This is a genomic window from Oceanobacillus sp. J11TS1, assembly GCF_018333215.1.
Classification (GTDB): domain Bacteria; phylum Bacillota; class Bacilli; order Bacillales; family Amphibacillaceae; genus Oceanobacillus.
Map to the genome: position 1 here is coordinate 1 of NZ_BORO01000020.1, position 57,671 is coordinate 57,671.

Annotated in this window: 60 protein-coding genes, 8 tRNA genes and 1 pseudogene; 18 read left to right on the forward strand and 51 right to left on the reverse strand. The window is 36.6% G+C overall.

The features are described from left to right. The first annotated feature begins 398 nt into the window (after positions 1–398). Entirely contained in the window at positions 399–1,145 is a 747-nt protein-coding gene (locus tag KI343_RS14185; RefSeq protein WP_212927083.1) for an SDR family NAD(P)-dependent oxidoreductase, read from the forward strand. 148 nt (positions 1,146–1,293) lie between these two features. Here the strand turns inward: KI343_RS14185 and gbsB are convergent, their stop codons facing one another. Both gbsB and betB read right to left on the reverse strand, forming a co-directional pair. Then, the gene (gbsB, locus tag KI343_RS14190; protein WP_212927084.1) at positions 1,294–2,502 is read right to left on the reverse strand and encodes a choline dehydrogenase; all 1,209 of its coding nucleotides are present in this window, start codon (positions 2,500–2,502) and stop codon (positions 1,294–1,296) included. 54 nt (positions 2,503–2,556) lie between these two features. Next, entirely contained in the window at positions 2,557–4,026 is a 1,470-nt protein-coding gene (betB, locus tag KI343_RS14195; protein ID WP_212927085.1) for a betaine-aldehyde dehydrogenase, read from the reverse strand. Between the two features lie 251 nt (positions 4,027–4,277). Here betB and cudC point away from each other — a divergent pair, with 251 nt between their 5' ends. Next, entirely contained in the window at positions 4,278–4,838 is a 561-nt protein-coding gene (gene cudC, locus KI343_RS14200; RefSeq protein ID WP_212927086.1) for a choline uptake/conversion transcriptional regulator CudC, read from the forward strand. A gap of 18 nt (positions 4,839–4,856) precedes the next feature. Further along, positions 4,857–5,753 (forward strand): glycine betaine ABC transporter substrate-binding protein, encoded by an 897-nt coding sequence (locus tag KI343_RS14205; protein WP_212927087.1) that lies wholly within the window; start codon positions 4,857–4,859, stop codon positions 5,751–5,753. A 146-nt stretch (positions 5,754–5,899) separates the two neighbouring features. Here KI343_RS14205 and KI343_RS14210 read toward each other — a convergent pair whose 3' ends face one another. From KI343_RS14210 to KI343_RS14220, 3 genes are all read right to left on the reverse strand, one after another. Then, positions 5,900–6,067 carry a hypothetical protein gene (locus KI343_RS14210; protein ID WP_212927088.1) on the reverse strand — a complete coding sequence of 56 codons (168 nt, stop codon included), beginning with the start codon at positions 6,065–6,067 and terminating at the stop codon, positions 5,900–5,902. 17 nt (positions 6,068–6,084) lie between these two features. Next, positions 6,085–8,019: an aconitate hydratase gene (locus KI343_RS14215; RefSeq protein ID WP_212927089.1), complete on the reverse strand. Its 1,935-nt coding sequence runs from the start codon at positions 8,017–8,019 to the stop codon at positions 6,085–6,087. Positions 8,020–8,239: 220 nt separating this feature from the next. After that, positions 8,240–8,719 carry a hypothetical protein gene (locus KI343_RS14220; RefSeq protein WP_212927090.1) on the reverse strand — a complete coding sequence of 160 codons (480 nt, stop codon included), beginning with the start codon at positions 8,717–8,719 and terminating at the stop codon, positions 8,240–8,242. A 336-nt stretch (positions 8,720–9,055) separates the two neighbouring features. Between KI343_RS14220 and hmpA the strand changes: the two genes are divergently transcribed. Together hmpA and ltaS are read left to right on the forward strand one after the other, a co-directional pair. Continuing rightward, positions 9,056–10,276 (forward strand): NO-inducible flavohemoprotein, encoded by a 1,221-nt coding sequence (hmpA, locus tag KI343_RS14225; RefSeq protein ID WP_212927091.1) that lies wholly within the window; start codon positions 9,056–9,058, stop codon positions 10,274–10,276. A 221-nt stretch (positions 10,277–10,497) separates the two neighbouring features. Beyond that, positions 10,498–12,405, forward strand: coding sequence for a lipoteichoic acid synthase (gene ltaS / locus KI343_RS14230; protein WP_212927148.1), 1,908 nt, complete (start codon positions 10,498–10,500; stop codon positions 12,403–12,405). Positions 12,406–12,572: 167 nt separating this feature from the next. On the opposite strand, the gene KI343_RS14235 is transcribed toward ltaS, so the two are convergent. Both KI343_RS14235 and KI343_RS14240 read right to left on the reverse strand, forming a co-directional pair. Next, positions 12,573–12,740 (reverse strand): hypothetical protein, encoded by a 168-nt coding sequence (locus KI343_RS14235; RefSeq protein WP_212927149.1) that lies wholly within the window; start codon positions 12,738–12,740, stop codon positions 12,573–12,575. A 61-nt stretch (positions 12,741–12,801) separates the two neighbouring features. Continuing rightward, positions 12,802–13,185, reverse strand: a complete 384-nt coding sequence (locus KI343_RS14240) for a winged helix-turn-helix transcriptional regulator (protein WP_212927092.1) — start codon at positions 13,183–13,185, stop codon at positions 12,802–12,804. Positions 13,186–13,376: 191 nt separating this feature from the next. On the opposite strand from KI343_RS14240, the gene KI343_RS14245 reads away from it, so the two are divergent. Then, on the forward strand, positions 13,377–13,958 hold the full coding sequence (locus KI343_RS14245; protein ID WP_212927093.1) for an NADPH-dependent FMN reductase: 582 nt from the start codon (positions 13,377–13,379) through the stop codon (positions 13,956–13,958). Between the two features lie 368 nt (positions 13,959–14,326). Here KI343_RS14245 and KI343_RS14250 read toward each other — a convergent pair whose 3' ends face one another. Next, on the reverse strand, positions 14,327–14,881 hold the full coding sequence (locus tag KI343_RS14250; protein WP_212927094.1) for a DUF6241 domain-containing protein: 555 nt from the start codon (positions 14,879–14,881) through the stop codon (positions 14,327–14,329). A 663-nt stretch (positions 14,882–15,544) separates the two neighbouring features. Here KI343_RS14250 and KI343_RS20645 point away from each other — a divergent pair. The 3 genes and pseudogenes from KI343_RS20645 to KI343_RS14265 form a co-directional block, all read left to right on the forward strand. Continuing rightward, a pseudogene (locus tag KI343_RS20645) lies at positions 15,545–15,667 on the forward strand (hypothetical protein); the annotation flags it as partial. 177 nt (positions 15,668–15,844) lie between these two features. Beyond that, positions 15,845–16,462, forward strand: coding sequence for a hypothetical protein (locus KI343_RS14260; RefSeq protein ID WP_212927096.1), 618 nt, complete (start codon positions 15,845–15,847; stop codon positions 16,460–16,462). Between the two features lie 64 nt (positions 16,463–16,526). Continuing rightward, positions 16,527–17,042: a GrpB family protein gene (locus KI343_RS14265; protein WP_212927097.1), complete on the forward strand. Its 516-nt coding sequence runs from the start codon at positions 16,527–16,529 to the stop codon at positions 17,040–17,042. 1,420 nt (positions 17,043–18,462) lie between these two features. On the opposite strand, the gene KI343_RS14275 is transcribed toward KI343_RS14265, so the two are convergent. From KI343_RS14275 to KI343_RS14325, 11 genes are all read right to left on the reverse strand, one after another. Continuing rightward, on the reverse strand, positions 18,463–18,747 hold the full coding sequence (locus KI343_RS14275) for a hypothetical protein (protein ID WP_212927099.1): 285 nt from the start codon (positions 18,745–18,747) through the stop codon (positions 18,463–18,465). Positions 18,748–18,882: 135 nt separating this feature from the next. Continuing rightward, entirely contained in the window at positions 18,883–19,164 is a 282-nt protein-coding gene (locus KI343_RS14280; protein ID WP_212927100.1) for a YesK family protein, read from the reverse strand. Between the two features lie 739 nt (positions 19,165–19,903). Next, positions 19,904–19,987, reverse strand: a tRNA-Leu gene (locus tag KI343_RS14285). A gap of 16 nt (positions 19,988–20,003) precedes the next feature. Continuing rightward, positions 20,004–20,090 (reverse strand) — tRNA-Leu (locus tag KI343_RS14290). Between the two features lie 12 nt (positions 20,091–20,102). Then, a tRNA-Lys gene (locus KI343_RS14295) sits at positions 20,103–20,175 on the reverse strand. A gap of 92 nt (positions 20,176–20,267) precedes the next feature. Next, positions 20,268–20,342, reverse strand: a tRNA-Gln gene (locus KI343_RS14300). A gap of 7 nt (positions 20,343–20,349) precedes the next feature. After that, positions 20,350–20,426, reverse strand: a tRNA-Asp gene (locus KI343_RS14305). A 29-nt stretch (positions 20,427–20,455) separates the two neighbouring features. Further along, positions 20,456–20,527, reverse strand: a tRNA-Glu gene (locus KI343_RS14310). Between the two features lie 16 nt (positions 20,528–20,543). Continuing rightward, positions 20,544–20,634 (reverse strand) — tRNA-Ser (locus KI343_RS14315). A 5-nt stretch (positions 20,635–20,639) separates the two neighbouring features. Then, a tRNA-Asn gene (locus KI343_RS14320) sits at positions 20,640–20,714 on the reverse strand. 265 nt (positions 20,715–20,979) lie between these two features. After that, a complete protein-coding gene (locus KI343_RS14325) occupies positions 20,980–21,432 on the reverse strand; it encodes a SprT family protein (protein WP_212927101.1) in 453 nt (150 codons plus the stop codon). Positions 21,433–21,857: 425 nt separating this feature from the next. Here KI343_RS14325 and KI343_RS14330 point away from each other — a divergent pair, with 425 nt between their 5' ends. Next, positions 21,858–23,348, forward strand: a complete 1,491-nt coding sequence (locus KI343_RS14330; protein ID WP_212927102.1) for a catalase — start codon at positions 21,858–21,860, stop codon at positions 23,346–23,348. A gap of 120 nt (positions 23,349–23,468) precedes the next feature. On the opposite strand, the gene KI343_RS14335 is transcribed toward KI343_RS14330, so the two are convergent. From KI343_RS14335 to KI343_RS14430, 20 genes are all read right to left on the reverse strand, one after another. Next, complete coding sequence (locus KI343_RS14335; RefSeq protein WP_212927103.1) at positions 23,469–25,628, reverse strand: Tex family protein; 2,160 nt, start codon at positions 25,626–25,628, stop codon at positions 23,469–23,471. Positions 25,629–25,817: 189 nt separating this feature from the next. Further along, a complete protein-coding gene (locus KI343_RS14340; protein WP_212927104.1) occupies positions 25,818–26,423 on the reverse strand; it encodes a SpoIIE family protein phosphatase in 606 nt (201 codons plus the stop codon). After that, a complete protein-coding gene (gene sigB / locus KI343_RS14345; RefSeq protein ID WP_212927105.1) occupies positions 26,420–27,211 on the reverse strand; it encodes an RNA polymerase sigma factor SigB in 792 nt (263 codons plus the stop codon). The genes KI343_RS14340 and sigB overlap by 4 nt, the downstream gene beginning before the upstream one ends. After that, the gene (gene rsbW, locus KI343_RS14350; protein ID WP_212927106.1) at positions 27,183–27,659 is read right to left on the reverse strand and encodes an anti-sigma B factor RsbW; all 477 of its coding nucleotides are present in this window, start codon (positions 27,657–27,659) and stop codon (positions 27,183–27,185) included. Before rsbW ends, sigB begins: the two co-directional genes overlap by 29 nt. Beyond that, the gene (locus KI343_RS14355; protein ID WP_212927107.1) at positions 27,659–27,991 is read right to left on the reverse strand and encodes an STAS domain-containing protein; all 333 of its coding nucleotides are present in this window, start codon (positions 27,989–27,991) and stop codon (positions 27,659–27,661) included. The genes rsbW and KI343_RS14355 overlap by 1 nt, the downstream gene beginning before the upstream one ends. A 295-nt stretch (positions 27,992–28,286) precedes the next feature. Then, entirely contained in the window at positions 28,287–29,300 is a 1,014-nt protein-coding gene (locus KI343_RS14360; protein WP_212927108.1) for a PP2C family protein-serine/threonine phosphatase, read from the reverse strand. Positions 29,301–29,502: 202 nt separating this feature from the next. Continuing rightward, a complete protein-coding gene (locus KI343_RS14365) occupies positions 29,503–29,904 on the reverse strand; it encodes an anti-sigma regulatory factor (RefSeq protein WP_212927109.1) in 402 nt (133 codons plus the stop codon). A 3-nt stretch (positions 29,905–29,907) separates the two neighbouring features. Next, entirely contained in the window at positions 29,908–30,264 is a 357-nt protein-coding gene (locus tag KI343_RS14370; RefSeq protein WP_212927110.1) for an STAS domain-containing protein, read from the reverse strand. Between the two features lie 6 nt (positions 30,265–30,270). After that, complete coding sequence (locus KI343_RS14375) at positions 30,271–31,140, reverse strand: RsbT co-antagonist protein RsbRA (RefSeq protein ID WP_212927111.1); 870 nt, start codon at positions 31,138–31,140, stop codon at positions 30,271–30,273. 198 nt (positions 31,141–31,338) lie between these two features. Next, positions 31,339–32,040 carry an HAD family hydrolase gene (locus KI343_RS14380; protein WP_212927112.1) on the reverse strand — a complete coding sequence of 234 codons (702 nt, stop codon included), beginning with the start codon at positions 32,038–32,040 and terminating at the stop codon, positions 31,339–31,341. 177 nt (positions 32,041–32,217) lie between these two features. Next, entirely contained in the window at positions 32,218–32,580 is a 363-nt protein-coding gene (locus KI343_RS14385; RefSeq protein ID WP_212927113.1) for a type II toxin-antitoxin system PemK/MazF family toxin, read from the reverse strand. 3 nt (positions 32,581–32,583) lie between these two features. Beyond that, complete coding sequence (locus KI343_RS14390; RefSeq protein ID WP_374705445.1) at positions 32,584–32,802, reverse strand: antitoxin; 219 nt, start codon at positions 32,800–32,802, stop codon at positions 32,584–32,586. 702 nt (positions 32,803–33,504) lie between these two features. Next, on the reverse strand, positions 33,505–34,545 hold the full coding sequence (locus KI343_RS14395) for a LolA family protein (RefSeq protein ID WP_212927115.1): 1,041 nt from the start codon (positions 34,543–34,545) through the stop codon (positions 33,505–33,507). A gap of 65 nt (positions 34,546–34,610) precedes the next feature. Beyond that, the gene (locus KI343_RS14400; protein ID WP_212927116.1) at positions 34,611–36,125 is read right to left on the reverse strand and encodes an NAD(P)H-hydrate dehydratase; all 1,515 of its coding nucleotides are present in this window, start codon (positions 36,123–36,125) and stop codon (positions 34,611–34,613) included. 84 nt (positions 36,126–36,209) lie between these two features. Continuing rightward, positions 36,210–36,566: a holo-ACP synthase gene (gene acpS / locus KI343_RS14405; RefSeq protein WP_212927117.1), complete on the reverse strand. Its 357-nt coding sequence runs from the start codon at positions 36,564–36,566 to the stop codon at positions 36,210–36,212. Between the two features lie 731 nt (positions 36,567–37,297). Then, on the reverse strand, positions 37,298–37,447 hold the full coding sequence (locus KI343_RS14410) for a hypothetical protein (RefSeq protein ID WP_212927118.1): 150 nt from the start codon (positions 37,445–37,447) through the stop codon (positions 37,298–37,300). 167 nt (positions 37,448–37,614) lie between these two features. Then, complete coding sequence (locus KI343_RS14415) at positions 37,615–37,905, reverse strand: hypothetical protein (protein ID WP_212927119.1); 291 nt, start codon at positions 37,903–37,905, stop codon at positions 37,615–37,617. 48 nt (positions 37,906–37,953) lie between these two features. Then, positions 37,954–38,229 carry a hypothetical protein gene (locus KI343_RS14420; protein WP_212927120.1) on the reverse strand — a complete coding sequence of 92 codons (276 nt, stop codon included), beginning with the start codon at positions 38,227–38,229 and terminating at the stop codon, positions 37,954–37,956. Between the two features lie 12 nt (positions 38,230–38,241). Further along, positions 38,242–39,204, reverse strand: a complete 963-nt coding sequence (locus KI343_RS14425) for an anti-sigma factor (protein WP_212927121.1) — start codon at positions 39,202–39,204, stop codon at positions 38,242–38,244. 5 nt (positions 39,205–39,209) lie between these two features. Continuing rightward, entirely contained in the window at positions 39,210–39,692 is a 483-nt protein-coding gene (locus KI343_RS14430) for an RNA polymerase sigma factor (protein ID WP_212927122.1), read from the reverse strand. Positions 39,693–40,470: 778 nt separating this feature from the next. Here KI343_RS14430 and KI343_RS14435 point away from each other — a divergent pair. The 4 genes from KI343_RS14435 to nagB all read left to right on the forward strand — a co-directional run bounded on the left by KI343_RS14435 (position 40,471) and on the right by nagB (position 44,714). After that, positions 40,471–41,253, forward strand: a complete 783-nt coding sequence (locus tag KI343_RS14435; protein WP_212927123.1) for a rhomboid family intramembrane serine protease — start codon at positions 40,471–40,473, stop codon at positions 41,251–41,253. A gap of 153 nt (positions 41,254–41,406) precedes the next feature. After that, on the forward strand, positions 41,407–42,162 hold the full coding sequence (locus KI343_RS14440) for a prepilin peptidase (protein ID WP_212927124.1): 756 nt from the start codon (positions 41,407–41,409) through the stop codon (positions 42,160–42,162). Positions 42,163–42,476: 314 nt separating this feature from the next. Further along, the gene (gene nagE / locus KI343_RS14445; protein ID WP_212927125.1) at positions 42,477–43,937 is read left to right on the forward strand and encodes an N-acetylglucosamine-specific PTS transporter subunit IIBC; all 1,461 of its coding nucleotides are present in this window, start codon (positions 42,477–42,479) and stop codon (positions 43,935–43,937) included. A 45-nt stretch (positions 43,938–43,982) separates the two neighbouring features. Continuing rightward, positions 43,983–44,714, forward strand: coding sequence for a glucosamine-6-phosphate deaminase (gene nagB / locus KI343_RS14450; RefSeq protein ID WP_212927126.1), 732 nt, complete (start codon positions 43,983–43,985; stop codon positions 44,712–44,714). 112 nt (positions 44,715–44,826) lie between these two features. Here nagB and cshA read toward each other — a convergent pair whose 3' ends face one another. After that, complete coding sequence (gene cshA / locus KI343_RS14455; protein ID WP_212927127.1) at positions 44,827–46,308, reverse strand: degradosome RNA helicase CshA; 1,482 nt, start codon at positions 46,306–46,308, stop codon at positions 44,827–44,829. A 901-nt stretch (positions 46,309–47,209) separates the two neighbouring features. Here cshA and KI343_RS14460 point away from each other — a divergent pair. Further along, entirely contained in the window at positions 47,210–48,121 is a 912-nt protein-coding gene (locus KI343_RS14460; RefSeq protein WP_212927128.1) for a DMT family transporter, read from the forward strand. Between the two features lie 22 nt (positions 48,122–48,143). After that, positions 48,144–48,998: a DegV family protein gene (locus KI343_RS14465; protein WP_212927129.1), complete on the forward strand. Its 855-nt coding sequence runs from the start codon at positions 48,144–48,146 to the stop codon at positions 48,996–48,998. 43 nt (positions 48,999–49,041) lie between these two features. On the opposite strand, the gene KI343_RS14470 is transcribed toward KI343_RS14465, so the two are convergent. The 5 genes from KI343_RS14470 to KI343_RS20200 all read right to left on the reverse strand — a co-directional run bounded on the left by KI343_RS14470 (position 49,042) and on the right by KI343_RS20200 (position 51,700). After that, the gene (locus KI343_RS14470; RefSeq protein WP_212927130.1) at positions 49,042–49,737 is read right to left on the reverse strand and encodes an alpha/beta hydrolase; all 696 of its coding nucleotides are present in this window, start codon (positions 49,735–49,737) and stop codon (positions 49,042–49,044) included. 111 nt (positions 49,738–49,848) lie between these two features. Further along, on the reverse strand, positions 49,849–50,190 hold the full coding sequence (locus KI343_RS14475; protein ID WP_212927131.1) for a hypothetical protein: 342 nt from the start codon (positions 50,188–50,190) through the stop codon (positions 49,849–49,851). A gap of 70 nt (positions 50,191–50,260) precedes the next feature. After that, positions 50,261–50,545, reverse strand: a complete 285-nt coding sequence (locus KI343_RS14480) for a glutaredoxin family protein (protein WP_212927132.1) — start codon at positions 50,543–50,545, stop codon at positions 50,261–50,263. A 292-nt stretch (positions 50,546–50,837) separates the two neighbouring features. Then, positions 50,838–51,341: a DUF421 domain-containing protein gene (locus tag KI343_RS20195; protein WP_244856963.1), complete on the reverse strand. Its 504-nt coding sequence runs from the start codon at positions 51,339–51,341 to the stop codon at positions 50,838–50,840. A gap of 44 nt (positions 51,342–51,385) precedes the next feature. Next, on the reverse strand, positions 51,386–51,700 hold the full coding sequence (locus KI343_RS20200) for a DUF421 domain-containing protein (protein ID WP_244856965.1): 315 nt from the start codon (positions 51,698–51,700) through the stop codon (positions 51,386–51,388). A gap of 88 nt (positions 51,701–51,788) precedes the next feature. Between KI343_RS20200 and KI343_RS14490 the strand changes: the two genes are divergently transcribed. Then, a complete protein-coding gene (locus KI343_RS14490) occupies positions 51,789–52,127 on the forward strand; it encodes a DUF4363 family protein (RefSeq protein WP_212927133.1) in 339 nt (112 codons plus the stop codon). A gap of 200 nt (positions 52,128–52,327) precedes the next feature. On the opposite strand, the gene KI343_RS14495 is transcribed toward KI343_RS14490, so the two are convergent. The 6 genes from KI343_RS14495 to KI343_RS14520 all read right to left on the reverse strand — a co-directional run bounded on the left by KI343_RS14495 (position 52,328) and on the right by KI343_RS14520 (position 57,106). Then, positions 52,328–52,888 carry a PepSY domain-containing protein gene (locus KI343_RS14495; RefSeq protein WP_212927134.1) on the reverse strand — a complete coding sequence of 187 codons (561 nt, stop codon included), beginning with the start codon at positions 52,886–52,888 and terminating at the stop codon, positions 52,328–52,330. Between the two features lie 159 nt (positions 52,889–53,047). Then, on the reverse strand, positions 53,048–53,650 hold the full coding sequence (locus KI343_RS14500; protein ID WP_212927135.1) for a PepSY domain-containing protein: 603 nt from the start codon (positions 53,648–53,650) through the stop codon (positions 53,048–53,050). A gap of 95 nt (positions 53,651–53,745) precedes the next feature. Continuing rightward, the gene (locus KI343_RS14505) at positions 53,746–55,098 is read right to left on the reverse strand and encodes a HAMP domain-containing sensor histidine kinase (protein ID WP_212927136.1); all 1,353 of its coding nucleotides are present in this window, start codon (positions 55,096–55,098) and stop codon (positions 53,746–53,748) included. Further along, the gene (locus KI343_RS14510) at positions 55,095–55,784 is read right to left on the reverse strand and encodes a response regulator transcription factor (RefSeq protein ID WP_212927137.1); all 690 of its coding nucleotides are present in this window, start codon (positions 55,782–55,784) and stop codon (positions 55,095–55,097) included. The genes KI343_RS14505 and KI343_RS14510 overlap by 4 nt, the downstream gene beginning before the upstream one ends. 166 nt (positions 55,785–55,950) lie before the next feature. Next, positions 55,951–56,271: a thioredoxin family protein gene (locus KI343_RS14515; protein WP_212927138.1), complete on the reverse strand. Its 321-nt coding sequence runs from the start codon at positions 56,269–56,271 to the stop codon at positions 55,951–55,953. A gap of 22 nt (positions 56,272–56,293) precedes the next feature. Continuing rightward, positions 56,294–57,106 (reverse strand): DUF368 domain-containing protein, encoded by an 813-nt coding sequence (locus KI343_RS14520; protein ID WP_212927139.1) that lies wholly within the window; start codon positions 57,104–57,106, stop codon positions 56,294–56,296. A gap of 272 nt (positions 57,107–57,378) precedes the next feature. Here KI343_RS14520 and KI343_RS14525 point away from each other — a divergent pair, with 272 nt between their 5' ends. Further along, positions 57,379–57,570, forward strand: a complete 192-nt coding sequence (locus tag KI343_RS14525) for a hypothetical protein (protein ID WP_212927140.1) — start codon at positions 57,379–57,381, stop codon at positions 57,568–57,570. Positions 57,571–57,671: the final 101 nt, after the last annotated feature.

Consider the following 57,671-nt stretch of genomic DNA (forward strand, 5'->3'; position numbering starts at 1 on the left):
ATTATCAGTTATACTAGTAGACATGGGTAAGGTCTCCTCTTCTTAGTTTTTGTCGTGATTAACTAAAGGGTAGGATAACCTTACCTTTCCTATTTATTCATCTTACACAGACTATTGTACGTCATCGGTTTTTGATGGTTTTGGAGCGCGTTCTGGTTGGGTCGGAGCGGGTTAGGCTGATTTTCGAGCGGTTTCGGAACAATTTGAAGCGGGTTATCCAATTCCCGAGCGGATTTGGACCAATTTGGAGCGGATCACAGCGGTTGCGTTTATCAAATTAAAATTAGTTTGTCAACCATGTTTTTTGGTGAAGAGCCTTATTAAGTATCGGAGATTTTGACAGACAGCTATACTGTGGTAAATTCTAATTGATAACATTCAAAGTTAAAGGAGAAATTATGCCAAATCTAAAAGATCAAGTAGTACTAGTAACCGGAGCAAATCGCGGACAAGGAAAAAGCATCGCCAAACATTTCGCTTCACTTGGCGCGAAAGTTGCAGTAGGAGCAAGAAACTTTGAAAATGCAGAAGTTCTCTCATTAGAAATCGGAGAGGATAAAAGCCTTCCTGTCCAATTAGATGTAACAAAAGAAGCAGATTGGACAGCAGCCATGAATTCTATTATTCAAACTTATAAAAAGATTGATGTTCTTATTAATAATGCTGGGATTTTCATTAAAAAGCCTCTGCTAGAAACTACCGTGGAAGATTATCAACAATTAATTAATGTAAACCAACTTAGCGTTTTCATGGGGATAAAAGCAGTCGCACCTTACATGAAAAAACAGCAGAAGGGCTCCATAATTAATAATGTTTCGATCTCTTCATTTGCGCCAATCAATCATGCAGCGGCTTATGCAGCTTCCAAAGCAGCCGTTACCAATCTCTCTAAATCTGCTGCAATCGAATTAGGCCCTAAAGGTATTAGAGTTAACTCCATTCATCCCGGCGTTATTCAAACAAATATGGTAAGTGACGGCAACCTGAATGTAAATGAGGAAGCTTCGGCTATACCATTAAGAAGAGCTGGACAGCCTCATGATATAGCACAAGTAGCCGCTTTTCTTGCCTCTGAAGAAAGTGCTTATTGTAATGGTGCTGAAATTGTGGTGGATGGAGGACTTACTCTAGGAACCAATGTTTAAAGTTATCATTATCGAGTTATGTGGAAGGTTATCACTAAATTATCAAGCTGCTTCATTTTATGAAAAGCACCTCTAAAAAAGGAACTAACGTAGAAATGAAGAACCCCCAACGCAATCATATTGCTATTGGAGGTTCTTTTTCAATAAACTATAATGTTTTTGCTATCTGGTTAAAGCAGCGTCCATAAATCCATTTATAACCTTCTTCATTAAGGTCTCTTGGATTCCCTATTGTTTGTGGGTCTTTCATTGCTTCTTTTGCAAGACGCTCTGTCATATCTGGAGATACACCTTGTTCTTCTAAACTAGGAACTTCTAAATCTTCTACAAGTTGGTATACTTCATTAACTGCTGCTTTGGCTGCTTCTTCTTCTGTCATATCGAATGTATTAACACCTAAAGCTTCGGCGATACGCGCGAACTTAGCAGGGTGACCTTTCCAATTATATTCCATTACCGGTCCCATCATTGCCGCTACACATTGTCCATGTGCTACAGGAATGATACCGCCCAGTGTTTGGGACATTGCGTGTGCAGCCCCAGCCGACTCACTTCCATAGGATAACCCGGCTAACATGGCAGCTTGAGCCATCCCATAACGAGCCTCGATATCCCCACCGTCAGCATAAGCACGGCGGATATATTTTCCCACATACTCTATTGCTAGTAAAGCTACTGCATCTGTAACCGGCTGTGCATAATGCATGGTGTAGCACTCAATGGCATGCGCCAAGGCATCAATTCCCGTCATAGCCGTTACATGCGGAGGCATCGATACATGAAGTTCCGGATCAATAATCGTTTGATGCGCAGCAATTAATGGTCCACCTGTATTAAATTTGAATTCTCTTTCTTCATCTGTAATTACAGCCCACTGTGTTACTTCAGATCCAGTACCCGCAGTTGTAGGAATCGTAGTTAGTGGCGGAATTCGATTTTCTAATGGTTTTTTACCATCTGCCGCTTCGTAATCGAGGACACTTCCTTCATGTATCGCTTCCACACCAATACCTTTTGCTGTATCCATGGAACTGCCTCCACCCACAGCTACAAGACCGTCACAGTTTTCGGCTGAGTATAAGTGGGATCCTTCAGCAATTAATCGTACTGGAGGGTTTGGTTCTACTTTATTAAACAGCACCACTTCTACGCCTGCTTCTTCCAATGACTTTTCAATTGGGTTGGTTACTCCTGCGTTATAGATTCCTGGATCCGTTACCAATAAAGCTTTCGTAACTCCCAGGTTCTTAACCTCTTCCCCAACATGTTTAATCGCACCAATACCGTGCTTGATTGCTGTTGGTAATTCAAATTGGTGAAAATGATGCATATGTTCTACTTTCATATGAAGACTCATGTCCTATTCCTCCTCAAAATATCTAATTTCTATAAATTCTATTTATCTACTCTATTAAAACCAATGGATTGGCTGAGGATCGATATTATGAAAAACATGCTTTGATTCTTGATATTCCTCCAGCCCTAATCTTCCTAACTCTCTACCAATTCCGGATTGTTTGAATCCGCCCCATGGTGCATGCGGGAAATATACGTTAAATTCATTAATCCATACAGTGCCCATTCGCATTTTAGCTACACAACGTTCTGCCTTTGCAATATCCTTTGTCCAGACGCCGCCGGCTAAACCATAAATAGAATCATTCGCTAAACGAACTGCCTCTTCTTCACTTTTAAACGTTTCCACTGTAATTACCGGCCCAAATCCTTCATGCTGCACAACATCCATCTCTGTTGTACATCCTGTTAAAACGGTAGGGAGATAAAAGAACCCATCTTGTAATCGACTATCCGCAGGCTGTGCTCCTCCTACCGCAATTTGAGCACCTTCTCGAACACCGTTATCCACATACTTCATTACTTTTTGCAAATGTTCTTTTGAAATTAGTGGTCCCATTTGTGTTTCCTTATCAAAGCCGCTCCCTAATCGGATATTTTTAACACGTTGTACTAACTTTTGGACAAATGTATCATGAATACTTTCCTCCACAATAATCCTTGTCCCTGCAGAACAAATTTGCCCCGCATGGAAGAATACAGCATTTAACGCTTGATCTACTGCTGTCTCAAGATCAGCATCTGCAAAAATCACATTTGGGTTTTTACCGCCCAGCTCCAATGCTAATTTTTTTACATTGGTGCTTGCAGACCTCATAATACGTTTTCCTGTTTCAATACCGCCAGTAAAGGAGATCAAGTCAACATCTTCATTGATAGATAATTCTTCCCCAACTGTTGCTCCAGCTCCCAATACCAGGTTAGCTACACCTTTAGGGATACCCGCTTCTTCCATTAATTCAAATACTTTCACTGTTGTTAATGGTGTTATTTCACTGGGCTTCATAATTAATGTATTTCCAGCAGCAAGTGCGGGAGCTAATTTCCATGAAGCTTGTAATAAAGGATAATTCCAAGGTGTTATTTGGCCGCATACTCCTACTGGTTCTTTTACTACCTTACTAATCGTATTCGGAATTGGAGAGTCAATGATTTCGCCGCCGTCTTTATCAGCTAAATCTGCGTAATAACGGAATACTCCAGCAATATCATCCATATCTCCTCTACTCTCTTCTACGGTTTTACCAGTATCAAGAGATTCTAATTCTGCTAATTCTTCCTTATCTCTTTCTATGAATTCTGCAATTTTACGAATCATATTTCCTCGATCTGTTGCTGAGGTCATTGCCCAATCTCCATGATCAAAGGCATGTCTTGCAGCTTTAATTGCTAATCGTGCATCATCTTCATTACCCTCAGCTACGATAGCGATTCGTTCTTGGTTAAATGGATTGATAATTTCTCTTGTTTTCCCAGAGAGGGCAAGCACCCATTCCCCATTAATGTATTGTTTTTTTGTATCCAAATCGTAACCCCCTAACCACCATATTAACTTTGTTAAGAAAAAATTTAACGTTCTGAACAAAGTTAATATTATCGAAGATTTTTCATCTTGTCAAACAACCAAATAATCTTTTTTTGTATTGTTTTAAGAATTGATCTAATCAGATTATTTCCAGGGAGCGGGAATTTGACAATAAAATTTATTTCTTTATCATTAACTTTGTTAAGAAAAAATTTAATTAAATGAACATAGCTATGTAGGAGGTAGTAATATTGACAAATCCCCATGATGAGAGGGCAAGAGAACAAATTGAAGAGGCAAAGGATCAAGTTATCCAAGCAATATCTGAAACAATGGATTTATACGGAGTAACCCCGGCTGCCGGAAAAATATATGCAACAATGTATTTCGAAAATCAAATGAATTTAGATGAAATGCGGGAAGAACTAGGAATGAGCAAACCCAGCATGAGTACAAATGTACGTAAACTTCAACAAATTGAAATGGTAAAAAAGAAATTCCAACGCGGCTCTAGAAAGCACACTTATATTGCAGAAAAGAATTTCTTTCATTCATTTATGGCTTATTTTTGTCAAATGTGGGAGCGGGAAGTAAAAACGAACATGGACGCTATTCACATTGCAGAAAATCAGCTAAGCGCAATTATTCAAGATAACGAGGTTTCTGAGGAATTGAGAGAAGAAGCAGAAAATCATTATCAATTATTAAATCAATCAAAAGTGTATTACCATTGGTTAGATAAATTAGTACACAGTATTCGATCCGAAGAAATTTTTGAGTTTTTACCTAAAGATGAAACCCTAAAAAATTAAGAGGAGAGATGTCATTCTATGTTTCAGAAACAAAGAGAAGTAATGTTCATAATCACAACTATTTTGATTCTTTTATTAAGCGCATGTGGCAGCGATTCATCCGATGAATCCTCTACAGAAAAAGGTAGTAAAACCATTGACCTTGGTCAAACCAGCTGGGAAGAAAATATAGCTATCACAAATATGTGGAAGATTATTTTAGAAGAAGAAGGCTATGAAGTGAACTTACATCTACTCGATATCGGAACACAGATGGCTGCACTTGAGAATGATGAACTGGATATCAGCCCTGAAATTTGGTTACCTGTGCAAGATGCCGAATATGTAAAACAATATGAAGATACGGTCGACTTCTCGGAGGAGACTTGGTATGATAACGCAAAAGTCGGCTTAGTCGTACCAAGTTATATGGATAATATTAATAGCATTGAAGACCTCCATGCTAATAAGGAAAATTTAAATGCAGAAATTACCGGATTCGATGCGGGAGCAGGAACTATGCTTGTTGTGGAAGATGTCATTGAAGATTATGAGTTAGATTATGAATTAATTTCCAGCTCTGAACCAGCAATGCTAACCGCTTTGCAAGAAGCAATTAATAAGAAAGATGAAATTGTTATACCGTTATGGAATCCGCATCGTGTATTTGCAGAGATGGACTTAAAATACTTAAATGATCCTAAAAATATATTTGGTGATTCAGAAAAAATTTACCATGCGACTCGACAAGGGTTTCATGAGGATTATCCTGAAATAGATCAATGGTTTAAAAATTGGAAAATGAATGATGAACAAATCGGCGAATTAATGAGTTACGTGGGGGAAGCCGAAAATGAAGGAAAAAAAGCCATTGAAGGTGCTGAAAAATGGGTCAATGAAAACAATGACCTTGTTAACCAATGGCTAGAAAAATAAACCTATAATAAGCAGTCTGATTAAATTTTAAATCAGACTGCTTTTTCTTGCCTTTGCTAAGAGCTGAGTTAACTTACTCTCATGATCAAAAACAGGCGAAGCAGACGCTGTCTAATAATGTAGAACACCGCTTCTCCTGTTTACATTTAATCAATTACCCGATTGTTCTCATCTACCTGCAGCTTTTCCGTCTTTTCCACAGCAGCGACAAACCCATCGCCGTGACAAATCGTACATGTATACTGCCACTGCTCATCATCCATTAATAGTCCTGAACCGTCACAAGCTTTACAAGCAAATTCCTGGGACCCCATTGCCAACTTCCTTTCTATTATTGTTTTTGTTTAATCCAATTAATAATTCCGCCTGCCAGGAGAATCTCTAGATGTCTTTTAGTCAGGTCATGCTGTACCTTAATAGGGAGGCCTGCTTCTTTTAGTTTAATATCAAATGTACGCTGGTTTTGAATCGTTTGATGAATATCGCGAAATTCAAGTATATCTTCCCGATTGATTAACTCATAATCTTCCTCATTTACAAACGTTAACGGCAAAATACCAAAGTTAATCAAATTCTGTAAATGAATACGTGCAAAATCCTTTACAAGTACAACCTTTAATCCCAAATACCGAGGTGCAAGCGCCGCATGTTCCCGACTTGACCCTTGTCCGTAATTAAAGCCGGCTATAACCATATGACCGCCATTGTCACGCTTTTTCATTGCCTTTTCGTAATACTCATCATCGATAATTTCAAAAGCAAATGTACTGATTCGCTGAATATTACTGCGATATGGTAAAACACGTGACCCGCCGGCAAGAATCTCATCTGTTGAAATGTTGTCCTTCATCTTTAATAAAACAGGCAAATCAAAGTTATCCTCAATCGGCTGGAAATCTGGAATGGTAGTGATATTTGGACCTTTTTCCAATTCGATCTGACTGTTATCTTTCGGCGGGGCTTCCAACATCCCCTTTGTTGAAAAGGTCTTTGGTTCGGTTATGTCCGGATAAGGGATATCTAATGTTCTCGGGTCCGTGATAGCGCCCGTTAATGCTGAGGCAGCTGCTGTTTCCGGACTGCAGAGGAATACGCTATCTTCTCTGGTTCCAGACCGCCCTGGAAAGTTTCTTGGTGTCGTCCGTAAACTATTCCGGCCCGTTGCTGGTGCTTGACCCATTCCAATACAGCCATTACAGCCTGCCTGATGCATCCGCGCACCAGCGGATAATAGATTAGCGATATGCCCATTCTCAACAAGCTGCTCCAGCAATTGACGAGAAGTCGGATTAATATCAAATGAAATTCCCGGGGCAACTTGTTTTCCTTTGACGATTTCACTGGCAATCGCAAAATCACGATAACCAGGATTTGCAGAAGAACCGATATAGGATTGATAAATATTCTCTCCAGCTACCTCCGTAACAGGAACCACATTCCCCGGACTGGACGGTTTCACAATCAGCGGTTCCAGCGTAGATAAATCAATCTTGTCGTGCTCATCATAGGTAGCTCCATCATCCGCTTTTAATTCCATCCACTCTTCTTTACGGCCCTGTTGTTTCAGGAAACGTTTTACTTCCTCATCTGATGGGAAAACGGTTGCAGTAGCGCCCAATTCAGCGCCCATATTAGCAATCACATGTCGGTCCATTGCAGATAATTCTTTGACACCCGGTCCATAATATTCAATTATTCTGCCAACGCCTCCTTTTACCCCATGGCGGCGCAGCATTTCTAATATCACGTCTTTGGCGCTTACCCAGTCAGGAAGTTTGCCCAGCAACTCTACGCCCAATATACTTGGCATTTTTATATAATACGGTTCGCCGGCCATCGCCATCGTAACATCAATCCCGCCAGCGCCCATGGCTAACATGCCCATGCAACCATTTGCACAAGTATGACTATCCGAGCCTAATAACGTCTTTCCAGGCCGTGCCAATTGCTGCATATGAACCGGGTGACTGACCCCATTCCCAGGTCTGCTGTAATAAATACCGAATTTTTGTGCCGCACTTCTTAAAAACAAATGATCATCCGCATTACGAAAATCTTCCTGAATCAAATTATGATCCACATATTGTGCCGAAGCCTCTGTCTTTACTTTATCTATACCCATTGCCTCCAACTCCAGCATCACCATCGTACCTGTAGCATCCTGTGTCAAAGTTTGATCAATCCGTAATCCAATTTCTTCTCCAGCTTTCATTTCTCCTGACAGCAAGTGGTCTTGAATTAATTTCTGGGCTACATTTAGCTGCATATTTTCTCCTCCTAAAGATTCACTATCCCGCTTAGAATATACTTATATACTAATTATTACACCTATCCATTTAAGTTAAACGTATTTCCATATTTGGAAAGCATGCAATATTGTATTCAGTGCTCGGAACCCAAGGCCTGTTTGCATATTAAAAAAAGACCACTACCGTTTTTTGGTACTGGTTGAGAGAATACAGCAGTTCTATTTAAAACATATGAAATCAGCCATTTTTTTCTTTTAACATACGTATAGATACTTCATGCTCCCCTAAAATTCGATAAATTATCTGCTGTTCATCCATAATTTTTTCTGCTTTTTTGTTAGGATCTAAAACAGCCTGCTTAATTAAATGATTCTCTTCTTTTAATCCTTTTACGTCTGATTTAACTTCTTCTAAATTCCATTTTACGCTGTCTACATCTGTCCTAATTTCTTTGACATCCAGCTTCATCCTGTCTACATCTGTCCTAATTTCTTTGACATCCAGCTTCATCTTGTCTACATCTGTCCTAATTTCTTTGACATCCAGCTTCATCTTGTCTACATCTGTCCTAATTTCTTTGACATCCAGCTTCATCTTGTCTACATCTGTCCTAATTTCTTTGACATCCAGCTTCACATTTTGCATTTCTGTTTGAAAATCTTTCTGACGTTGATTTAGTTCCCCAAGAAGTTTTAATACCTGTTCTTCAAATGGCATTATGAACACCCCTCCTTTCATTAATATAAAGTCTCGTTTCGTTATTTATATATTATCATAGGAACCACAAAAGATTCATCTTAATAAAAACGACTTTTATTACTGTATATTCGTGGCAGTTCGTTTATTTTCATTAGTAAAATCAAAAAATAAGGCTATTTGATATGCTTATTTTAGCAGAGCAAACAAAGATTCGACATCGTCAAATTTATCATTTCCATTTATTTCAGAAGTGTTCTTACCTTCATCTTTGTCCATTCCATTTGAAGAATGAAGAAAATGAACAAGTACATACTAAAAACGTCTCCAGCATTAAAATAGCAAAGGGGTAATCGAATGCTTGACGAAAATACAATTAAAATTGTCAAATCAACTGCTCCAGTATTGCAGGAGCACAGTCAGGAAATTGGTGAAAGATTTTATGAATTGTTATTCTCACGCGTTCCGGATTTATACAACATGTTTAATCAAACGAATCAAAAACGTGGTTTTCAGCAAGGTGCCTTGGCATATGGCGTTTATTTAGCTGGAGCTAATATTGACAACTTACAAGCAATCGAATCAATGGTGGAAAGAGTAACTGAAAAGCACCGGGCTTTAGGTGTTCAGCCTGAACAATATCCGATTGTCGGTGAAACGTTACTCGAAGCCGTGAAAGATGTACTCGGTGAAGCAGCAACAGACGAAGTGATAGATGCCTGGGGGAAAGCCTACAAGGCCATTGCAGATATTTTTATGGATAGAGAAGCTAAGCTTTACCAAGAGACAGAAAAACAACCCGGCGGATGGATAGGAATTCGTCCTTTTTATGTAGAGAAAAAAGTAAAGGAAAGCGATGTTATTACGTCATTTTATTTAAAACCTAAAGACGGGAAACCTATTCCTTCCTATCAACCTGGTCAATATCTTACCATACAGGCAGATATTGACGGTGAAAAGTACTTTCATATGAGACATTATAGCTTGTCAGATGCCCCTAATAAGGATTATTTCCGAATTAGCGTAAAACAAGAAGATGCTCAAGGTATGGCACCAGCTGGAATTGTATCGAATTATCTTCATAATGAAATTTCAGAAGGGGATACACTAGCTATTGCAGCTCCTGCTGGAGATTTCACAGTCAAAACAGAAGAATTACCGATCGTTTTGCTTAGTGGAGGTGTAGGAATAACACCAATGATGAGCATGTTCAATACCTTGGTCGAAAACCATTCTGAACGTGAGATCACGTTTATTCACGCGGCTGAGAATAGTACTGTTCATGCAATGAGGGAACATGTCGAGAATTTAGCGGAAGAAAATCAAAATGTCACTTCCTTTGTATGCTATGCAAATCCTACCGAAGAAGACCGCTCCAAGCATCGTTATGATAAAGAAGGTTTTATTGATCTCGATTGGCTACAAACGGTGCTATCTGATAATCAGAAAGATTTTTACTTTTGTGGTCCCTTCCCATTTTTAAAAGCGATAAACCATGCACTTCAGAAATGGGGCGTACCAAAAGAGCGGCGCACGTATGAATTATTTAGTCCCATCAGCACGATCGAGGATGCCTAATTAAAATTAAACATTTTAAAATTTTATATTATTGATTAAACCAATCAAACACAGTCTAAATAAAGTAAAGCATTGCTGCATTGTCCGTTTGAAGGATGCGGCAATGCAACGTTAAAATAGGCAAGATTTCAAGTATTTCTGTTGGGGTAACATTCATTGTTCCTACCATTATTGCACAAACTTTGTGAGGTGAAGACGTGAAGAATTTTTTATCTACAAAAATGGGGTTCTTTACCATTACTGTCGTTCTTTTTTGGATTAAAACATTTATCATATATTCTACAGAATTTGATTTAGGTATAAGTAATGGAATACAGGAGTTCCTCTTATTTTTTAATCCACTGAGCTCGGGACTAATTTTCCTTGGACTGGCACTATTTGCGAAAGGAAGAAGAATGGGTATATGGATTATTATCATTGATTTCATCCTGTCGTTTATCTTATATGCAAACGTGGTTTATTATCGTTTCAACAGTGACTTTATTACGATACCAACTCTCATGCAAACGAGCAATTTTAGAAGTTTAGGCGGAAGTATTGCAGATTTAATTGAAATATATGATGTGCTTTATTTACTTGATTTAATTGTAATTATTGTATTGTATGTTATACTGCGAAAAAATTGGTCTGAAGAACGTATGAAATACCGTAAACCGTTGTTCGTATTAATCACTGGCGTTATCGTCTTCGCAGTTAATTTAAGTTTAGCCGAAATTGATCGCCCGCAACTATTAAGCCGTACTTTTGACAACAAATATGTAGTGAAATATCTTGGCATTTATAACTTTATAATTCATGATATAATCCAAAGCGGCGAAACATCAACGAAGCGCTTAGCAGTGGATGAAAACGACATAACGAGAGTAGAAAGTTATACCAAAAATAAATATGCAGAACCAAATCCGGCTTACTTTGGATCAGCAAAAGGCAAAAATGTAATTAAAATACACCTTGAGTCCTTTCAATCATTTTTAATCGACTATGAACTGCATGGAGAGGAAGTTACGCCATTCTTAAATTCTTTAGTAAATGATTCGCGTCATGAATTTACGTATTTTGATAACTTCTTTCATCAAACTGGACAAGGAAAAACAGCGGATTCAGAATTAACGATGGATAACTCTTTATACGGATTACCAGAAGGTGCGGCATTTGTAACAAAAGGGAATAATACCTACCAATCACTGCCAGCGATTATGAATCAACAACAGGGATATACAACTGCGGTTTTTCATGGCGATGATAAATCATTCTGGAATCGTGAGGTGATATACAAACGCTTTGGAATCGATAAATTCTATGATGCGAGTTATTACGATATGAATGAGGAAGATGTTATAAATTACGGTTTAAAGGATAAACCATTCTTTAAAGAATCAATACCTTTATTAGAAGATTTGAAGCAGCCTTTTTATGCCCATCTGATAACATTAACAAACCATCATCCATATTTGATTGATAGTAAGGATGCAACGATTGAGCCAGCGGAAACTGGCGATAATTCAGTTGATACTTATTTCCAAACTGCTCGTTATTTGGATGAATCACTTGAACAATTCTTTACAGACCTGAAGGCAGCCGATTTATATGAGGATTCGGTCATCATGATTTATGGAGACCATTATGGGATTTCCGATAACCATAATAAAGCAATGAGTGAAATTATCGGTGAAGAGATTACACCATTAAAAAATGCTCATTTACAGCGTGTACCATTTCTAATTCGTATTCCTGGAATGGAAGGTCAAGGAACAAATCATGAATTCGCTGGACAAATCGATGTTATGCCAACATTACTACATCTTCTAGGTATTCCTGCTCAAGATTACATTCAATTCGGTACGGATTTATTTTCTGAGCAACACAAGGATTTTGTATCATTCCGTAATGGCAGCTTTATAACAAAAGAATACAGTTACATTAATGGTGTTTATTATAATAATGAAACCGGGGAGGAAATAGAACCAACAAAAAACATGGAGAAACAAAAAGAACAAGCTCTCTATGAGTTGAAGCTTTCTGACGAATTATTAAATGGCGATTTATTACGATTCTATACTCCAAACGAAGACTGGAAGCCTGTTGAGTATGAAGCTTACCAGTATGGCAATCCACAAAATGGAGAATAATAAGCCGTTCAGATCTCCTCCTAAAAAGTCATAAAAAACATAGAGGGATACGTATTAACGTGCTTAATATGTATTCCCCTATTTACTTCTTGTGTAAATTTAGGATGAGGTTATAGGTATTTCTAAATGAACCACTTATGCGTTCCCCGCGCTTCGTATATAAAATATTACGCACCATTAATTTCTCTTTTCAACAAATAGCAAAATAAATGTTGCCAATGGCCCCAACAAAAGGGACAATAAAAACCAATTGAATCGGTCCTATTCTTTCCTTGTGCAAGTGCAGCATTTATCCACGCTAGTGTACCACAACCTATAAAATATTGGTTTTCCATCAATATTCCTCCTCATTGAAAGTAATCACACGGAAAAATGATGCTCTGCCTAGCTTCACACCTAATCTGAGATTACCTTGTCATTCTGTTCTTTCTTATCTTTTCCATATAATGTCTCCAAATGCTCTAGATGCTCCATTCCCCAGCTTCTCATCGACTCTAATAATGGGATTAACCCACGTCCATATTCAGTCATAGAATATTCAACTTTAGGAGGTACTTGCTGATAGACTTCCCGATGAACAATGTCATTATATTCTAACTCTCTTAATTGCGAAGTTAACATTTTTCTAGTAATTTCCGGAATAGCTCGCTGCAGTTCACTAAAACGTAATTTTTCGTTTCCCATAAGGTGAAATAGTATAACCGGCTTCCATTTACCAACAATAATATCTAATGCAACTTGAAGTTCTCCACAATTTTCACTTGAAGATTCATTCGTCATTTTTTTAATCTCCTTTTCAAAAATGTCCGTAAACCCCTTTTATAATACATGGTTTACTAAAAGTAACTATGTTTAATTAAAGTGCCTACTTCCCAAAAAGAAACTTTAGATTTATTATAACTATAGTGGTCAAATGAATACAAACTTATTATTTGATACGTTTATTATAATTTCACACGGAGGGTTAAAGAATGACAAAAATCGGTATTATTACAGGCAGCACGCGTGACGTACGTGTTAATTTACAAGTTGCAGAATGGGTTAAAGATTTTGCAGATAATAAAGATGTGGATGCAGAATTTGAAATCCTTGATATAAAAGAAAGTGGTCTTGGACGTTTCAATGAAGCAACTCCACCACTTATGGCAAATAAAAAATACGCAACAGAAGCACAAAATGCTTGGTCAAAGAAAATTGACGAAATGGATGGTTTTATTTTTGTGACACCTGAATACAATAAGAATTTCCCTTCAGCCTTAAAAGACCATTTAGACTATTTAGGATCAGAGTGGCATCATAAAGCCGCAGGAATCGTAAGCTACGGTTCTACTTTAGGTATAGCAGCTTCTCTTGCACTGCGCACAACATTGTCAAACCTAAAAATAGCCACTGTTGAACCACAAGGTGCATTCAGCTTATTTAATGACTTTGAAAACATGACAACTTTCAAACCAATGGAAGTGCATAAACCAAGATTTGGTGAGTTGATTGATGATGTTGTCGCTTGGTCAAATGCGCTTAAATCGGTAAGAAAAGAAACAAGCCTCGTATAAAACGAACTTCTCTCAGATGAAGCTTTGGTGGGTTGGAAGCAGTCGATTGCTTGCAGGCTAACCTGTGTTAACAAAATAGACAAGCAATTTACGAAATACCTATTGGATTTGGTAAATTGCTTGTCTTTTTATTTGAGGTTCACTTCTATCGTTTTTAACACCAAATGAATCACTTATGTACTCCCGGCGCTTCCTATATAAAATATTTTTCCATTTAAATATGACTACATTCTGTAAACATACCACCGAACATACCTATACCCTTAAGGCATTGCATATGTAAATCATCATAATCAATTCTAAAAAATAGGATATATGTAATAAAAACAAGGATATATCGTTTATATGCAGCTGAAAATTACCTAGAGTTATTTCTCGTAAAAACTATCTTTAATATATTGAATTTCTTCATTAATAGGTAAGTTTTCGTAAGCTTTACCAATAGTTCCTCCCTGTAGCGACCAGAGGTAGTTATGATCAAAATGCGCAGCATCAAAGTTACCATCTTTCCAACTTTCAGCAATCAGCAATAATTCATGTTTATTGTCAAAATTGCTATTGGAGATAACATTGTAAACCTGGTCTATTGTTTCAGGGTGCATTGGAACTCTACCCCATTTTTCTTCGGCTCTTACTTTTTGGTGGACCATTTCATGCATTACTTTAACAGCTTCTTCTTGCGTGGAGTCTTCATGAATGTTTAGTTTTAACTTTTCTTTTTCAATTCCATCTAAAACTTCTTCTAGTTCCGTTTTCTCTTCTTCTGTTACTTCTTCAGCATTCTCTTCTGAGCCACCAGTTTCCATATATTCTTCTGGACTTAACTGTTCCTCTGCTGCATCCATCGAATTCATAAAAAATGCTATGCCAGCTCCAATCGCAACAATAAGTATAATTATTGAGACGATTAGTATCTTTTTCATATAAAAATTCCCCCACCGTAATTAAATTTTATTTCTATTTCTTTTATCGAAGTACCGCCATCCGGAAAGTTTTTTCTATTCTATCAACCGCATACCCAAATGAAAGATAGACTGAATTTCCATTTCCGAAAATACGAACTTCATTGCCCTTCCTATTCTGTTGCTGTTCTATCACCTATTATTCATCTTTCTATGTATCCTGTCGCCCCCCATGCATAAAATCCAAAGGTAATTTTATCATAATCTTTGATAGAAATGTTGAAATTTTCATAAACAGCCATCTCTTGACTAAATTTCTACAATAGTAGCGGATGTTGTAGACCGATATGATTATTTATTTAAAACTTAGGCACCCCTGCACGCAATTTTTGCATTTATGTATATTTACACTAGCGTTGCATAAAATTTAAAGTTTAAAGTTTAAATCAATTATATGAATTTCTTGTATATATTCTAGAAATTTTCTAATCTCAACCTCTTACCAGGGGTATAAAGGTAGACCTTTATTCATTAAGACGGCATTATTTAAGAAAATTTAATACAAACGTACTTAAGTAACTGCTTTTCTTAAATAAGGATACGTATTCTTTCTAATTATGGGTTATAGTACAGTTTAATTGAATATAGTTACTCAATAAGAGGGGTGAGTATGCGGAGGATGATTTAATAAACATCGATATAATGGACGCAAATATTAGTCTGGATATGCCTGTTATGAAGGCCATTAATACATACTCTGATTTACTAAAAGATGTACACCTAATGATAATCCGGAACATTTCATAAAAAAGTTTATAGAATTAGGGGCAAACTATGTAACCGTAATGTATTATATGGATATATAATCATTGCACGTTGAGGATTTTATTCTACAAGATTCTCAAAGCTTGTTCACCTAACGATACAGGCTAGTAAAAGAATATTGATTAACTGTAATTTTAAGTTATGGTGGGAGATGAGATTGTGATAGAAAGTAAAATTGATTATTATGAAAAGGAATTTTTGCATTTTAAACCTTTTGAACACTTTTATGCACGTATTGAAGAAATGAAAAATATATCAGACTATGGAGCGAAAGTTGCTTCTAAGTGGAGCGAAATTGTTAACCAATCTCTTAGGGACGAAGTTTATCCAGTAGTGCATCCAATTGGGCAAGAGACATTTTCGTTATACGTAGAATTCCCGACAGGCGTGTTTGAGTGTGCTTTAGATATAGACGGTGCTACTTCGCTTATAAATAAAGAAAATATTAAACCTGCTGTTTTTGAACCGTCTAATATTATAGCTTCTGTAGATATAGGTAATATAAATACTGACACAAGCAATATTAAAACTAACCACAAGAACCCAGTAATGGTAATTCAAAGTAAGTTTTTAACGGACAATAAACCCTATTGTATTAATGGTAATCACAGAATTTATGAGGCTTATAGAAATAACGAAAAACAAATTGAAGTATATTATTTTAAAGACCTGGAATTCGAGCCCTTTTTCTATGATATTTTAAGCAGATCTGTATACTTTTTAGAAATTGATTACCATAATGTAATCAATAATGAACGAAAATTTTTAAATGATTGATACCGCCTATGCATCTAATTATAACTAAAGACACAGGGAGAGTAATATAAAGGGGGACAGGTTAATGGAAACAGTGAATTTTTATAATCAAAGTAAATTTAAAGCTGACGTAGAGAAATTATACTTCGCTCAAAAAGAACGAATACTACACCTCGTTCCAAACGCAGATATTCAACACGTCGGTAGCACTTCTATACCAAACAGTCTGACTAAGGGAGATATAGATATCCAGGTGCGTGTGAATCAAGAACAATTTACACAAGCGGTTCAAGCACTCTCTGCTGTGTACGATTCTAATGAGGGAAGTGTAAAAACAAATGAATTTAGGGCATTTAAAGACGATGCAACTATCCCTCCTTTAGGTATACAACTGACTGTTAAAGGATCAGAGTTTGACTTCTTTTGGAAGTTTCGGGATGTCTTACTTCAAAATGATAAGTACAGAGTAGAGTATGATGAATTAAAGAGGAACTTTGAAGGATTGGAGATGGAAGCCTATAGAGAAGCAAAAAATCATTTCTTTAGCAGGGTAATGAGGACGCCTGAGTTCAAGCAATTGAGAACTGAGATTGATAAGTAAAAGATGTTTCTTTATATAATTTCTCAACTAACAAATGGGTGCTTTACTTTAATAAGCTCCCATCATTTAAGTGTACACGGTCAATTTATACCTAACACTCCGGAATGGTTTCAATGGATAGGCAGAATTGCAATTCCGTTATTTATTTACTCTTGAATTATCGGTTATCAATACACTTCTGACAAAACAAAGTACATCACCCGTTTATACCTGTTTACTTTGGGTATGGCAGTATTAAATCTAATTATCAATATTCTTTTTGATAATACCGGAATATATATAACAAATAATTTTTTTGCTCCTCTTTTTTAATTTTAATGTTCATCTACATTTTTGAAAAAAAACAGCTGAGATTTATTGTATTCCTTGTCATATGGCAAATACTAGCTTTTCTAATCAGTATGTTCTTATAAGAGGGAATAAAATGGACTATTATTAGTGACGCTCCAGCTATTTATCAATTTTTCGGTTCTATATTGGCAGTGTTTTCTTTGTAGAAGGTGGTCCTTCTTTTATACTATTTGGTTTGCTTCTTTATGTGAGTAGAAAATCCAAGATCGGTATAAGCGTAGTGTTTATCTTATTCTCTATAATCTATTATGTGGTTTTTGCTAGTTGGGGACACATACCGGAATTCTTTGCATTTTACCTAATTCAATTTGCTGGGTATCAATGGTTCATGATAGCAGCATTACCTTTGATATTGCTTTACAACGGTAAAAAAGGAATTGGATTGAAATACTTTTTCTATATTTTTTATCCAGCACATATTATAATATTGTATTTTATTGGCATGTATTTATTGAAGTTACAAGGTATATTATAATGTTATATTTTTGCCATTTTCGGGTATAATATAAATAAGAAAGCATATAATAAAAAAACCGCACGGTGTATCAGCACCGCACGGTACAATAGACTGTATCTCGCATACGAGGAACAGCGTAAATTCAGTTATAAAAATAACCCTATCGCCGTCCAAGCATATGAGGGTTATTTTTTATCATTTTTTTTCGGACATAATGAATGCCACTAATGATCCGAAAGAGACCATCAGTAATAAAGCAGTACCTATATCCGTACAGCGTCACCTCCCTTCTAAAAGGAGGGGTTAGAATACAACCCTTTCTTTATAGAAGGTAAGAACCGGAACTCTGCCCCTCATATGAATTATATCAGCCTATTGTTAAATTCAATTATAACATAGTTAGTAACCACCGAATGAAGTGTAGCCTTAAAATAAAGTTCGATCAAAATATCTCACACATTCCGTATTACCATAAACAGAAAGAATCCATTTGGAATAGATTGATCAAAATGGATTCTTTCTCTATGGAGTACGGGTCGATAAAAAAGATTGATCACTTTCGGATGTAATATTCAATAATCGCGCCCGATACTTAAATAATTATTTTTAAGTTTATTTCTCTTTTATAAAATAAAACCCTTGTCCATTTTCTTGCGGTACAAATCCTGATAAAACTGATGAACCCTCCACCCTATCTTGTTCTTCAGCTGTTATAACTGTTTTAACATCTTTATCTTCAACGACCTTACTTTCACGTGATTCTTGTTCTTCTACTGTTAAAATTTTAATTTTATCCCCATCACTATCAACTTGTCCTTTTGCTGATACATCTGTAAAACCAATTGATATCGCAAGAACTCCTATAAAACCAAAAACCAAACCCGATTTCCTTTTCATAAAATCTCCTCCATTTCTTTAATAAAAAAACTACTATTACATTAGTGCTACATTAACCTAATAACAATTATTCAAGTCTCTGTTATTTTCACAAAGTGTGATATCTAATTAGCTAGCCGGATTGTTGAATCGTGTTTATAGTCTAAGTCCTTTTTTCTTACTAACAGTTCCAATTAGAGTACCTATCCATATTCCCAAAAAAACAGTAATCGTAACAAATAATATTCCCACACCATCCCAGCCGCGAACGACTTCTTTACTGTAAATAATTATTCCAATACAGATTAAACTTAATACAGTAGAGATTAATAACAAAGCTTTTTTTGAAACTTTACGGGATATAAAAAAGAGGATAATAGCAGCAGCAATCCCCATAAGCAATATAGGTGTCCATCCTTCTAACATTAATGCATTCATTTCGTCCCCTCCTACTTCTATATATATTCCATAGGTCCGTTAATTGAACGAAAACTCTGTTTAGTTAATCTCTTAATCTATTTTAACATACACAGCGAAATTTTATTCGAAACAATAAACTGAATACCCATTTAAACAAAAAATGAGGATACCATGCTCATACATTGAACATGATACCCTCTAGTTAATTAAGACTATTTAAAATTTACTTGTTCCTGTTCTCCACGAAGTCTATTGTAAAATGATTTCTTTAATATTTTAATTAAACATCTAACCCTCACAATACGAAACGGTAGCATAGTACTAGTAACCGATAATTGTTTTTTTCTTAAAGTAAATTCCTCTCAAATTTAACATTGCAATTTATTTAAATATATGTGTAATATTGCAACATGAAGTGAATCAGCTTAAATTAAAAAAGGAGTCTATAAAATTATGAAAGATGTATTTGACTGTTTTCTTCTGCATGTTTGCAGCTGTCGCTTTAATATATATTGTTCCTAATTTAGCAAACATATTGGATGACTTACAAAGTGCTTTAAATTTAACCATTTTATTTCTTCTAGTAATTATATTAAAAACTTTATTCAACAACCAAAAGCAATAAATATAGTAAGTAAATTACATAACAAAGCCGTGCAATACTTCTTCTAAGGTCGCTCGGCTCTTATAATAGAATAAGCGCATAAAAAAATATCAAAGGTCTGTAACCCTTGATATGAGTGGTTTTTACATATGATGCGGTCGGTGGGATTTGAACCCACACGGGTTATTCACCCACCAGGCCCTCAACCTGGCGCGTCTGCCATTCCGCCACGACCGCGTGCTATAATGCTAAATGGTGCGGATAAAGGGACTGAACCCCCACGTCCATAATGGACACTAGAGCCTGATTCTAGCGCGTCTGCCAATTCCGCCACATCCGCAAAATATAATGATGAGCCATGAAGGATTCGAACCTTCGACCCTCTGATTAAAAGTCAGATGCTCTACCGACTGAGCTAATGGCTCTTATAGTTGATAAACCATCTTTGATGTCCTATCAATAAAAAAATACTATTATGATTAATAGTATTATCATGTAATCCTTCTTAAAAGAAAAATGGCTGGGCCACCAGGATTCGAACCTGGGGTACACGGGATCAAAACCCGATGCCTTACCGCTTGGCTATGGCCCAACTATAATGGCGGTCCGGACGGGACTCGAACCCGCGACCTCCTGCGTGACAGGCAGGCATTCTAACCAGCTGAACTACCGGACCAATTATTTATTTTAATTTTCAAAGGAAGATGACCCGTACGGGATTCGAACCCGTGTTACCGCCGTGAAAGGGCGGTGTCTTAACCGCTTGACCAACGGGCCATTATGTAAATAAAAATGGCGGAGAAGGAGGGATTTGAACCCTCGCGCCGCTTACACGACCTACACCCTTAGCAGGGGCGCCTCTTCAGCCACTTGAGTACTTCTCCAATAATGGCTCCACAGGTAGGATTCGAACCTACGACCGATCGGTTAACAGCCGATTGCTCTACCACTGAGCTACTGTGGAATAAAAAAGTAATCAGTTACTTTCTATGTAATATATTGATTACGCAACAACAAGAATCATCATACAATATATCTTGTTTTTTGTCAACAAAAACTTTTAAATTTCTTAAAAAGTTTTTTTCTGCTTAGAAAATCAATCAAAATTCAAAGCAATTCGACAATGTTGATCAACAAGCCTGTTTCAATTAAGAAAGCTGTCATTTCGTATCAACTCCATTAATTTATCATGGATATTATTAATCGTCAATACTTTTTTCAAAAAAAAATTAAATTAGTCTTAACTTTCCTTTGCACTTCCCGCATCGATACCTGGTTATATCTACCCTTCTCATTCGTTTGTAGACAGTTTTACACTTTTGACATTCATAGGTATAGCGATACCGTTTCTGTTGTGAAGGAAGTGGTTTACAATGACGTGGGGATCCTGTTTTCGCTAACAGCTCTCTAAAATCTTTATCCCGGTGCTGGTATCCTTTCCCTTCAATATGCAAGTGGTAATGACAGAGTTCATGTTTAATGATTCCGATCAGCTCTTCCTTTTCAAATTCCAAAGCATATTTCGGATTGAGTTCAATTAAACGTTTACTAGGAATGTATCTTCCGCCAGTTGTCCGCAAACGAGAATTAAAACAAACTTTATCAATAAATGGCTTATTGAAATAAGTCTCTGACAACTGATTTACTAATTGATACAAATCTTTTTCGAGCATTGGGTTCATATATATCACCTCAAAGAAAATAAAAATATAACTCCCTTGTGTGTTTAAAAAGGCTTACTTCTTGTATCTCGCATTACACTCAAAATCACTTTTTCCTTTTCGGGTTATTGCTCCCAGCAAAAAAAGAATAGTTAACTCAGGAGAACTTTATTCTATTTTAATAGGAACCATACTAAAATTCAAATTCTCATTTAAATTATCTAATTGATAATACATAGAATAGTTAATATAGGAATACATTTCCTTATAAAAGAGGATAATGCACTTTTATTTATTGCTTATAAATACTATTATTACGGCTATTATAGCCTTTTAATCTGTTTCAAAGAAATGTCATATAAATAACACACAATAAAAATAGCAATCTACTATTTATTATGTTATTATAATGATTGTATTTAATATATTTAGGGGGTAAACAATATATGAGCGATAAAAGAAAAATGACTACTGCATTTGGTGCTCCTGTTCCAAATGATGATGATGTCAAAACGGCTGGTAAACGCGGACCACTTTTAATGGAAGACTTTTGGTTCCTTGAAAAACTTGCACATTTTGACCGTGAAGTAATTCCTGAACGCCGCATGCATGCAAAAGGTTCTGGAGCTTATGGAACATTAACCATTACAAATGATATTACGAAATATACAAAAGCAAAAATCTTCTCTGAAGTCGGGAAGAAAACAGACATGTTTATTCGTTTTTCTACAGTAGCTGGAGAACGCGGTGCAGCTGATGCTGAACGTGATATTCGCGGAACAGCGATGAAATTCTATACAGAAGAAGGTAACTGGGATTTAGTTGGTAATAATACTCCTGTATTCTTCATGAGGGATCCAAAACGCTTCCCTGACTTAAACCATGTTGTAAAACGTGATCCAAAAACAAACATGCACAGCCCTGAAGCAAATTGGGATTTCTGGACTAACTTACCAGAAGCACTTCACCAAGTTACCGTTGTTATGTCAGACCGCGGGATTCCAAAAACATACCGTCATATGCATCTATTCGGTAGTCATGCGTACAGCTTATATAACGCAGACAACGAACGCGTGTGGGTAAAATTCCATTTCAAAACGGAACAAGGAATTCAAAACCTTACAAATGAAGAAGCTGAAAAAATTGTCGGCTCAGATCGAGATAGTCATCAACGTGATCTATATGAAGCCATTGAATCAGGCAATTTCCCTAAATGGAAAATGTACATTCAAGTGATGACAGAAGAAGAAGCTAAAAACATGCCTTACAACCCATTTGACTTAACAAAAGTATGGTATAAAGATCAATTCCCGCTTATTGAAGTTGGTGAATTAGAGCTTAATAAAAACCCTGAAAACTATCATGAAGAGGTAGAACAGGCAGCATTCGCTCCAACTAACATCGTTCCTGGAATTGGTTTCTCTCCAGATAAAATGTTACAAGGTCGTCTATTCTCTTATGGGGATGCACAGCGTTATCGTCTAGGTGTTAACCATTGGCAAATCCCTGTTAACTATCCGAAAAACGCGAAAAACTTCCATCCATACCATCGTGACGGAGCAATGCGCGTTATCCCTTACACAGGTGGACAAGTTAGCTATAGCCCGAACCAATACGGCGAGTGGGAAGATAGCAAAGAGCATCAAGAGCCTGCATTACAGCTAGGTGCTGATGTTGATTATTATGACTTTGATGAGGATGATAGTCTTTACTACGAACAACCTGGTAAGCTATTCCGCTTAATGTCTGATAAACAGAAAGAGTTGCTTTTCCAAAACACAGCAAATGATATGGCTCCAGTTTCCAAAACAGTGAAACTTCGTCATATCAACAATTGCTACAAAGCTGACCCAGATTACGGTAAAGGCGTGGCAGCAGCAATGGGTATTTCTCTTGATGAAATCGAAGCTGCAAACGAAACAACTGTTAAGCAATAACAGTTCATCATAAAGAAGGTCTCCCCTTATAGCAGTATAAGGGGAGATCTTCTTTTTATATCTATATAGAAAAAGGAACTTCCCAGTTTAGAAGTTCCTTTTTCTTATTTATTATTATTTTTACTGAACCATAGAAAGTGCGATTCTTCCTTTTTGCACATTTACATCATCTACCCAGACAGTAACCACGTCACCGACCGAAGAGATATCCATCGGATGCTTAACGAACTGCTTCGACATTTTGGAAATGTGGACAAGTCCATCTTGTTTGACACCTATATCGACAAAAACACCGAAATCGACCACATTACGAACGGTTCCTTGAAGTTCCATACCAGGTTTTAAATCTTCCATATTCATTACATTTTGTTTTAGAAGTGGCTGCGGGAAATCATCACGTAAGTCACGCTCCGGTTTACTCAATGCCTCTAAAATATCTTCTAAGGTTGGCAAACCGATCTCTAACTCTTCAGCTACTGCTTGTTTATCTATTGTTTCAATTTTTTGCTTTAGCGGTTCTGTACCTAAATCTTGCTCATCAAACCCAAACTTTTCAAGTAAAGCTTTTACATGTGGATAGCTTTCTGGATGGATTGGTGTGCGATCAAGCGGCGTATCCCCATCCACAATTCTTAAAAATCCAATAGCTTGCTCATAGGTTTTTGCACCAAGTCGAGGAATCTTCTTTAACTGCTTCCGATTCGTAAATTTCCCTTCTTCTTCCCGACGCTTAATCACGTTGTTGGCAACTGTTTTACTTAAACCAGATACATATTGCAAAAGGGAAGAAGAGGCGGTATTTACATTTACACCAACCTGGTTAACAGCTGTTTCAACAACAAAAGTTAATGAATTGGATAACTCTTTTTGACTGACATCATGCTGATATTGACCAACGCCAATGGATTTCGGATCAATTTTCACAAGTTCCGCCAGTGGATCCTGTACTCTTCTTGCGATGGAAACAGCACTTCTTTCTTCTACTTGTAAATCAGGAAACTCTTCCCTTGCTAAGGGGGAAGCAGAGTAAACACTTGCTCCTGCTTCATTCACGATAATATATGGAATATCGAGCTTATTATTTGTTAAAACATCTGAAATAAATTGTTCCGTTTCTCTAGATGCTGTCCCATTTCCAATTGCAATCAGTTCAATATTAAATTTGTTCATTAAGCTAATAACAACTTTCTCTGCACCTTTCACATCTTTCTTTGGCGCGGTCGGGTAAATGACACTTATTTGATGGAGTTTTCCAGTCTCATCAACAACAGCTAGCTTACAACCTGTACGGAATGCAGGATCCACACCCAGAATAACCTTCCCCTTTAATGGCGGCTGAAGCAATAAATTTCGTAAGTTAACAGAGAAAACATCAATTGCCTGTGCCTCTGCTTTTTCTGTAAGAGCAGTCCGTATTTCTCTTTCAATCGATGGTTCAATTAACCGTTTATAACTATCTTCCACTGCTTCGGTTAACAATTCCTTGATATTTTGTGGACATGCTTTCTTGATAACTCTTTTTTCTAAATAGGATTGTATTTTATCCACTGGGGGCTCTATTTGTACTTTTAAAACCCCTTCTTTTTCACCACGGTTAAGCGCAAGAATGCGGTGAGAGACAAGCGAACGAATCGATTCACTATATTCATAATACATTTCGAAAATTTGCTTTTCATCGTTTTCTTTCTTCTTATCCTGTGATCGAATGATCCCCTGCTTCATCGTTGCATCCCGAATAAACTCGCGATAACCTGGATCATCTGAAATCCACTCTGCAAGAATATCATTTACTCCCTGAAGCACTTCTTCTACTGTGTTTAATTCGTGTTCTTCAGAGAAATATTGTGCCGCTGCTTGTTCTAAATCAACTGGTTCACTTTGCTTCCAAATAAGTTGCGCCAGTGGCTCTAGCCCTTTTTCCTTCGCAATTGTCGCTCTTGTTCGACGTTTTTGTTTATAAGGACGATACAGATCTTCTACTTTTTGAAGCTGCGTCGCTTTTTCAATGTCATTTCTTAATTCATCTGTTAATTTACCTTGTTCATCAATAATACGAATTACTTCTTGTTTTCGTTCAGATAAGTGAAGCACGTATGTCCATCTATCCTGGATTTCTTTTATTTTCACTTCATCCAGTCCACCTGTTGCCTCTTTCCGATACCTTGCAATAAATGGAACGGTGTTACCTTCATCTAAAAGAGAAATTACTTTAGATACTATTTTGTCCTGTACTTTGGTGTCTTTTGATACGATTGCAATTAATTTTTCATCTAAACTCACGACGAATTCTCCTCCTTACTCTACTCCTTATTGTATCAAATTACATGCAGGAATGCTTGGCCCAAAAGCACAGAACTCCTGTTTAAGAATGCAGACACTTGCCCCACGGGCATAAGTACGATTACACAAAAAAAGGTTGATTTGTAATCAATAACAGCTGAACCAATGTTCATGCCATTTTCATACAAATCAACCTTTTTCTCCTCTATATCTAATTGCCATTAACGTGGTATCATCATGCCTTGTACGATCACTATACTGCGCATAAGTTTCCGTAATTCTCTCTACATTATCATCTTTGAAGAAATACTTCGATAGTTCTTTATCCATAACTCCATCGGAAAACATAATAAAATTTGTTCCTTTGGTTAATTTTTGCGTCATTACTTTCACACTTCGATATAGAGAACCCAAATATCCAGAGCTTGGAATATTCCTTTTTTTAGGAACTCCATTTTCCAAAACAATGATTCCTATATTTCCAATTGTAGAAAATGTAAAAGTTTGATCCATGAAGTCTAGCTTCAAAATGCCTATAACCGCCCCGCGCATTCCAATTAATTGCTTGTTACATATTTTAACGATTTCCTCCACTGTTTTATCCGTATGCTGCTCTACAATGTCTACAACGATTTGGGAAGACTCTTTTGCAATTTCCCCGCTTCCGAGACCATCCGCAAGTACTGCTAAAAACATCTGCTCTTCTTCGATAAAAAAGTAACTATCTCCGCATAAATGGTTACCTTTTTTTGATTTTTGAAAAACGGAAACATCTACATACTTGCCGGAATTCAATCGAATACCTCTGCACTTTCCGATTGCATCGTTTCTCGCAGTTTTCGGAGAGCTCTTCGTTGCAGCCTAGAAACATGCATTTGCGAGATACCTAATTTTTCTCCAGTTTCTTTCTGGCTCATATTTTTAAAATAAGTACAGTCAAGAATTAATTGTTCACGCTCTGATAGGACTGGGAGTATTTTTTCAAGCATCATTTTTTGTTCAAGGTTCTTAATGTCGTCATCCTCATTACCAATCAAATCTAAAATAGCTACTGTACTGCCATCTGAATCTGCTTCAATTTTATGATCGACAGACAGAGCCTTATAGCTTTTACTCATTTCCATTGTCTCTAGGACGTCTTCTTCTGGTACACCGATATGTTCTGCAATTTCTTTAATTGTAGGAGATCTTTGATTTTTCGTCGTTAGTTCATCAGCACTTTTTCGAATTTTTGGTCCCAATTCTTTAATACGTCGGGGGACATGGACGCTCCATGTTTTATCCCGTATGAATCGCTTTATTTCACCAATTATTGTTGGGACTGCGAATGATTCAAACGACTTACCATAAGATGGATCGTACCTCTTAATCGCTCCTAGTAAACCAATCATGCCAACTTGTACAAGATCTTCATGAATGGCACCATTTTTAGAATACTTTCGAGCAATTGATCCGACAAGGTTCTGGTAGGTTAATACAATCTTTTCCTGAAGCTCTTGGTTTGTTGGATCTTCCTGAAGATTGCTTATCCATTGGTAAACCTCATCTCCCCCTTTATTGAATGGTTGAGATTTGGTCGTCATCCATGTCCACCTCTTCTTCTCGATTGTATTTAGTCATAATGACCATTACACCGTATTTATTATTAATTTTCACTTCGTCCATTAGTGCTTCAATGAGGAATAAGCCAAAGCCTCCTTCACGAATTTTCTCTACTGGTTCGTCGGAGCTATATGGCCCAGTTTCATTTTTTACTTCTTCTAAATTAAAGCTTCCTCCACGATCAGCTACGATTATTTCTACTCTATCTTCATACAAGCCGAAGCCAACCGTGATTTCGCCCGATTCATTTTCTTCATAAGCATGCTCCACTGCATTTGTAACAGCTTCAGATATAGCAACTTTCAAATCTTCAATTGCATCGTAGGAAAATCCCATCCGGCTAGCAATACCTGATAGCGTTAAGCGCGTCACTCCTATATAATCAGCTTTGGCCGGAACTTTCATTTCTATATAATCAAATGCTTCCATCACTCATTGCCACCTCGAATCGCCGCTTTTATGTCTATAATTTCGTCAAGACCAGTAATCTCAAAAATACGTAGAACACGCTCTTGAACATTTTTTAAAGTAAAATGGCTTCCATTTTCTTTAGAAGTTTTCAAAGCACTGACAAACACACCTAAGCCGGTACTATCCATATACTGTACATCCTCTAAATCTACCACAATTTGATTGTCACTTTCTTTAACCAAAGGCATTAAAGATTCTTTCAGATCAGGTGCTGTAAATGCATCAATTTCTCCACTTACTTCTAACACTTTCACATTACGATTTTCGTTCATACTTATAGATAAATCCATAATGACCCCCTCCTGTCATCAAGCTACAAAATAGATGACACTATAATCTAATTTCATTTTTATTTCACTTTATCACGGAGATTTAACCTTCCGCAAAACTCCTTAAAGGAAGTTACATTGTATATACGAAAGAAAACTTGGCATCCGCCAAGCCATTAAGCGGATGCCTTCGTGGCACTTATTCAGCAAGAAAGTAATTAGACTTGCTAACCTGCTACATAAAAATTCATTTTAAAGCTTGTCCAAAAGTTTAGCAATATAGCAGACTAATATACTTTACCCTGTATTCTTTTCTTTAAACATCTTTGCGTAAAACAATTAATGTAAAATCATCTCGTAATTGAAAATCCTGAAGTCTCTCAAAATACCGATATACGCTCTCTACTAACTCTTGAGCAGGCAAATCAATATATTTCCGAATAACTTCTAAGAGTTCTTCTGTTTCAATAAAACGATCCCCATCCCTGCACTCAGAAACACCATCTGTCAGGAAAATAATCAAATCATCCTTATCAATCATTAATTCATATTCCCGATACTGGGCATCTGGCATCACACCAAGAACAATACCTTTTGTACGAATTTCCTCGAATTCTCCCGTTTCTGCACGATAAATGTATCCTGGTTCATGCCCTGCGGAAGATAGTCTTAATTTACTTTCCTTTGGATGATAGTGTGCATAACACATTGTAATAAACATACTAGAATCAATATTTCTCTCTACAACGCGGTTTAAGTTCTCTAAAACTTTGTTTGGTGACATGGTAGCTTCTGGATAACTATCCATCGTGTACTTAATCATAGACATGCACAATGCCGCAGGGATTCCCTTCCCAATGACGTCAGCAATGGCGATACCAATCGTTCCATTGCTTCCTTTTGTAAAATGATGATAGTCTCCATTCATTTGATGGGCAGGAACACTAACGACTCCTATATCTAACCCGCTACCTTCTGGCTTCTCTGTTCCCAATAGTGTTTTCTGCATATTTGCAGCAACAGAGATTTCAGACGTCAGAACATTTTTCTCCTGTCTTAAATAATCAACCTCTTGCAAAGCTAAGCCATAGAAAACGGCTGCTTCCAGCAAGAATTCCATCGAAAGCTTATATTCGCTCAACAATTGGGGATAAATATTCTCCATCGCTTGAATATGCAAATTAATTAATTCCTCAGGTAAAATTTTCTTTCTGATAAAAGCCTTACTAATTAATTCAAGGTCATATAGTGCTTTCTCGTCTTGAGTGTCAATGTATTTCCTTAACAGCTCTTTATATTTTTTACTGCTTTTTTTTATTGTCTCTTCCACTCCGTAAACTCCCCCTATATTCCAAAGAACCTATTGCTCTTTCTCCGTTTCCTCAGAGATTTATGAAAAGAACAAGAGTGCATATAGCTCCAGAACATAATTTCTCTAGCCTTGCAGTTATGCCATAAATGGATCTAACGTACCGGCTGCGCGCTTATTATCTAGTAGAAAACAAGGAAAGCCACTGAAGCTAAAGGGTATACTATTTCACCCATTTAATCGCCTTAATTTTAGTGCCTTCTCCTACTGTGGATTCGATATCAAAATCATCCATTAAACGTTTCACTCCAGGTAAGCCAGCTCCAAGTCCTCCAGAGGTAGTATAACCATCTTGCATGACGCGGCTCACATCTTTGATTCCTGGACCAACATCTACAGCAGTCATCAAAATTCCTTTTTTACTCTTTGTATTAATATACTCAAAACAAATTTGTCCGTGGTCTGCGTATAAATAAATATTACGAGCTAACTCAGATATCGCTGTAGCAATCCTCGCCTGATCGACCGTTCCAAAACCGATTTCTTTCGCCATTTCTCGACCAAGCTGTCTCGCTCCTACAATATCCCACTCTTTTTGAATGTTGACACAGGATCTTGGGTCCATAGGCTAACCTCCCAATTCCTGATGCAATTTCATTAATCCCTGCTCTAGGTTCAAAGCTGTTGGGACATTTTGCAAGTGGATCCCTAAATCAATTAACGTCATCGCAACAGCAGGCTGAATACCCGTTAATACAACCCGAGCCCCCATCAAATCTGACATGGAAACAACATCACCTAATACTTTTGCAATAAAAGAATCAATAATATCAACAGAAGTCAAGTCAATAACGACGCCTGATGCACCTGTTTTATGAATTTTTGCTAATAAATCTTCTTGAAATTGAATCGCTGTTTTATCGTCTATTTCTGTCTGAATAGAAATAAGCAGATAATTATGTAGCTTTAAAATAGGTATTCGCATATGAATCTAGTCTCCTTTAAGTAAACGCATAATCTCGTCAATGTCCTGATTCTTAGATGACATATCAACTAATTCTCTGCCGGTAATCTCAAGCGCTTTTGTAAATCCTTTTTTCAGCGTACTTCTTGTTGGGAATTTACTTAAATCAATACCAATATTTATAATCGTTTGTGCAATCTCAGGGCGGATTCCGACAAGAATACAAGTAGAACCGATTAACCTTACTGCTTCAGCTGCTTGAATAATATGATGGGCAACCATGGTATCTACTACCGGAACACCCGTAATATCAATTAATACAACTTCTGAATTATGCTTAATCGTTCCTTCCAGTAGATTTTCCATAATCAATTTCGCTCTATCTGTATCTATCGTACCGATAAGCGGCATTACCGTAATCCCGTCTGTAACAGGAATTAAAGGCGCAGATAATTCTTGGAGTGCAACACGTTGTAAGGATAATATGTTTTCCCAACTGCCCGAGTATTCATTAACAAGCTGACGGATCAATGGTTCTACCCAGTCATCTACACTCGACAGCACATTAGAAAAATGATTTGAATCTACTTTTTCTGTCTGACTCAATAAATAATCAATCGTCACACGGCGAAAGACCTGTAATCCATCTGTAATATAACTAAGCGGCCAGCCTAGATTAATAATTTTCTCTGTAAATTCCTCGACTACTTTTGACAATCCCTGATCTTGAATACTTGTAAAAATAACATTCACAAATTCTCGGTTCGTATTTTCATAAAGTTCATCCGATATACTTGCTGTATAATTATTTGATTTTAATCGGTCCACCTCTTCCATCCATTTATTAACAATAGAATCGCTATTATCAATAATTAACGCTTTAAATCGTTCTTCCATAATTGGCTACCTCCACATGTTTTCTTTTCTATCATTCTTTTTTTATATTACTCTAGCTTTAAAAATTACATCCGCCAGTACAGTTAAAAAGGTTTCACACTTATTTCCTTCATTGTAACATATAGAGAATAATTCTCGCATGGCTCTACAATTTCTACCCGGAATCCTTATAAAGAAAACCTAAAAACATGAAATTCTTTACATTTCTAAGAAAAGGTCTAATAATTCTTTCGCACTGTATACCACCTTATCAGGTTTGACAGGAGATTCTGGCATTGCTCGTTTACGATGATTCATCCAAACTGTTCGCCAACCGACTTGTTTTGCTCCAACGACGTCATTTGCAAATGAATCTCCAATATAAACGGTGTTTTCCTTCGATAAGTCGAGTTTTTTCTCTATAAAACAAAACGCTTCTTTAGCAGGTTTTGCATGCCCAATGGTTCCCGAAATAAATAAATGATCATCCGGAATCCACTTTTTTAATTTTAGTTGGTCTATTTTCATGGCTTGATGCCCTTCCGGACCATTTGTCAAAACTGCTAGCTGCTTTTTATTTGCCACGAGACAATCTAGTAATTCAATTACTTCATCAAACAACTCAATCTTTCCTTGCTCTTGAACATAGAATCTCTGAAATTCCAGCGCTTGTTCTGCTGTTATCTCTATACCAATCTCCGCACAAGCATCTTTTATCCGCCGAATATGCATTTCTTCGATTGATATTCTTCCAGCTACTTGATCGTCAAATAATGCATCACTATGCTTTCGACTTATCAAATAAAGATTATTTAGTTCTTGTTCAGTTAAAGATACATCTAGCATTTTTTTACATGTTCTTCTAAATGTCTCCGCCTGGTCATATAACGTATCATCCATATCAAAAATTATCGTATCCACAACTATCACCCTCCATTTTTTATTTTACTATAAGTACGTGTTCGAAAAGTAGAGTAAAAAGGACCAGTTGGCGAAGGTCTGAAAGTGTTCCGGGATTGTGATTACCTCCGTTTTTGATCCATAAAAAAAACGGCTTTCCTATGAAAGAACCGTCTTTTACATATATTTATTTTTAAATTAATTATTACTGTATACATCTCTTAAGCCAAGGCTTATTTCTAATGCTTGATTAATTTTTTCCATCATTTCTTTATCCAGCTTTGTAATTTTGTCAGTTAATCGCTGCTTATCTAGTGTTCGAATTTGTTCTAACAGAATGACTGAATTCCGATCAAATCCATACCGTTTTGCATTAATCTCCACATGAGTTGGTAATTTAGCCTTTTGAATTTGAGCAGTAATAGCCGCCACAATAACAGTGGGGCTAAATCGATTACCAATATCATTTTGAAGGATGAGAACTGGCCTCACACCACCCTGTTCCGAGCCGACCACAGGGGATAAGTCAGCAAAATAAACCTCGCCTCTTTGAACGATCAAATGTTACACCCCGATCACAGAGCGCTCTAGAGTTGTTTCAGCCTCCTCTTCAGCTTGAAAAGCCTCTGAAGCAATCGTTAAATTAATACGTGCCATTTCCTCATACCCACGTTGCATAGATTCATGAAAACGTTGGAGGTGTTCTTCTTTTTTATGGTTTAAATAAATCTGAGTTGCTTCACATATAAATTCACTTAAGTCAGAGCTATTCTCATATTTCATTAACCCATCCACCTCACTCAATAAGTTTTTCGGTATTTTCACCAAGATTTCTTCTTTCTTTTCAGCCAAAACCAAGCACCCCCGCCAACAAGTTAACGTTCATTATTAAATTTAATATCATAATAGCATTATGAGCACACTTTTGCAAAGGGGTTATGGCGAATTTGTAAAAAAATCATGTAAATTTGTCGTTTTAAACCTTAATTTTTGTGGTATTTATATTAATTGAGGTTTAAAAAATGGATCTATCACTATTAGGATAGAAATCAGAAAAAATCAATTTTCTTCCTTGATTATTTACCACAACCTCCATATTTTCGACGGAATCAGTAAGCCTTGCAGTTTCATTCTGTTTGAGAGTATCTCCAACAAAGATAATTGTTCTCTATTGAGGACGTTCAAAAAGTCCCCCAATGATAAGCGGCGAATTTCTGCGTTGACGTTTCTTTTCCGATGGGGCTGCGATTACTCGCCCCACCAAAAGCGTTACTCACGTATTTAAAAGCATACGCTCCGTTCGTAAAAGCCACGTCGCCTTGACCTTCTTGCTTCTAATTTGATTACTTTTTGAACACGCACTAATACGAAAAAATTCCCTGTCTGTTAATTATATGCCAATATATAAAAATCATACCTCGTTAACCGTAATAAGCTATAAAAAAGCAGGCTCGTTTATACGAAACCTGCTAATGAATACAATTATCATTTTATGGATTGTCCTTGAACAGATTGTGCTATTTCAATCATTTCTTCTTTTGTCAGTTCCGTACTTGCTAGTTGATAATCAACACCCTGATAACTCCATTTTAATGCGTTACCTTCTAAGGCCCCCACTGTAACACCAAGATTCACAATATCTCCATCTACTTCTTGCGGCGCTGTACTAACTGGTGCAGTTTCTTTTATTTTCTGGACAAGTGTAAAGTTTTTCTCTCCTTCAAAGGTTGTAATTATTCGTTCTCCATCCTCCAAAGGAACTTCTTTCTTTTCGGCAATCTCTGCTCCAGCTGTAAACGTAGGATATAATGTACGGATTTCCTGAGCTGCTGCTTCTGCTGTTTCACCTTCTTCTTCTAAGTTTGCGGCTTCACCATCTGCTTCTTGTTTCATATTTTTCTCCATCGAAAAATCATCTTCTTTGAAAGTAGCATCTAATTCAAAGCTTTGGAAAGCTACACTCACTAAGGTTTCTCCATCTTGATTTAAAACGTTAACCATCACAGGAGTATAGCTGGACTTATCAAAATATATCTCTTGAGCCGGCAGATTGTTGTTATTTTGATAGTTTGTTTTTGTTCGGAAAATATAATGATCTTCTGTCGTTTCAAATTGTGATTCTGGATCTTGAATCACATCATTTACCAGCGATTGAAATAAATACGGCTGACTGCTATTTTCTGGCCACTCCGATTGAAATTTAAAACTTTTCTCCAAAGCTGGCGTCAATACAAAGACCCCGTCCGTATTTTTTAAAATGATTTGACTTTCATTTTGCTCCGACTCATTTTCAAGTTTTACGCGATATTGCTCCTCCGCTTGGAACCATACATCAATTAAAAAATTTTGCTCCTCATCACTTGTATTCATCGTCATATTCGCAGTCGCTTTATAACCATCTAGGTCTGCAACTGTCTCCTGCAACTTCTCAACAACATCTTCCTGTGATTTTTCACCACATGCTGCCAGTAACAAACTAAATGTACCTAATAGTAAAACGACACCGAAAAAACGTCTCTTCGTCATTAGCATATCTCCCTTGTCTCATTTAACAAAGGGAACGATTCATTGATGATAAATAGAACACCGTTTTAAGAAAATGTACGGATTGCTTTTGGGATACCTTGGATGACATCTCCAGCAAGCAAATCCTGTTCCGAGTGTTTTTCTTGGACAAGTAAGTCTGCAGATTTTCCGTGCAGGAAGCAAGCATTATTTATGCCTGAAAAAATCGATTTGCTTTGCATAATCATAGCTAATACCATCCCGGTTAACACGTCCCCGCTTCCGCCTTTGGCGAGACCTGGATTCCCGCTTATTTCCACTGTTTGGTCTCCATTCGGGGCAGTAATAATCGTGTACTTCCCCTTTAACACGAGATAGCAATTATATTTTGTTGCAAAATCAAAGCTATGTCGAAAGGGTTCCGCCAATAAATCAGAGACAGACATATCCATTAATGCAGCAAGCTCGCCAGGATGTGGCGTTAAGATAAGTGGAGCTTGTCTTGACCCGAAATCTGCTAAATATGATTTCAAGTGGTAAAGTCCATCAGCGTCGATTACAATTGGTCCATCAAATTCGAGCAATGCAGGAAAAATTCCTTTCGCAGTTTCTTCCTCCCTGCCTAATCCTATCCCAACAGCAATGGCATCAAACCCAGATAAGTCGATATGCTCTATTCCAGTGATATAGCCATTTTTTTCGGATATGGTGACATTCATTGCTTCCGGGCTATTCCCAGCAATAATTGGAATAACGTCTTTGACAGATGCGGTGGTTAATAAGCCTGCTCCGGTTCGTAATGCAGCCTTCGTTGTCATTAGGACGGATCCTGGCATTCTTTGATTACCGCCGATAATCAGCCCTCTCCCATGATCTCCTTTATGTGAATTTATTTTTCGTTTGGGAAAAGATTCGCGAAAATAGAATCTCGTCCATAAACGTTTCTTCGTATGCGCTTCAAAGAGATATGTGGGAAAACCGATATCTGCTACCATCCATTCTCCGTAATACGAGGCAGTACGTTGACAGACAGCAGATTGTTTTATGGCACCAATCATAATAGTTGCATCCGCTTGGATTGCTTGAAAATCAGTCAACCCTTCCTCTGCCGGCAAGCCGCTTGGTATATCAATGGATATCACATAAGCATTTTGATGATTCACTTGTCTGGTAACCGTTAATACATCGCCTCTTAGTTCGCCGCGTACACCAATTCCAAGCATTGCATCGATAATAACATCCGCTTCTCCTAATGCTGTCTCCGCTGTTTTTTCATGATAGGGCTCCACTTGATAGCCAAATTGGCGATAGATATTTTTATGATAAGCTGCATCCCCTGTTATTTTTTCATTACGCGCAACCTGAATTACCCTTAAATCATATCCTGCCTCTGAAAGGACCCGGGCAATAACAAATCCGTCTCCGCCATTATTCCCACTTCCAATCAAGACAACAATCTTATCGTCTTTTGATATTCGCTTCTGTATTTCCCTGCTTGCTTCTCTACCTGCATTCTCCATGAGGATTTTTCCAACAAGTCCAACAGTGCTGATTGTTTCTCGGTCAACCTTGTACATTTCTTCCGCGGTGACAATATACAATTCGTTCCCTCCTACCGCAATAAAATATATGAGACAAACTATGGGTTTATGCATTACCTATTTGCATTTATGTTCACTTTAAACTTACCTTTTCTCTAATAAGACCTGTGCAATAGCAAGTTCGCCACTATGTGAAATAGATAGGTGAATATAAATATCCTCCATCCCTTCTACTTGCATTTGCGGCGCTCCATTAGCACAATTGATGATTTCGATTTGCTGAAACCCTAGTTTACCTATTCCCGTTTTATTCGCTTTTGAAAAGGCTTCTTTTGCAGCAAATCGGCCTGCCACATATTCCGTACGGCGATGGGCGGTTAACGTCATCGCCTTTTCTTGTTCTGCCTCGGTTAACACACGCTTCAGAAAACGATTATTTTTTTCAAGAAGGCGCCTAATTCTTTTTAATTCAACGATATCAATGCCTATTCCAAGTATCATTTTCATTGCTCCTAAAAGTTATTCCATCTATGTAAGATAACACTATTATAATGATTATAATCTGTTCCTTCACTAAAACTAAGGTTGGCACATTAAATTTAATAAATAGCGACTGCTACGGAAAAACACTATGCTAGTTAGTTGCTAATATCATATTTACATGTTGCAACCAATGATTTTGGTGTTAATCCCATAATCTATATTGTTTCTTATTATATTATAGAATAACATCAATGATAAAAATCATGGAACTTTAACGGTTCAACTTTATACATACCAGTCTTCAGAGGGTAATTTATAATGTTGTATTTTTTGCAATATAGGGTATAATATAAATTAAGAAAACATATAATAAAAAACCGTGCAGTGCTGATACACTGTACGGTACAATAGACTGAAACTCACTAAAGAGGAACAGCGCATAACGAGTTTAAAAATAACCCTTACGCCAGCCATAGCATATGAGGGTTATTTTTTATCGTTTTTTTCGGACATAATAAATGCCACTAACGATCCAAAAGAGATCATCAGTAATAAGGCAGTACCTATATCCATCAGCAGCACCTCCTTTCTCAGTTGGCTTTTAAACCAACACTGGAAAGGTTTAAAGGTGCGCTGCCCCCATATGCAATTATATCAGTCTATTGTTAATTTCAATTATAACATAGGTAGTAACCAACGAATGCCAAAATTGACGCTAATATTTTTATATTTACCCTTCTGTTCAATAATCATTTTTTCTCCTCTGACCTCTTAATTCGGTCAATAAATCCAACTAAATACGTATCATTAACTTTTGAAGAATAATAGCCGACCTGGTCTTTTATGATATTTTCAATAACCCAAACTTTTCTCGTAACAACTTCATGTAGGCTTGTCATTGCATCTTATCTATTTCCTCGTTCTTTTCACTTTCTTTTTGCTTTATGAGTTAAAATTCGCAAGTTTTATATGTCTGTTCGATATTTTTTTGCATATCGTAGCAAGCACATAAGATGCACCGATTCTAATTTCAGGAGTTTTTTTAAAAGATAATATAAAACTATTTTCAGCCCATATTAAACAAGCTACTACCGATCACTGAGCCAAGACCTGTTTCCCAAAACCATAAAAACACTATCATAATAAGGAACCAAGAAATTCTCCAAACCTTATTAGAACGTACAAATTGAATGATATAGAAGATGAGCCAAAATCCTAGCGACATTCCAGTAATAAACCAAATGCCAGAACTTATTCCTCCTTCGCCTACACCTGCTCCAAATAAGACTAAAAAGTTAAATGACAATAAAAAAAGTAAAATAATAATGTTATATATATGAAAAGCTCTTTTACTCAATTAAATCACTCCTTATATTATATATTCCAAATATTGTAAAAAGCAGTATTAAGGTTGATAATTAATTGTTAAACTAATAAAAGTAACAACAATAATGAATATAACTGAAAAAATATTTAAAACAATTCCCCATACTCCAGGTGTTCTGCTGTGGCTGTTAAATAATCCAATAATCCCCAACAATATTCCTAATCCTTGTAGAGAAAAATTTATACTAAACATCGTTTGAAACAACAAGTTTATGTTTAGTAACAGCAGACTAATAAGTCCTACAATAATAGATAAATAACTTGCTGTATAAAAATATTTATAAGTTATTTTCATTTTATTAATCTCCTATCTATTCCAATTCCAAAATTCTACTTCACCTATATGAATACCTCTTATCTCCTCTTGTGTTCCTAATTCCTGTATTTCTTTTGTCGGCCCCGTGATGACCACGCCGTAAATTTTAATTCCATTCTGATTAATATAGTCCAATCTTTCCTTTGAAGCGATAGATACTTCTCCCATAATGCTGGTTGTAATCTTTTTTTGAGTATCCAAATAATTTAATTGTTCTACAAAGAGATCCTTGTTATCTTCTTCTGTGAAAGAAGAATTGCTGGGAGCTGTATTTTCTTCTGGGTATCCTATGGGTGTAACTACAGAACCATCTTTATCTATCATTTCATCTTCTAGTCCTGTATCTACAGCATTCCATACAATTTTTATATCGTAGTCTGACAACAGGCTCTCTACTTCTTTCGGAGCGTAAGATTTATCCAAAGATAAGAATGCTTCAGTCACTGTACCCTCTGGAATTTCATTTAACTTATCTAATCCATTCATTAAGCGGCTAGGGATATCTTGATTTGGATATATAAAAGAAAATTCTCTATCTCTAAGATTCATGGTATTTTCTTTCACCGTTAAATTTACAGATTCATTTCGCTTGAAACCGAGTGATAGATTGGAATCATAACTCCCTGCTTTTAAGGTTTCTGACCCAATTTCTTTATATAATGGTGCTGATAAATGAAGTCCAAAAAATGGTGTGAATTCTAATTCAATTTGGGTATCGTCCACTTGAAGATTCGGCTCCGTTAATGAATAAATGGTTTCTAAAACAAATATTTCATTATTTGCCCTATCATTTACCTTATAATAAATGACAGTTGACAAGTACCCGAAAGGCAGTATCAAAAATATAATTGACAGCATGAGAAGAATTGTATTCCATCGCGCTTTGCGTTTGGCTGACATAATAATTTTGTTTTGTTTATCATTGTTGATATAAGAATCGTTTTCCGTTTTCATTTTATTTACTCCTTATAATTTTGTTTGATGTGCTTCCGGGCTCTATGGACTAACGTTTTAAAAGTTGATACTTTCACATTCATTATGAAAGCTCCTTCCTCGTAAGTAAGACTTTTAAAATCTTTAAGAATGATTGCTTTTTTCTGTTTAGTAGGGAGTTTGTTTATAATTTTTATAACGTCATCAAGGATTGCATTAGTTACGATGACGTCTTCAATATTTATATGACTTATATCAGTTTCCTGTAAAAAATCACTCGTCAAAATGACATTTCTTTTTTTTCTAAAGTAATCAATATAGCAATTTCTGGCGATAGTAAATAACCAGCCTTTTACGTTACCAGGCCGATAAGCATCCATGCTGATGTACGCTTTATAAAAAGTATCTTGCAGTATATCTTCGGCAGCATACTTGTCTTTTTCCATTGACAAAATGTATCTGTAAATGTCATTGGAGTATAATCTAAAAATTTCCTCAATTGAATTCATATACCTCCTTCTCTCCTTACCCTATAAACGTATCGAAGCGCAATATCGTTTCATTATTTTAATAAAAAATAAAATATCAGTCCCTTTAGCTTTCATTTCTCCCCAGAATACTGTACGAAGTCTTTGTTCTGGGGTGCTGGTAGTGCATAACTTCTTAAGTATCAATAACAAGCGCACTGGATTGAATAAGATTTAAATGACGTATAGCTAGTATCATATGTTTCGCAGCAACAGTCTATGGATTTTAGGTGTCCCACTCCTACCTCCTCCACCACACCATTTATATTTAATACCACCAAATGTGCAACCTAACGCCATTATCTCAAAAGTTACTTGTTTTTACTTTGTTTGCATCTGAAAGAAATGTATTTAATTAATAGTTATTTTCAATTTCTCCATCTACATTTTCATAAATAATTTCTAAGATCATTACATGCATAGTATCTTTAGAGGGAGATTAACAGTTACTCTCTTTGAAATAAGATTCAACTTCTACGATAGAAGTAATGCTAAAGCTCCTCCCTTTTCATTCTTGAGCACGGCACTCAGAGAGTACGTGGCGGATTGATTATGAAATACATCTGAAATACTATTTATGATCCCATTTATCAAAAGTGGAGAGCGACGTCGCAGACATGCTTAATGCACCAGCAAATGAAGTTTCAGTTACTTTATGCTGGTTGAAAAAAATAAGCAACCAACATTGCTACATCAAGGAGTTTATAGTAACTTAAATACTATATGGAATATCGCGCGTGTTATCTATAGGGGGCGAATTATGTTTATAAGAACAGAACGGAGTATAAAGGAATTTTTTCAATTATATCCTGTGGTGACTATCATTGTGGGGGTAAATATATTTCTATGGTTAATAATTGATTTTCTAAATTTACAAATCGGAAATTATTTAAGATTATACGGAATCGGAATTAATGCTGGGATTGCGGAAGGGCAATGGTGGAGATTAATCACTCCCACTTTCCTGCATGCTGGTGCGATGCATATGCTATTTAATTCCTTTTCGCTTGTATTATTCGGCCCTGCATTGGAACAAATGCTTGGTAAAATCAAGTTTTTATTAGCATACCTTGGTACAGCAACTACAGCAAACATTGTTATTTACTTTATAGAATCACCAACGTATGCACACCTAGGTGCATCTGGCGCTATTTTTGGACTATTTGGGATTTATGTCTATATGGTTGTTTTCCGAAAAGATTTAATCGACCAATCCAGCAGCCAAATTGTTGCTGTGATTGTAACCATTGCCCTCGTTATGACATTCTTGAGAAGTAATATCAGTATACTAGGACATTTATTTGGCTTATTTAGCGGTTTTATCTATGCACCATTACTCTTAGCAGGAGTTAAAAGCTATTCCCCTTGGACACGTCCGCGACCAAAAAGCAGAAAATATGCTGACGGCGATGGTCCTCAATTTGATCCAAACCGCTGGAACCAAAAGCGAAAAGTACCAGAGGTTATTCGAAAAAATATGATTTGGATTATCGTTGCAATTATCGCTATTCTATGGTTATTAGGACAGGCAAATATTTTATAGTTTTTAATAAAAGGATTAGCTAGGCTTGGTGTCCTAACCATGTCTAGCTATTTTATATGGATAGAAACCCGTTAAAAATTGCCACAATTTATACAATTCATGTTATAATAATGTCACCTCGCAATCATCCCCAATAAACATAGGAGGTTTCTTATGGAAATCTACACTTCATTTGTTTTTTTCTTTTTTGGCATCATTTTCGGCTCGTTTTTTATGGTTGTCGGAGTTCGACTCCCACAAAAAATAGCCTTTACCAGCGATCGATCTAGATGCCCGCATTGCAGCATCCAGCTTAACTGGTACGATAACATTCCTATCCTCTCTTATTTCTTCTTAAAAGGCCGCTGCCGGCACTGCCATGATCAAATTTCTTCCTTATACCCACTGATTGAAACTTCAACAGGTCTTCTCTTTGTCCTTTCCTATCTACAGGCAACTTCTCTTACAGAACTTATTCTTTCTCTCCTATTTATTTCGCTGCTGCTGATAATTATCATAACCGATTTATATTATATGGTGATTCCAAATAAACTTTTGGCATATTTCCTTCCCGCATTTCTCCTTTTACGTACCATTAATCCATTAAATCCTTGGTGGAATGCTTTTATAGGCGGAATCGTAGGATTTATGATTATTTTTATCGTGATTTTATGGAATAGGCGAGCTATGGGTGCTGGAGATATGAAATTAATGGGAGTACTTGGTGTCGTGTTAGGACCTTCTCATATCATCTTGACCTTCTTGCTGGCATGTATGACAGGGGCATTGATTGGCGGCGTCTTGCTTCTACCAGGCATTGTCCAACGAAATAAGCCTTTTCCCTTTGGACCTTTTATTGCCTTGGGAGCCCTTCTTGCTTACTTTTGGGGGGATATAATTATCGAGTGGTATTTAAGTCTATTTATATGATGGTGAAAAGTATCCTGCTCTGAAACAAACGATTACAGTTACAAATTTGAGGAAGTATTAGACACCTCCCTATTTCATTTAAACAGCCATTATAACAAATACTATAAATGAACATTTTATATTAATTTCAAGTTAGCAAATATATCAAAAACTCTAAATAGAAAATTGCTTTAAAATTGTTATAACAAATAAAAATATTTCTTGTATCCTTTCGAAAATAAACATTTTGTACATACATTTTTAAAATGTATATACAAATTTTATTTCTTATGTCTATAATGGAAATAAATAAATTTCAGGGAGGGTTTAAAACCATGATGAAATATTTACAAAACCTCGGTAAGTCACTTATGCTACCGGTTGCAGTATTGCCGGCAGCTGCTGTTCTGATGGGAATTGGTCATTGGATTGACAGTTTCTTTGAAGGTGAGAGCCGCTTTGCTGCGTTTCTAATGAGCGGCGGAGATGCTATCCTTTCTTCACTGGCAATCCTTTTTGCGGTCGGGGTTGCTATCGGAATGACAAAAGCTAAGGATGGGGCTGCTGCATTAAGCGGACTTGTCGGGTACCTCGTAATTACGAAAGTATTAGCATCTAAGAGTGTGGCAGAATTACTGCAAATCGATCTGTCTCAAGTGGATATGGCATTTGAAAATATCGAAAATGTGTTTATTGGAATTTTAGCCGGTCTAGTTTCGGCAGCACTTTATAACCGTTTTAGTCATGTATCACTGCCAGACGCATTCGCATTCTTTAGTGGAAAACGACTTGTTCCTATTTTAACCGCGGCAACCATGCTGTTAGTCTCCATTGTCGTTCTCTTTGTGTGGCCAGTTGTCTATGGATGGCTTGTCAGCTTTGGTACGATGATTAGTAACTTAGGAGCTACTGGGGCAGGTTTATATGGATTTTTCAACCGTTTATTAATTCCAACTGGATTGCATCATGCGTTAAATAACGTATTTTGGTTTGATGTAGCAGGGATTAATGATATCGGCAACTTCTGGGATGGGAATGGCAAAAAAGGCGTGACGGGCAGATATATGGCCGGATTCTTCCCAGTCATGATGTTTGGTCTGCCAGCTGCTGCGCTTGCAATGTATCATACAGCGAAGACAAAGCAACGTAAACAGGCCGCTTCTTTACTAATGGCCGTTGGTTTTGCATCCTTCTTTACCGGTGTAACAGAACCGCTTGAATTTTCATTTATGTTTTTAGCACCAGTATTATATTTCTTCCATGCATTACTTACTGGTTTGTCCTTATTCATTGCAGCTGCTTTCCAATGGACAGCAGGGTTTACGTTTAGTGCAGGTTTTATTGATTACTTTTTAAGTTTTCGATTACCGTTAGCAAGCCAGCCTTATATGCTTCTTCTGCAAGGGCTCGTGTTTGCAGTTATTTACTATTTCTTATTCCGTTTCCTAATTACAAAGTTGGATTTAAAAACACCTGGTCGCGAGGATAATGATGAATTAGCGGAAGAAAATCTGCCTGTGAACGCAGCAGATGAGAAAAAAGACAGACACACCCTAATGGCTGAATCCATTTATGAACATCTCGGCAAAAAGGAAAATATTCATTCCATTGACAATTGCGCAACAAGACTGCGTTTAGAAATTAATGATATGAGTAAAGTTGATCAAGAAGGGATTAAGAAGACTGGCGTGCCCGGTGTACAGCAGGTAAGCAAGAGCAACTTACAAATTATTGTCGGAACACAGGTGCAGGCAGTAGCAGAAGCATTACAAAAATTGTACAATGAGGATAAGTAATTAAAATATTCTATAAAGGGATGTTCGTGTAAAGGGGGAAAATAAATGAACATAATCAAAGCAGAAAACTATAAAGAAATGAGCCAGATTGCTGCGAAATACCTTACAGAGCAAGTAAGTGCTAAACCAAATAGTGTGCTCGGTTTAGCAACTGGCTCTACACCTGAAGGATTATATGAAGAAATCATTCATCGCTATAACAAAGGGGAGATTTCCTTCAAAGACGTTACAACATATAATTTAGATGAATATGTTGGTCTTGCGAACGATAATGACCAAAGCTATTACTATTACATGCACAAGCTTCTATTTGATCATATCAATATAAAAGAGGAACAGGCGTATCTGCCAAATGGTGACGCTGCAGATTTGCAGGAAGAATGTATTCGATATGAAAGTTCTATCCAAGCAGCTGGTGGCATTGATATTCAAATTCTGGGGATTGGTTTAAATGGGCATATTGGATTTAATGAACCAGGAACGCCTTTCTCTAGTAAAACACACATTGTGGATTTAGATGAATCTACACGTGAAGCAAATGCTCGCTTTTTTAAATCAATTGATGATGTGCCTAAGCAAGCAATTACAATGGGTATTGATTCTATTATGCAGGCAAAACGTATTATTCTATTAGTATCTGGTTCACAAAAAGCAGAAGCATTGGAAAGATTAGTGAACGGACCAGTTACGGAAGATTTTCCAGCTTCTATTTTACAAAAGCATTCCGATGTAACGATTATTGCTGATCAAGATGCAACGTCAAAACTCTCTGTATAAGAATGTAAAAGAGATAGAACTAGCCCAAGCGCCTGCTTAAAAACGCAGGCAACAAAAAAAGCATTGGATAACGATTCTACGTTATTCAATGCTTTTTTCTTAACCTTTATTATTAACGATCATCACGGTTTTTACGTTGGAAGTTTCCTTTACGATTCCTACCGCCTTGGTTTCTGCCGCCTTGATTACGTCCTCCACCTTGGCCACGCCCTCCATAATATCGCTTTTTATTATTACGGCGATTATTATCCGAAGAGTTCTTAGCTTTTTTCACACTAATCGGTGCAGCAGATGAAATACGTACCGGTGTATCTCTTCTTTCTTTCGTCATCATACTGATGGCAGCAGAAATAATTGTAACGGAATCATACTCATCTAATAATTCTTTAGCAGCATCATGATAAGGTTTCAAATCTTTTTGATCAATTGCTTTTTTAAGCTTATCAATCGTTACTTGCTGCTGTCCACGTCGAGCATCTTGGTTCGTAGGCGGTGCAAGACGTTTCATTTTGCTCTTCGTTGTTTTTTCAATCAAGCTCAGGTGAGCCATTTCTCTTGGTGTAATAAAGGAAATAGCTTCCCCAGTTCTACCTGCTCTACCAGTTCGCCCAATACGGTGAACGTAGCTTTCAGGATCTTGCGGGATATCAAAGTTATACACATGTGTTACACCAGAAATATCTAACCCGCGGGCTGCTACGTCTGTTGCAACAAGAACATCTACACGTCCTTGCTTAAATTTATTTAATACAGACATACGTTTACCTTGTGTTAAGTCTCCATGAATTCCTTCCGCACGATACCCTCTTGCTTGAAGTCCTTCTGTGATTTCATCAACACGTTTTTTTGTTCGAGCAAAAACGATAGCTAATTCTGGAGAGTTGATATCCAAATGATTATTTAAAGTCTCAAACTTAAATTTCTCTGGAATTTCAATGAAATATTGATCGATATTCTCTACTGTCATTTCTTTCGCTTTTACTTTAACTTCCTTCGGCTCTTTCATAAGCGTTGTAGCGATATTACGGATTTCTTTGGGCATTGTTGCAGAGAAAAGCAATGTTTGTCTATCCTCTGGAATACCTTTTAAAATTTCACGAATATCATCAATAAAGCCCATGTTAAGCATTTCATCCGCTTCATCAAGAATAGCTGTATGCACTTCATCAATACGAATGGTTTTGCGTCGCATATGATCCATTAAACGACCTGGCGTTGCGACAACAATTTGCGGGCCATCCTTTAATGCACGAATTTGGCGATCCATTGGGGAACCACCGAAAATTGCAAGTGCGCGTATACGTTTGAATTTAGATAGACGGTTAATCTCTTCAGCTACTTGAATCGCAAGCTCACGAGTCGGTGCAATAATTAAACCTTGAATTTTCCTTAACTTTGAATCAATTTTATTGATTAATGGAATTCCGAATGCTGCCGTTTTCCCTGTACCCGTTTGTGCTTGTCCAATCACATCATGTCCTTCTAGTGCGTATGGAATTGTTTCTGCTTGAATAGGAGTTGCTTCTTCAAACCCCATTTCTTCTAAAGCTTTCATTATTGGGGCAGAAACACCTAGTTCATTAAATTTAGTCACGTAATCGTCGACTCCTTTTTGTTTTTTATTGCAAAAGAGGCCTTATAAAGAGTTTCTCATACTTTTCATTTTATTATACAAATCAGTAAAAATCATACCTCGCTCAAGTAATGAAACAGCGAATCTTTAAACAATCTCCATTTATTATAAAGAAAACTTGGCAAGCCAAGCCTTTAAAGGCTAAAGGGTTATCCTGGTTGCGCTAATACTTTACTCCTTAAATTCTTTATACTAATTTAAAGTGTAAAATATATATCACATTTTACTGATTTCCTACCTAAAAATTGCTGATTGAATGATCTTTTCACTCCACATCAGCAATTTAACGAATAACGTATTTCTAGTGCGTATTCATTATCAACGTTTAAAGTACAAAAAAGGCATAACCAATTTTAATAAGGTAAGAGGCCTCCATAAAAATGCTTCCCTAATAATAACATACTTATACGAAAGATAGCTAGTATACAGATTAAAATGATTTTTTTTTTATAACGTGATAAAATATAGTTAATTAGATATACACGTGCAAAAGGGAATTTCTCCCGTGAATCTACATAAGAAATATCTTTTCTGCTAGATGATCATAAATACATCATACGCTATTATCCTGTTATACGCTTACGGAGAGGACACGATAAATCATCATTTTCCACCAGTATTATTTCTTTCTTCCTCTCTATTTAAGTTTTATGAAAATTTGTTCTGACAAAATATTGCAGGAACAAACTAAATCTGTCTATGGCTACTCGCCAGCGTAATTTGTTGCAGGTTAATAAACGTATTTAGTAAGATACTGATCCATGATTTTTTAAGAGTTATCTTATCATCATTTGTTTAAGGATTCACTTGTACAGTGAAATATGAAATATGATGATTAATTTCGAAAAGGGTGTTATACGTTATGCGTCAATCCGCATTCAACCCCAAAGCAGCAGTTGTCATTGGGGTTTTTTCATTATCTACATCAGCAATTTTTGCTCGGCTTGCTACAGAAGCATCCGCTTCCATTATAGCTAATTATCGTCTCTTATTTGCTGTTTTACTTTTACTGCCTTTTGTTTTATTTCATTATAAGCATGAATTTAAGCGTATTACAGCAAAAAATTGGTGGCTCTCTATTCTTGCAGGAAGCTTCTTGGCTCTCTTTTTTATTTTGTGGTTTGAATCCCTTAATCATACCGCAGTTACCAGTTCTGTTGTTCTTGTATCTCTGCAGCCGCTTTTTGCTTTTGTCGGGACATATTTTCTCTTTGGAGAACGCTTCTCATCAGGAGCAATCATAAGCATGCTTATTGTTTTTCTAGGCTGTTTTATTATTGGATTTGGCGATTTTCGATTAGCAGGCGATGCACTATATGGAGATTTTCTTGCTTTACTCGGTGCGATTGCTGTTACAATCTACTTTCTAGCTGGTCAACCAGTTCGGAAAAAAGTCTCCTTAATTACCCATACATTTATCGTTTATGGAGTTAGTGTCATCATTTTAACGCTTTTTAATCTGATTCGTCAGGAGAATTTCTTTTCTTATCCTGCTAATCATTGGTGGATTTTTATTGGTTTGGCTATCATCCCAACCTTTTTGGGACATTCTTTATTTAATTGGTCCTTAAAATGGCTTAGCACATCTACTATTTCAATGGCAATTGTGTTAGAACCAGTTGGTGCAGGTTTTCTTGCTTTTCTGATTTTAAATGAAGCACCGACTTGGACACAGCTTCTTGGCGGGGCTATTACTATCTTTGGATTACTTCTCTTTATCCTTAGCACATCACGGAAACACAAAGTAACGATTTCAACAAAGAATTATAAATAAATATATTTAAGCAGGTGAAGCAATGACAATTCAATTAATGACTGATAGTTCTGCGGACTTACCCCTATTCTTAAAAAATAAATTACATGTAGAAATCATCCCTTTATACCTTCATTTTAGTGATGGTCAGTATACTTGCGGCCAATCAATGGACACTGAATTTTTCCATAAAAAAATGAAGGAATTAGGAGAATTACCGCGTTCAGCAGCTCCCAGTCCGTCTGATTTCTACGAAGCGTATAAAAAAATCCCGCCTGAGAAGAAGATTCTGATGCTCAGCATATCTAGCGGAATTAGCAGTACCTATGCGAACGCAATAGCTGGAAAAAACATGTTATTAGAAGAAGAACCGCATCGAGTTATTGAAGTATTAAATACGAAGACCGCTTCCTGCGGGATATGTTTGCTGATGCATGAAGCAAATAAAAAAATAGAGGAAGGGTATTCGTTCGATGAGCTTGTCAGTCATTTAACGGAGCGCATTGATCAGACGGCTACTTTATTTGTATTAAAAAGTTTAGATAATCTTGTGTTAGGAGGGCGCCTAGAGAAAATCAAAGGGAAAATCGCTAAAACCTTAAACATTAAAATACTAATGAAGGCAACAGATGAAGGTACGATTGATGTTGTAGAAAAAGTACGCGGAGAAAAGAAATCTCTGCAGCGATTTGTTGATCTAATCGGGGAATATACGCAAGAAGCTGAAAATAAAATTATTACCATGACTTATTCTCGAGATAAGGAAAGAGCAACAAATGTATTAGAAAAAATCCGTAACAAGTATTCCTTTTATGATGCCATTGTAGAGGAATCTGGTCCGCTAATTTCAACTTATGGCGGAGAAGGCGCTCTTGTAATTTCCTTTTTTAAAAATTAATCAAGTCATTGAAGAAGGCTGGGAATTTATCCCAGCCTTCTCTTTATGCAGGTGCTTCCGTTAGAAAATCATAAACCATGCCGTTTAATGTATCTTTATCGGTACCGAGGCAAATTAAATGTTTTGATCTCTCAAAAAAGACAACCTCTTTTTTCTCGGAGTGAATCTCCTTGTCTAAATAGTACGCTGTTTTATAAGGCACGATCCCATCAAGTTGACCCTGAGCAATTAATACCGGAGACTTTACTTTATCCAGGTACTTCCTTGTGAAACGAACCAGCTTCATAAATTCAAAATGGGCTTTTAATGGTACTACTCCCATTTTCTTTTTATAGTGCTGAAATAATTGGTTTTCTTTTAGATTCCCACGCAACCCATCACCAACCATATCCGCAATATCTAACCCCATTTGCTTTAAAGATAAATATTTTCCAGAAGTAGCAAGGAGGACGAGTTTATGAATCTTATATTTCGCCGCTAAATAGGAGGCAATCATCCCTCCCATTGAAAACCCAATCACGTAAACTGTATCACACCGATTGATCAGCGACTGAAGCTCCTCTTCTGCTGTTTGAATCCAGCTTTTATAAGAAGCACCCTCCAACTTCAGTTCTTTCCCATGCCCGGGCAATGTCGGCACCTTTACGTACCAGTCTGTGTTGTCTTTTAAATAATTTGCTAAAGGCTCCACTTCATAGGGCCCTCCAGTGTACCCATGAATAATTAAACATCCTATCATGATTTTCTGCTCCTTCTTCTATATTAGATAAAAAAGGATTTCCCCTCGAAAAACTTGTCTCGAAGGTTAACCTTATCATTTCAAGAATTTATTGAACTATACAGGCTAATACTACATGAATCCTTTCACAAAGGTACTAAATTGCTTCACAATAGGAGAAACTTGATGGTAAGTACTTGCTATTTTTCCAACCTTACTGATGACTGTGTCAAAATCTAATGGATTATTCCCATTTTCCGCCCCATTATTTGCTGCTGATTGGGCTTGACTTTGAGACATTAAATACTGTGTTGGTAACTCTGGTTTTGAAAATAAATCATATGGAGTTAATTCTTGCCTCGTATTGCGATAATTCATATTTGAAGGGCCAGATAAATAAGGGTTATTTCTATCCATTCCATTTGTGGAAGCGTACGCTTGTTGAAAAGGTTGTTGAAAAGGTTGATACTGCACCACTCTCACCTTCTTTTACCTCTTAATTACTACCATTTTACGCAAAGAGCGGCTTCTATGTGCGTATCTCTTATCTATTTTTAAATACATCTTCAAAAGAAAAATCATCATTACTATGATTGCTTGTTAAACCTAATTCATATACAATTCTATTTTCTTGATTTCCTTCAATTTTTTTACCATCAATAAAAATGGTCGGCGTTCCAAAAACATCAATTTTCTGCAGTTCTTTTAAAAATTCCTTGTTTTTTGTCACGTTTTTCAGTTCGTAGGTAACATCATTTTTATTTAGAAATGCTATTATCCTATTCGATGCCTCACTATTCTCGCTGATAAATAATGTAACCTTCTTCATAATCTCCTCCTATGATTCCTTTATTACATTCACTTACTTTTTGTTACCCTATTTTTTTGTGTATAAAACGCACACAGTACCATTTTTTCCACTATAATATCAATCCAATTTTTGGATGCCAAAAATATTTTCAAACGAAATAACCAGCATCTCTATAACCATACTACGAACTTCACCATTTGAACGGCTTTCTTTAAATATATACAACCCTGCATTTAGATACACAATAACTCGTACAGGGTTTTGTATACATTTATTGATTGAAGGAAACATTAATACAATTCATCTTCTTTTATTTTAAATATGGCAAAATCGTATCCAGTGCTTTTTTAAGCTCCAATGCTTGCATGGCATACAATTTCTTAACCTCTGGATTATCTGTGTTTTGGGATTTCCCTTCCAAGTCTGCCTGTATTTTTTTTAGGGTGGTCGCTAGCAATGATCTTTCTTCTGTCACAGGCTTTGTAAATTGATCCTCATATAGATCAACATACATGGTTCCAAGAGAATCGATTTGGGCCAAGAAAACATCTTCTATAGCTCTAACACCTTGTTTCTTTATTTCTCCTTTTAGCCATTCTTCTGAACACCCAAGATTATCCAAGCTCTTTTCCATGATTTCCCCGTCCATAATTAAGGTTGTTGTGCCATGTTCCTGTTCCAAGGGGATGCCTAAAGTTTGCGGTGTTACCGGCTGTTGATTTGTCTTCAACATAATACTTAAATCACCATTTGTTTCCAAAACAGCCATTTCTACATCAGAAACTTTAAATGTGCCTTTCTCTCTTAATAGCATTAATAATTCATTGATGCTTAGCAAATTCTTTTTTAAATTTTTCTCTAATACTTCTCCATTTTAATTAATATGGTTGCTTTTCCATCTGTTATTTTTGAAACGACCAATGATTTCAAACCAAGGTACGCTAGAATAATTGGGAATAACCCCCAAATAGCTAGCGAAACCAAACCATTAATAATTTTAACATTTTGATCAACGGACAATGTTGCAGCTATCGAACCGATCGTGATTCCTACACAATAATCAAAAAAAGTAAGCTGTGAAATTTGCTTCTTTCCCATAAACCGTGCCATTAAGAATAATAAAATAAATGCAACTATTGAACGGATTAGAATCAATACAATCTCAGGCATCATTCAGTCCCAGCCTTTCTAAAATATGTAATGTACTCGTATTATGGGGCAATCTATGTACAACCATTCATAAAATAGGGGGTGAGAAAATATGAAAAAGATAACAATCGTTTTTATACTTTTACTTAGCATGCTTTCAGGATGTTCTAACCAGGTTGGAGGAAATGATTTCTTCAAGCACATTGAACAGCTAGAACAATCTCTAGACGCGTCAAACTGGAATAAGATCACCAATCAGGCTGAAGCGTTAGAAGAAATATTTGTATCCAATAAATGGAAAATCCAGTTGCTGGGCGATGAAGGGGAGTATGAGGGATTACATGAAAGTATCAATAATCTAATCGCAGCGGCGAAGGAGAAAGATTCAACGAGTACCAGGCTCGGGCTTGCTACTGTTAAATCCATTTTAGGGGAAATTTATTCTTTGTAGTTTCCACAGCGGTCGATATGTTTCCACCGAAAGTATTTATTCAGTAATTCTAGCTACAAATTATGGCGTTTACTCTTCACTGACAATAAACAGGGTACTAATCTGATGTGATTAATACCCTGCTAAATTTTTATTCATGTCCTTCAAGAAGCATCTAAACACTAGAATTCCTGTTCTCCAAAACTTTCACTTTACATATGTTAATCATCTTCATGATCAATTTCTAATGAAAGGATCTCTCCTGTTTCTGCATGGATATCGATGTCCGCTTCTTGCTGGCCACTGAAAAGTTCTATTTCATAAACATATCTGCCATCATCATGGTCTAATGCCACTTTTACGACTTCTCCGTCAAATTCTTGTTTGGCGAGTTCTATCGCTTTTTCTTGCGCTATCAAATTGCCTTCATTGATACTTTTTTCCATTGATTGTTCCTGGTTATCTTCCTCATCTTCATCCATTTCTTCAAAGACAACCTCTCCTGTTTCCGCTTCTAGTTTCACATCTTTCTCCTGGTTTTCTGCAATAATTTCTGCTTCATAATAAGACTTATTTCCTTCTTTATCCAGTTCCAGCTCTTTAACGGTCCCTTGATATTCTTCTTCTAGCTTTTTGGTCGCATCCTCTATGGTTAACGTCCCTGCAGCAGCAGTTTCCGGATCTGCCTCTTTTGAACTTGAAGCTTCTGTATGATAAACTCCGACTCCAATAACCCCAGCTAATGCCACTGCTCCTGCAATCATGCCAATTTTTTTATTCATTTTATATTACCTCCTTTTTTTCGTATCTTCATCATATCTCCGAACCATTACAACCGAGTTGGAACAAGATTAGAATTTAATGAGAATGACAGAATAAACTTCTTATAATTAAAAGCACAAATGTTGCCGAGGTTTTCGAAAAGGTTGTTATCGCATTTTTTAATCTTCTTTATCAATTTCAATAAAGATCACATTTCCTGTGTACGCATTGATTTCAATGGATGCTTCATCATTTCCGTTCATAATTTCAATTTCATATACTAAAATGTCGTTATTCGTATCCATTTCTAGCTCTGTTACTTCGCCCGGAAACTCTTTTAAGGCAATTTCCTTCGCTTGTTCATGCGATAGTATTGCATTATTTTCTTCCGTTTTTTCTTCGGTAACTTCCGATTCTCCTGCTTTCTCATTTACAACTTTATTCTTCTCTGAATCCTTTTCTTCTTTTTCTGATTCCTTTTCTTCATTCTTTGCTGTTTTTTCTACAGCAGTCAGGTCAATCACCTGTCCTGTGTCACCATTCAACTTTAATGCATACACACCTTGATTTTGAGTAATCTCCATTTCATAAACAGGCTCCCCATCTTCTATCTTTAGCTCCGGTTCGGAATGTTGGCCAGGATACTGAGCATTCACAAGTTCAACAATTTGCTCTGAATCAAGCTGTGGACTAGAGGATGTCGCATTTGTTTGGTACACAGTTAAACCAATGATACCAAGAATGGCCAGCGTACCGATCAACCAGATAATTTTCTTTCGCACGTCATATCACCCCTTCTCCAACAGTATAAGGCGCACCTTTTATGAAAACATGAAAATTAGATTAAAAATAGATGAGAATAAGATAGGAAACGTTTCTATTTTGTAAGTGTCCAAGTAAAAACGGATCCTTGTCCTAATTCACTTTTAACGGTGATTTTCCCGCCATGTATTTCGATAATTTCTTTAGCAATGGCTAATCCCAGGCCTGTTCCGCCTGTTTCTCTGTTTCGTGCTCTGTCTACACGGTAGAAACGATCGAAAATCTTTTCCTGTTCCTTAGGTGCAATTCCTTCGCCAAAATCCGTACATTGAATAACAATCTTCTTCTTATCCGTAGACATCGTAACCAGGACGTCATCCTCACTATATTTCAATGCATTTTCGATGAATATATATGGAATTTGTTTTAATTGTTCTGTATTGCCCCACGTTTCATAATCTCCCTCTTCCACTTCGCAGTGAATGTTTCGTTCAGGATATGCTTTTTGGAAGGTTTGGATAACTTGGCTTACAATCTTCCGTATATTTACCTTTTGCTTGCTGTTTTCATTTTTATGTTTTGCTAATAGAAGAAGCTGCTCCACAAGTTTCTGCATACGATCAGCCTCTGAATCGATTGCGCGAACAGATTCATCTAGTAATTCTGGTCGCTGTTTACCTTGCCGTTCAATTAATTGTGCGTAGCTTTTTATAATCTGAATAGGCGTTTTTAATTCATGGGATGCATTTGACACGAAGGTTTCCTGCTTCTCAAAGTTTTCTTTCAGCGAATCAATCATCTCATTAAACGTTACTTCCATCTCATAAAGCTCATCCTTAGAACGGTCATCGACATCTATTTTTTGCCAGTTTTTATTATGGATATTTCGCTGCATGGTATCCTTTAATTTCTGAATGGGTGTTAATAGAAAACGACTAAGCAGGATGCTAGCTATTATCGTCGGGATTAATATCACAGCACTGGAAAAGAAAAGAACGTAGGTTAATGTCCCCATCGTCTTGTCTAAGTAAACTAATTCATTCGCTACGTGCACCGTGACAATATCTCCATTTTCCCAAATAATTGGTTTTTCAATAATGACATAATTCCTTCCCTTTTCATCTTGAACAATGCGGTCTGTTTCGGTCGTCGTATAGCCTACTTCCAGATTAGCATAGTGCTCTGCTTTTGTTTGTAAAGGAACGATATCATCACCTGTTTCATCCACAATTCGAATCATCCCGTTCGCTGGCAAATAAGCTGTTAGTAGATTTCGTAACGTTTCTTTCGACGTAGAATCATTATTTGCAATCGCCTCGACAAGCGCATCTACTTGAACTGCAAGTTGATCAATTTCTCCATTTGTTGCTGTCCGATAAAAAAGAAAGTAAATCGCAGTATGTGAAATAGCAATGACTAGAAACATAAAAACAGAGGAAAACAAGATGATTTTTTTACGTAATGTCATTGGCTTCCTTCCTTAATCGAGTAGCCTACTCCACGGATTGTTTGAATGAACGCTATATCATATCCTTTATCCACTTTTTGACGCAGATAGCGAATATACACATCCACCACATTCGTCTCGCCGATATAGTCAAAACCCCAGACCTTTTCAATTAATTGTTCGCGTGTAAGCACCCTATTTTTATTCTCTAGTAAACAAACTAATAAATCATATTCTCTTGGTGTTAAATCAATATCCTTCCCCGCCCGGATAACCTCATGTGCCGCAGTGTCTACTTGCAAGTCTCCCACCTGCAATATCTCCTTATCGGCTTGAATTTGAACGGATTTTCTTAAATTAGCCCGGATACGAGCCAATAATTCTTCAATTTGGAACGGTTTCGTAATATAATCATTCGCTCCAAGATCAAGACCATTCACCTTATCGTACACTTCATCACGGGCTGTCAGTAAAATAACCGGTGTCTCATTGCCCTGTCTTCGGATTCTCCTTAACACCTCTAAGCCGCTTAATTCAGGGATCATAATATCTAATAAAACAAGCCCCCATTCTTCTGCTTCTAGATATTCCAGTGCTTGTTTGCCGTCTGCTGCAACTGTTGTTTCATAGCCTTCATAATCTAGTTCTAATTGCAAAACACGGCTGATCTTCTGTTCATCTTCTACAATTAATATTCGTTCAGACACTAGCAGTACCCCTTTCTATCTAGGTAGTAAATTATTATACAAAAAAACTGCCTCCAATAGCTGCTTGAACTGCAAAAATAATTCTACTTGATAACGCAGAATAGTATTTTCGTTCACTACTTTTTGGAGACAGTTTCTTAAATTAGATAAGCCAATCGAATAGGAATTAACCTAATTGCTGATGTAAAAATTCAGTTACAGAATCCGGTGTTTTTGTATAGGCACTATGTTGATGTGCTATTTTCTCTCCGTTTTGAAATAAAAGGATACTTGGTATACCCATTACTTCATATTTTTCGGCTAGTCCAGACACTTCATCACTGTTGACTTCATACCAGTCATAGTTTCTGAATTCTTCCATTACCTCTCCTATAAACATATCCATACGTTTACAATCTGGGCACCAATCTGCAAAGAATTTTATAATGACTGGTTTTTCACTTTGAATAATTTCTTGGAATTCTGCTTCCGTTTTAATTGCTTGCATGATGATCTCTCCCATCCTTACTTTATTTATATTCTAATCTTCCTAATGCCAACGCTGCAATTAATCCGCCTGCAAATAACAGAACACATACAATAATATTTCCCGCTCCAACAGGGACACCAGGAAATACAACGGTAATTGCGCCGATGACAAGCCCGATAATAATAGCATAGGTACTTGTAAAATAATTTCTTAGAAAGTAAGCAATAATTTTACTCATCGTAATAAATCCAAGCGCAATCCCAGTGCCTGCTACAATAATAATAGAGAACTGAAAATTACTAATCGCTCCCATTATCGTCGGATATACACCAAACAGCATCATTATCATGGATCCGCTAATTCCTGGAACAATCATGACACTGCTTCCAATAAATCCTGCGACAAATAATAAGACATACGTACTTATACTAATACCTTGAATAGCCTGTCCTTCATTCGGATTTAAAATTCCCACTCCACTGACAATAACAAATCCAATGACTAGCAAAATATACTGTTTTGCCTGAAATTTCGTTTTTCCTTCTGCCTTTTGGTATAAGTAAGGAATTACTCCGATGACTAGTCCCAAAAAGAAAAATTGTGTTTGCATTGGGTAATACTTAAATAACCACTCAATCACTTTAGCAAACAGGAAAATAGCTATAACCATACCGATTCCTAATGGAACTAAAAAGCTAAGGTGTTTCTTCCAATCCTTACTGAAAAAACCGCTTATAGAGGCAATCAGTTGTTCATAAATACCTAATAGTACCGCAATGGTCCCTCCACTTATTCCAGGAACAACCTCCACCGACCCCATAATTAAACCACGATATAAATTTCTCCACTCCATATAATCTTTTTCTCCTTCATTTTCAATCCTTACCAAATCATTTTATCAAAATTAATTGTAAAAATACACTTTGTACAAGGTGAATATATTGATTAACGTCCTTTTGAATACTCTTTTTAATACTTAGCCAGTCCAGTCAAAAACCTAATTTCATGACGGTGCCCGTTAAATCCTATATAATAAGTGGTATATATGCAATTTTTATGGGATAGAATGCATAAGATAGTATATAATCGTCCATCTTCAAGACCGTTTTACGAGGAGGAAAGAAGATGAAAAGGTATTTAACGCTTATTTTTTTTGGACTTAGTATTATTATTCTTTATGTAGGAGGCAAACTTCAGATATACTGGAGCGGTATTGCAGCATGGGGGCTCGCCCTCATCAGTCTTGCTTTCGCTGCTTATTTTTCGAAATATATACCGAACAAAAACACATCATCTAAAAATAATAAAAATGTATAGAAAAACTCCCCGTCGTTCTACCCAACGAGGAGTTTTTATACTTCCAATTTATTCAACTTCTTATCATAGCTTCAGCCCTTCACCCATCTCCTCTTCTTTTA

Excerpts from the sequence above, each read along its gene's own strand:
- KI343_RS14525 (WP_212927140.1), top strand. The coding sequence starts at position 57,379 with ATGAAAAGGTATTTAACGCTTATTTTTTTTGGACTTAGTATTATTATT.
- KI343_RS14480 (WP_212927132.1), bottom strand. The coding sequence starts at position 50,545 with ATGAAGAAGGTTACATTATTTATCAGCGAGAATAGTGAGGCATCGAAT.
- KI343_RS14465 (WP_212927129.1), top strand. The coding sequence starts at position 48,144 with ATGACAATTCAATTAATGACTGATAGTTCTGCGGACTTACCCCTATTC.
- KI343_RS14185 (WP_212927083.1), top strand. The coding sequence starts at position 399 with ATGCCAAATCTAAAAGATCAAGTAGTACTAGTAACCGGAGCAAATCGC.
- KI343_RS14370 (WP_212927110.1), bottom strand. The coding sequence starts at position 30,264 with ATGCGAATACCTATTTTAAAGCTACATAATTATCTGCTTATTTCTATT.
- KI343_RS14375 (WP_212927111.1), bottom strand. The coding sequence starts at position 31,140 with ATGGAAGAACGATTTAAAGCGTTAATTATTGATAATAGCGATTCTATT.
- hmpA (WP_212927091.1), top strand. The coding sequence starts at position 9,056 with ATGCTTGACGAAAATACAATTAAAATTGTCAAATCAACTGCTCCAGTA.
- KI343_RS14355 (WP_212927107.1), bottom strand. The coding sequence starts at position 27,991 with ATGGATTTATCTATAAGTATGAACGAAAATCGTAATGTGAAAGTGTTA.
- KI343_RS14435 (WP_212927123.1), top strand. The coding sequence starts at position 40,471 with ATGTTTATAAGAACAGAACGGAGTATAAAGGAATTTTTTCAATTATAT.
- KI343_RS14245 (WP_212927093.1), top strand. The coding sequence starts at position 13,377 with ATGACAAAAATCGGTATTATTACAGGCAGCACGCGTGACGTACGTGTT.
- nagE (WP_212927125.1), top strand. The coding sequence starts at position 42,477 with ATGATGAAATATTTACAAAACCTCGGTAAGTCACTTATGCTACCGGTT.
- KI343_RS14425 (WP_212927121.1), bottom strand. The coding sequence starts at position 39,204 with ATGAAAACGGAAAACGATTCTTATATCAACAATGATAAACAAAACAAA.
- KI343_RS14250 (WP_212927094.1), bottom strand. The coding sequence starts at position 14,881 with ATGAAAAAGATACTAATCGTCTCAATAATTATACTTATTGTTGCGATT.
- KI343_RS14205 (WP_212927087.1), top strand. The coding sequence starts at position 4,857 with ATGTTTCAGAAACAAAGAGAAGTAATGTTCATAATCACAACTATTTTG.
- sigB (WP_212927105.1), bottom strand. The coding sequence starts at position 27,211 with ATGACGACCAAATCTCAACCATTCAATAAAGGGGGAGATGAGGTTTAC.
- KI343_RS14215 (WP_212927089.1), bottom strand. The coding sequence starts at position 8,019 with ATGCAGCTAAATGTAGCCCAGAAATTAATTCAAGACCACTTGCTGTCA.
- KI343_RS20195 (WP_244856963.1), bottom strand. The coding sequence starts at position 51,341 with ATGCTATTAAGAGAGAAAGGCACATTTAAAGTTTCTGATGTAGAAATG.
- KI343_RS14280 (WP_212927100.1), bottom strand. The coding sequence starts at position 19,164 with ATGAATGCATTAATGTTAGAAGGATGGACACCTATATTGCTTATGGGG.
- KI343_RS14430 (WP_212927122.1), bottom strand. The coding sequence starts at position 39,692 with ATGAATTCAATTGAGGAAATTTTTAGATTATACTCCAATGACATTTAC.
- KI343_RS14235 (WP_212927149.1), bottom strand. The coding sequence starts at position 12,740 with ATGGAAAACCAATATTTTATAGGTTGTGGTACACTAGCGTGGATAAAT.
- KI343_RS14495 (WP_212927134.1), bottom strand. The coding sequence starts at position 52,888 with ATGAATAAAAAAATTGGCATGATTGCAGGAGCAGTGGCATTAGCTGGG.
- KI343_RS14220 (WP_212927090.1), bottom strand. The coding sequence starts at position 8,719 with ATGCCATTTGAAGAACAGGTATTAAAACTTCTTGGGGAACTAAATCAA.
- KI343_RS14240 (WP_212927092.1), bottom strand. The coding sequence starts at position 13,185 with ATGACGAATGAATCTTCAAGTGAAAATTGTGGAGAACTTCAAGTTGCA.
- KI343_RS14325 (WP_212927101.1), bottom strand. The coding sequence starts at position 21,432 with ATGAACCCAATGCTCGAAAAAGATTTGTATCAATTAGTAAATCAGTTG.
- KI343_RS14390 (WP_374705445.1), bottom strand. The coding sequence starts at position 32,802 with ATGAAATATGAGAATAGCTCTGACTTAAGTGAATTTATATGTGAAGCA.
- gbsB (WP_212927084.1), bottom strand. The coding sequence starts at position 2,502 with ATGAGTCTTCATATGAAAGTAGAACATATGCATCATTTTCACCAATTT.
- KI343_RS20200 (WP_244856965.1), bottom strand. The coding sequence starts at position 51,700 with ATGATGCCTGAGATTGTATTGATTCTAATCCGTTCAATAGTTGCATTT.
- KI343_RS14520 (WP_212927139.1), bottom strand. The coding sequence starts at position 57,106 with ATGGAGTGGAGAAATTTATATCGTGGTTTAATTATGGGGTCGGTGGAG.
- KI343_RS14470 (WP_212927130.1), bottom strand. The coding sequence starts at position 49,737 with ATGATAGGATGTTTAATTATTCATGGGTACACTGGAGGGCCCTATGAA.
- KI343_RS14505 (WP_212927136.1), bottom strand. The coding sequence starts at position 55,098 with ATGACATTACGTAAAAAAATCATCTTGTTTTCCTCTGTTTTTATGTTT.
- KI343_RS14515 (WP_212927138.1), bottom strand. The coding sequence starts at position 56,271 with ATGCAAGCAATTAAAACGGAAGCAGAATTCCAAGAAATTATTCAAAGT.
- KI343_RS14410 (WP_212927118.1), bottom strand. The coding sequence starts at position 37,447 with ATGACAAGCCTACATGAAGTTGTTACGAGAAAAGTTTGGGTTATTGAA.
- rsbW (WP_212927106.1), bottom strand. The coding sequence starts at position 27,659 with ATGGAAGCATTTGATTATATAGAAATGAAAGTTCCGGCCAAAGCTGAT.
- KI343_RS14420 (WP_212927120.1), bottom strand. The coding sequence starts at position 38,229 with ATGAAAATAACTTATAAATATTTTTATACAGCAAGTTATTTATCTATT.
- KI343_RS14460 (WP_212927128.1), top strand. The coding sequence starts at position 47,210 with ATGCGTCAATCCGCATTCAACCCCAAAGCAGCAGTTGTCATTGGGGTT.
- KI343_RS14330 (WP_212927102.1), top strand. The coding sequence starts at position 21,858 with ATGAGCGATAAAAGAAAAATGACTACTGCATTTGGTGCTCCTGTTCCA.
- acpS (WP_212927117.1), bottom strand. The coding sequence starts at position 36,566 with ATGATACTTGGAATAGGCATTGATATCGTTGAATTAAAAAGAATTAGG.
- ltaS (WP_212927148.1), top strand. The coding sequence starts at position 10,498 with ATGGGGTTCTTTACCATTACTGTCGTTCTTTTTTGGATTAAAACATTT.
- KI343_RS14490 (WP_212927133.1), top strand. The coding sequence starts at position 51,789 with ATGAAAAAGATAACAATCGTTTTTATACTTTTACTTAGCATGCTTTCA.
- KI343_RS14365 (WP_212927109.1), bottom strand. The coding sequence starts at position 29,904 with ATGGACCCAAGATCCTGTGTCAACATTCAAAAAGAGTGGGATATTGTA.
- KI343_RS14265 (WP_212927097.1), top strand. The coding sequence starts at position 16,527 with ATGGAAACAGTGAATTTTTATAATCAAAGTAAATTTAAAGCTGACGTA.
- KI343_RS14395 (WP_212927115.1), bottom strand. The coding sequence starts at position 34,545 with ATGACGAAGAGACGTTTTTTCGGTGTCGTTTTACTATTAGGTACATTT.
- nagB (WP_212927126.1), top strand. The coding sequence starts at position 43,983 with ATGAACATAATCAAAGCAGAAAACTATAAAGAAATGAGCCAGATTGCT.
- KI343_RS14440 (WP_212927124.1), top strand. The coding sequence starts at position 41,407 with ATGGAAATCTACACTTCATTTGTTTTTTTCTTTTTTGGCATCATTTTC.
- KI343_RS14275 (WP_212927099.1), bottom strand. The coding sequence starts at position 18,747 with ATGAAAAGGAAATCGGGTTTGGTTTTTGGTTTTATAGGAGTTCTTGCG.
- KI343_RS14210 (WP_212927088.1), bottom strand. The coding sequence starts at position 6,067 with ATGGGGTCCCAGGAATTTGCTTGTAAAGCTTGTGACGGTTCAGGACTA.